Origin of the sequence: Neobacillus nitrireducens (genome assembly GCF_030915405.1) — a bacterium.
Taxonomy (GTDB): domain Bacteria; phylum Bacillota; class Bacilli; order Bacillales; family Cytobacillaceae; genus Neobacillus.
In genome coordinates, this window is sequence record NZ_CP133262.1 from 692,057 (window position 1) to 749,727 (window position 57,671).

At 38.9% G+C, this 57,671-nt stretch carries 48 protein-coding genes, 2 pseudogenes and 1 other annotated feature (2 of these 51 running past the window's edge); of the genes and pseudogenes, 17 read left to right on the top strand and 33 right to left on the bottom strand.

Annotated features, from left to right (window positions below):
* Positions 1–106: the end of a site-specific integrase gene (locus tag RCG22_RS03290; RefSeq protein ID WP_308105709.1), read on the top strand. It extends 908 nt beyond the left edge of the window; 106 of the gene's 1,014 nt are visible here — the last part of the coding sequence; its start codon lies beyond the left edge, outside the window; its stop codon occupies positions 104–106.
* Positions 107–187: 81 nt separating this feature from the next.
* Here RCG22_RS03290 and istA read toward each other — a convergent pair.
* Positions 188–928 (bottom strand): annotated as a pseudogene (istA, locus tag RCG22_RS03295) (IS21 family transposase); the annotation flags it as partial.
* An 812-nt stretch (positions 929–1,740) separates the two neighbouring features.
* Here istA and RCG22_RS03300 point away from each other — a divergent pair.
* Positions 1,741–4,704, top strand: coding sequence for a Tn3 family transposase (locus RCG22_RS03300; RefSeq protein WP_308105710.1), 2,964 nt, complete (start codon positions 1,741–1,743; stop codon positions 4,702–4,704).
* Positions 4,701–5,408, top strand: coding sequence for a tyrosine-type recombinase/integrase (locus tag RCG22_RS03305; RefSeq protein ID WP_308105711.1), 708 nt, complete (start codon positions 4,701–4,703; stop codon positions 5,406–5,408). Before RCG22_RS03300 ends, RCG22_RS03305 begins: the two co-directional genes overlap by 4 nt.
* 215 nt (positions 5,409–5,623) lie before the next feature.
* On the opposite strand, the gene RCG22_RS03310 is transcribed toward RCG22_RS03305, so the two are convergent.
* From RCG22_RS03310 to RCG22_RS03330, 5 genes are all read right to left on the bottom strand, one after another.
* Positions 5,624–6,103 carry an SMI1/KNR4 family protein gene (locus RCG22_RS03310; protein ID WP_308105712.1) on the bottom strand — a complete coding sequence of 160 codons (480 nt, stop codon included), beginning with the start codon at positions 6,101–6,103 and terminating at the stop codon, positions 5,624–5,626.
* 19 nt (positions 6,104–6,122) lie between these two features.
* Positions 6,123–7,526 carry an HNH endonuclease signature motif containing protein gene (locus RCG22_RS03315; RefSeq protein ID WP_308105713.1) on the bottom strand — a complete coding sequence of 468 codons (1,404 nt, stop codon included), beginning with the start codon at positions 7,524–7,526 and terminating at the stop codon, positions 6,123–6,125.
* 143 nt (positions 7,527–7,669) lie between these two features.
* Positions 7,670–7,906, bottom strand: a complete 237-nt coding sequence (locus RCG22_RS03320) for a DUF4279 domain-containing protein (protein ID WP_308105714.1) — start codon at positions 7,904–7,906, stop codon at positions 7,670–7,672.
* A 180-nt stretch (positions 7,907–8,086) separates the two neighbouring features.
* Positions 8,087–8,344, bottom strand: a complete 258-nt coding sequence (locus tag RCG22_RS03325; protein ID WP_308105715.1) for a hypothetical protein — start codon at positions 8,342–8,344, stop codon at positions 8,087–8,089.
* Between the two features lie 133 nt (positions 8,345–8,477).
* The gene (locus RCG22_RS03330; protein WP_308105716.1) at positions 8,478–9,053 is read right to left on the bottom strand and encodes a recombinase family protein; all 576 of its coding nucleotides are present in this window, start codon (positions 9,051–9,053) and stop codon (positions 8,478–8,480) included.
* A 146-nt stretch (positions 9,054–9,199) separates the two neighbouring features.
* On the opposite strand from RCG22_RS03330, the pseudogene RCG22_RS03335 reads away from it, so the two are divergent.
* The 5 genes and pseudogenes from RCG22_RS03335 (at position 9,200) to RCG22_RS03355 (ending at position 17,016) form a co-directional block, all read left to right on the top strand.
* Positions 9,200–12,167, top strand: a pseudogene (locus RCG22_RS03335) (Tn3 family transposase).
* 142 nt (positions 12,168–12,309) lie between these two features.
* Positions 12,310–13,734: a PTS system trehalose-specific EIIBC component gene (treP, locus tag RCG22_RS03340; RefSeq protein WP_308105717.1), complete on the top strand. Its 1,425-nt coding sequence runs from the start codon at positions 12,310–12,312 to the stop codon at positions 13,732–13,734.
* Positions 13,735–13,819: 85 nt separating this feature from the next.
* Positions 13,820–15,487, top strand: a complete 1,668-nt coding sequence (treC, locus tag RCG22_RS03345; protein ID WP_308105718.1) for an alpha,alpha-phosphotrehalase — start codon at positions 13,820–13,822, stop codon at positions 15,485–15,487.
* A gap of 14 nt (positions 15,488–15,501) precedes the next feature.
* Positions 15,502–16,215, top strand: coding sequence for a trehalose operon repressor (gene treR / locus RCG22_RS03350; protein WP_308105719.1), 714 nt, complete (start codon positions 15,502–15,504; stop codon positions 16,213–16,215).
* A gap of 123 nt (positions 16,216–16,338) precedes the next feature.
* Positions 16,339–17,016: an SOS response-associated peptidase gene (locus tag RCG22_RS03355; protein WP_308105720.1), complete on the top strand. Its 678-nt coding sequence runs from the start codon at positions 16,339–16,341 to the stop codon at positions 17,014–17,016.
* Between the two features lie 215 nt (positions 17,017–17,231).
* Here the strand turns inward: RCG22_RS03355 and RCG22_RS03360 are convergent, their stop codons facing one another.
* The 3 genes from RCG22_RS03360 to RCG22_RS03370 all read right to left on the bottom strand — a co-directional run bounded on the left by RCG22_RS03360 (position 17,232) and on the right by RCG22_RS03370 (position 18,507).
* A complete protein-coding gene (locus tag RCG22_RS03360; protein WP_308105721.1) occupies positions 17,232–17,456 on the bottom strand; it encodes a hypothetical protein in 225 nt (74 codons plus the stop codon).
* Between the two features lie 110 nt (positions 17,457–17,566).
* Positions 17,567–18,004, bottom strand: a complete 438-nt coding sequence (locus RCG22_RS03365) for a GNAT family N-acetyltransferase (protein WP_308105722.1) — start codon at positions 18,002–18,004, stop codon at positions 17,567–17,569.
* Positions 18,005–18,111: 107 nt separating this feature from the next.
* On the bottom strand, positions 18,112–18,507 hold the full coding sequence (locus RCG22_RS03370; RefSeq protein ID WP_141525535.1) for an SET domain-containing protein: 396 nt from the start codon (positions 18,505–18,507) through the stop codon (positions 18,112–18,114).
* 256 nt (positions 18,508–18,763) lie between these two features.
* On the opposite strand from RCG22_RS03370, the gene RCG22_RS03375 reads away from it, so the two are divergent.
* Positions 18,764–19,156, top strand: a complete 393-nt coding sequence (locus RCG22_RS03375) for a hypothetical protein (RefSeq protein ID WP_308105723.1) — start codon at positions 18,764–18,766, stop codon at positions 19,154–19,156.
* A gap of 110 nt (positions 19,157–19,266) precedes the next feature.
* On the opposite strand, the gene RCG22_RS03380 is transcribed toward RCG22_RS03375, so the two are convergent.
* Positions 19,267–19,587 (bottom strand): hypothetical protein, encoded by a 321-nt coding sequence (locus RCG22_RS03380; protein ID WP_308107077.1) that lies wholly within the window; start codon positions 19,585–19,587, stop codon positions 19,267–19,269.
* A 180-nt stretch (positions 19,588–19,767) separates the two neighbouring features.
* Between RCG22_RS03380 and RCG22_RS03385 the strand changes: the two genes are divergently transcribed.
* A complete protein-coding gene (locus RCG22_RS03385) occupies positions 19,768–20,196 on the top strand; it encodes a VOC family protein (protein ID WP_308105724.1) in 429 nt (142 codons plus the stop codon).
* Between the two features lie 1,092 nt (positions 20,197–21,288).
* Here RCG22_RS03385 and RCG22_RS03390 read toward each other — a convergent pair.
* Both RCG22_RS03390 and RCG22_RS03395 read right to left on the bottom strand, forming a co-directional pair.
* Positions 21,289–21,804, bottom strand: coding sequence for a YbaK/EbsC family protein (locus tag RCG22_RS03390; protein WP_308105725.1), 516 nt, complete (start codon positions 21,802–21,804; stop codon positions 21,289–21,291).
* 97 nt (positions 21,805–21,901) lie between these two features.
* The gene (locus RCG22_RS03395; RefSeq protein WP_308105726.1) at positions 21,902–22,156 is read right to left on the bottom strand and encodes a hypothetical protein; all 255 of its coding nucleotides are present in this window, start codon (positions 22,154–22,156) and stop codon (positions 21,902–21,904) included.
* A gap of 164 nt (positions 22,157–22,320) precedes the next feature.
* Here RCG22_RS03395 and RCG22_RS03400 point away from each other — a divergent pair, with 164 nt between their 5' ends.
* Positions 22,321–23,247, top strand: coding sequence for an EamA family transporter (locus tag RCG22_RS03400; protein ID WP_308105727.1), 927 nt, complete (start codon positions 22,321–22,323; stop codon positions 23,245–23,247).
* 67 nt (positions 23,248–23,314) lie between these two features.
* Here the strand turns inward: RCG22_RS03400 and RCG22_RS03405 are convergent, their stop codons facing one another.
* The 7 genes from RCG22_RS03405 to pruA all read right to left on the bottom strand — a co-directional run bounded on the left by RCG22_RS03405 (position 23,315) and on the right by pruA (position 32,303).
* On the bottom strand, positions 23,315–24,034 hold the full coding sequence (locus tag RCG22_RS03405) for a YebC/PmpR family DNA-binding transcriptional regulator (protein WP_308105728.1): 720 nt from the start codon (positions 24,032–24,034) through the stop codon (positions 23,315–23,317).
* 253 nt (positions 24,035–24,287) lie between these two features.
* The gene (gene ilvA / locus RCG22_RS03410; RefSeq protein ID WP_308105729.1) at positions 24,288–25,553 is read right to left on the bottom strand and encodes a threonine ammonia-lyase IlvA; all 1,266 of its coding nucleotides are present in this window, start codon (positions 25,551–25,553) and stop codon (positions 24,288–24,290) included.
* Between the two features lie 90 nt (positions 25,554–25,643).
* Positions 25,644–25,890 (bottom strand) — a binding site (T-box leader).
* Between the two features lie 123 nt (positions 25,891–26,013).
* Positions 26,014–27,612, bottom strand: a complete 1,599-nt coding sequence (locus tag RCG22_RS03415) for an amidohydrolase (protein WP_308105730.1) — start codon at positions 27,610–27,612, stop codon at positions 26,014–26,016.
* 181 nt (positions 27,613–27,793) lie between these two features.
* Positions 27,794–28,048 carry a biotin/lipoyl attachment domain-containing protein gene (locus RCG22_RS03420; protein ID WP_308105731.1) on the bottom strand — a complete coding sequence of 85 codons (255 nt, stop codon included), beginning with the start codon at positions 28,046–28,048 and terminating at the stop codon, positions 27,794–27,796.
* Between the two features lie 94 nt (positions 28,049–28,142).
* Complete coding sequence (locus tag RCG22_RS03425) at positions 28,143–29,408, bottom strand: Glu/Leu/Phe/Val family dehydrogenase (RefSeq protein ID WP_098262685.1); 1,266 nt, start codon at positions 29,406–29,408, stop codon at positions 28,143–28,145.
* Between the two features lie 72 nt (positions 29,409–29,480).
* On the bottom strand, positions 29,481–30,686 hold the full coding sequence (locus RCG22_RS03430) for an ornithine--oxo-acid transaminase (RefSeq protein ID WP_308105732.1): 1,206 nt from the start codon (positions 30,684–30,686) through the stop codon (positions 29,481–29,483).
* Between the two features lie 72 nt (positions 30,687–30,758).
* Positions 30,759–32,303: an L-glutamate gamma-semialdehyde dehydrogenase gene (pruA, locus tag RCG22_RS03435; protein WP_308105733.1), complete on the bottom strand. Its 1,545-nt coding sequence runs from the start codon at positions 32,301–32,303 to the stop codon at positions 30,759–30,761.
* A 308-nt stretch (positions 32,304–32,611) separates the two neighbouring features.
* On the opposite strand from pruA, the gene RCG22_RS03440 reads away from it, so the two are divergent.
* On the top strand, positions 32,612–33,130 hold the full coding sequence (locus tag RCG22_RS03440; protein WP_308105734.1) for a gamma carbonic anhydrase family protein: 519 nt from the start codon (positions 32,612–32,614) through the stop codon (positions 33,128–33,130).
* Between the two features lie 60 nt (positions 33,131–33,190).
* Here the strand turns inward: RCG22_RS03440 and RCG22_RS03445 are convergent, their stop codons facing one another.
* The 7 genes from RCG22_RS03445 to nirB (RCG22_RS03475) form a co-directional block, all read right to left on the bottom strand.
* Complete coding sequence (locus RCG22_RS03445) at positions 33,191–34,519, bottom strand: MDR family MFS transporter (RefSeq protein WP_308105735.1); 1,329 nt, start codon at positions 34,517–34,519, stop codon at positions 33,191–33,193.
* A 27-nt stretch (positions 34,520–34,546) separates the two neighbouring features.
* Positions 34,547–35,803 carry an MFS transporter gene (locus tag RCG22_RS03450; RefSeq protein WP_308105736.1) on the bottom strand — a complete coding sequence of 419 codons (1,257 nt, stop codon included), beginning with the start codon at positions 35,801–35,803 and terminating at the stop codon, positions 34,547–34,549.
* A 78-nt stretch (positions 35,804–35,881) separates the two neighbouring features.
* Positions 35,882–37,123 carry an ATP-binding protein gene (locus RCG22_RS03455; RefSeq protein WP_308105737.1) on the bottom strand — a complete coding sequence of 414 codons (1,242 nt, stop codon included), beginning with the start codon at positions 37,121–37,123 and terminating at the stop codon, positions 35,882–35,884.
* 200 nt (positions 37,124–37,323) lie between these two features.
* Positions 37,324–37,647: a nitrite reductase small subunit NirD gene (gene nirD / locus RCG22_RS03460; protein ID WP_308105738.1), complete on the bottom strand. Its 324-nt coding sequence runs from the start codon at positions 37,645–37,647 to the stop codon at positions 37,324–37,326.
* Between the two features lie 30 nt (positions 37,648–37,677).
* A complete protein-coding gene (nirB, locus tag RCG22_RS03465; RefSeq protein ID WP_308105739.1) occupies positions 37,678–40,092 on the bottom strand; it encodes a nitrite reductase large subunit NirB in 2,415 nt (804 codons plus the stop codon).
* A 98-nt stretch (positions 40,093–40,190) separates the two neighbouring features.
* On the bottom strand, positions 40,191–42,332 hold the full coding sequence (nasC, locus tag RCG22_RS03470; RefSeq protein ID WP_308105740.1) for an assimilatory nitrate reductase catalytic subunit NasC: 2,142 nt from the start codon (positions 42,330–42,332) through the stop codon (positions 40,191–40,193).
* A gap of 70 nt (positions 42,333–42,402) precedes the next feature.
* Positions 42,403–44,763, bottom strand: coding sequence for a nitrite reductase large subunit NirB (gene nirB, locus RCG22_RS03475; protein WP_308105741.1), 2,361 nt, complete (start codon positions 44,761–44,763; stop codon positions 42,403–42,405).
* Positions 44,764–45,132: 369 nt separating this feature from the next.
* Here nirB (RCG22_RS03475) and RCG22_RS03480 point away from each other — a divergent pair, with 369 nt between their 5' ends.
* Positions 45,133–46,338, top strand: coding sequence for a nitrate/nitrite transporter (locus tag RCG22_RS03480; RefSeq protein ID WP_308105742.1), 1,206 nt, complete (start codon positions 45,133–45,135; stop codon positions 46,336–46,338).
* A 102-nt stretch (positions 46,339–46,440) separates the two neighbouring features.
* Here RCG22_RS03480 and RCG22_RS03485 read toward each other — a convergent pair whose 3' ends face one another.
* Positions 46,441–47,331: a proline iminopeptidase-family hydrolase gene (locus RCG22_RS03485; protein ID WP_308105743.1), complete on the bottom strand. Its 891-nt coding sequence runs from the start codon at positions 47,329–47,331 to the stop codon at positions 46,441–46,443.
* A 285-nt stretch (positions 47,332–47,616) separates the two neighbouring features.
* On the opposite strand from RCG22_RS03485, the gene RCG22_RS03490 reads away from it, so the two are divergent.
* The 3 genes from RCG22_RS03490 (at position 47,617) to RCG22_RS03500 (ending at position 51,149) form a co-directional block, all read left to right on the top strand.
* Entirely contained in the window at positions 47,617–48,315 is a 699-nt protein-coding gene (locus RCG22_RS03490; RefSeq protein ID WP_308105744.1) for a YetF domain-containing protein, read from the top strand.
* Positions 48,316–48,505: 190 nt separating this feature from the next.
* Complete coding sequence (locus RCG22_RS03495; RefSeq protein WP_098262646.1) at positions 48,506–49,018, top strand: DUF3231 family protein; 513 nt, start codon at positions 48,506–48,508, stop codon at positions 49,016–49,018.
* A gap of 178 nt (positions 49,019–49,196) precedes the next feature.
* A complete protein-coding gene (locus RCG22_RS03500) occupies positions 49,197–51,149 on the top strand; it encodes a GTP-binding protein (protein ID WP_308105745.1) in 1,953 nt (650 codons plus the stop codon).
* A gap of 253 nt (positions 51,150–51,402) precedes the next feature.
* Here RCG22_RS03500 and RCG22_RS03505 read toward each other — a convergent pair whose 3' ends face one another.
* From RCG22_RS03505 to RCG22_RS03525, 5 genes are all read right to left on the bottom strand, one after another.
* A complete protein-coding gene (locus RCG22_RS03505; RefSeq protein ID WP_308105746.1) occupies positions 51,403–52,236 on the bottom strand; it encodes a pentapeptide repeat-containing protein in 834 nt (277 codons plus the stop codon).
* Between the two features lie 101 nt (positions 52,237–52,337).
* Complete coding sequence (locus RCG22_RS03510; protein WP_308105747.1) at positions 52,338–53,543, bottom strand: MFS transporter; 1,206 nt, start codon at positions 53,541–53,543, stop codon at positions 52,338–52,340.
* A gap of 207 nt (positions 53,544–53,750) precedes the next feature.
* Positions 53,751–54,119, bottom strand: coding sequence for a Gp49 family protein (locus RCG22_RS03515; protein ID WP_308105748.1), 369 nt, complete (start codon positions 54,117–54,119; stop codon positions 53,751–53,753).
* Positions 54,120–54,297: 178 nt separating this feature from the next.
* Positions 54,298–55,029, bottom strand: a complete 732-nt coding sequence (locus tag RCG22_RS03520) for a DUF475 domain-containing protein (protein WP_308105749.1) — start codon at positions 55,027–55,029, stop codon at positions 54,298–54,300.
* Positions 55,030–55,330: 301 nt separating this feature from the next.
* Positions 55,331–56,359, bottom strand: coding sequence for a DUF3231 family protein (locus RCG22_RS03525; protein WP_308105750.1), 1,029 nt, complete (start codon positions 56,357–56,359; stop codon positions 55,331–55,333).
* A gap of 164 nt (positions 56,360–56,523) precedes the next feature.
* Here RCG22_RS03525 and RCG22_RS03530 point away from each other — a divergent pair, with 164 nt between their 5' ends.
* On the top strand, positions 56,524–56,997 hold the full coding sequence (locus tag RCG22_RS03530; RefSeq protein WP_308105751.1) for a plant Invertase/pectin methylesterase inhibitor family protein: 474 nt from the start codon (positions 56,524–56,526) through the stop codon (positions 56,995–56,997).
* A gap of 63 nt (positions 56,998–57,060) precedes the next feature.
* Here RCG22_RS03530 and RCG22_RS03535 read toward each other — a convergent pair whose 3' ends face one another.
* Positions 57,061–57,671, bottom strand: the 3' portion of a protein-coding gene (locus tag RCG22_RS03535) for a DUF4317 domain-containing protein (protein ID WP_308105752.1). It continues 550 nt past the right edge of the window; only the last 611 of its 1,161 coding nucleotides appear in the window; its start codon lies off the right edge, out of view — the gene reads right to left on this strand; its stop codon occupies positions 57,061–57,063.

Consider the following 57,671-nt stretch of genomic DNA (forward strand, 5'->3'; position numbering starts at 1 on the left):
GATGAAACGAGAAGCTATTGAAAAAGCTTATACTAAGGTAACTCCTGAGGAAACACCCGTGTGGCTGGTTAATGATGATCTTTTGAATTGGCTCAAGTCATTTTGAAAATATATTAGTGTAGTTAATGTAAAGTAAAAAGCCTCACTATATGGAGTCCTTGTAGCATTTTTATGCTTTACTTTACATTATCCTGCGCTTTCCATTACCTTTCTCATGTCCGCTTGCCGGGTTACATGGCTGCACTTCAAAGCCGTAATGGCATTTAAATCTCATAAATGCGTCAGTGTAGGTCCGTTTGTCCCCTTTGCCAATTGAAATAACTGCTGCAGCTAGGTTATCAATGCGTAAATAAGTTGGAACCCCTCCAGCTTGGTGAAACAACTGTTTCAGCCCCTCAAGGAAACACTCTGTATTTTCGCTAGGAAGGGGATAGCCAAATCCTGTGTTACTGTGTGGAAAACTAAGGATTAGGGCTTTGATATCTTTATAGGCTCCGTCTTTTACGACAGTCATGTTTCCGAAGTCCACCTGGGCTTCACCCGGAGGGTGTTCTAATCGCTCATGTCTTTCGACCTTGGCTGCTTTGAGCTGTGGCTTTCTGTGCTGTATATATTCGCACACGGTCCTATAGGATCCTGTAAAGCCATGATTGTCTCTAAGATCTTCATAGATCTTTTTATTGGTTCTCCTGTCTTTCCTTTTGAGCTTCATGTCCTCCTCAAGCCAAAAGTCAACGATTTCTCCGTACCCCTCCTCATACATCATTCCTCTTTTTGAGAAAGTAAGAGACTCTTCTAAACTTTCTCCATCTGCATATTTCTTAACGGTTCTCCAATTACAACCAGTTTTTCTTGCAATTTCATTTATTGATAAGTCTTCTTCTTCTCTTAAATGTTTGATATAATCAACTTCAGGCATTGCTAGCATCCTTTCAAATCCTCCCACTGTTGTGATCTCTCAATCAATACAGTAGGAGATATTTTAGGGGCTGGCAAGCCTATTTTTTATGCAGTTAAGTACTGCATAAATTCCTCGCAAACCTCTGTACTTTTATTTTGCAATAAACAACAACTTCTTCATTATTAAATACCTCCCTAGTTTAAGCATTGTTTATAAAAGAAAAAGATTGAATCTTAACATTAATACAATATTTTTAGATTTTTAGGTTGGAGTTTCTCAAGTTTCCTAGTTTGTAGTCATAGCTTTTATAGATTTAAAAATAAACAAAACAGTTTACAAATATGAAGGACGTGTTGAAGGTATTTTTATGTAACTATACTTAGAGGTTTAAAAGGGTAGACTAAGAAACTTATAAATTGATTCATTTACTAATAAGCCTTCACCCCTTTATTTAACAAATTAGAATGTTAATTTTTTCTATTTATTCAATTCTCTATAATATAACTATTTCCCTTCTTTTCTTCCAATATTTATGAAATTTATCATCAAATCTCCATTATAGTACGTAACAATATGATATATAGAAAAGTGTATTTCACATGAGTAAGAGGGCTGGTTTACATTAGATATGTCACGTAAAAATATAGCAAAACCACTTTACCCTCATTCTGAATCTGTCTTAAATATCCCCAATATTTAAGTTCCGATTTTAATTTTGTAAACAGAACTTCTGGATTTTTCATTTCAAATTGTATAGATTAATAGATTTCGCTATACTAAATCTATCAAAAAGGTTCCGATTCTAATCATTTTAGGAACTTTATTTTGGAGGGGATACAGTGAAGCGAAATTGGGAGTTGGACGAGCTGATTGAACATTTCACCTTTCTTCCTAATGAAATGCAACAAATTGGGAATAAGTCTGGGGAAACACGTATTGGATTTGCCATGTTGTTTAAGTTTTTTCAATACGAAGCAAGGTTTCCTACCCACAAGTATGAAGTACCGAAATCCGTGATTCATTACATTGCCAAACAAATTGATTCCAAACCGGAATTATATGCGCAATATGATTGGAACGGTCGCTCTATTACATATCATCGTACACAGATTCGGCAATTTTTTGGATTCTGTGAGGACAACGTTCGAGATGCTCAGGACATGATTGATTGGCTTTGTCAAAACGTCCTTTATCACACTCATGAACTCCAACATATTACAGAAACGGTTTACCGGCAATTTCGGAAACTAAGGATTGTGCCACCCACACCAGAGCGAATAGAACGACTAATTCGATCTGCTATCCGAACACATGAGGAACAGTTTTTACAATCGATATTTCAAAAGTTACCCGAACATTCTTTAACCAAATTAGACTCTTTAGTAGATAGCATTTCATATCTGGATGATGAGCCAAGCAGTGATGATAAGAGTCAACTTTCTTTTCGTGATCTTAAAGCAGATCCTGGTCGTCCAGGGTTAGAGAGTGTGTTAAAAGAAGTAAATAAACTTCGTACCATTCGACAATTGGAACTACCAGAGGATTTGTTTAAGGACATCCCCCATAAAGTTTTAAAGAAGTATAAGCAGCGTGTGGCAACAGAAGACCTTAGAGAGTTACGTCGACATCCCGATCCAATTCGCTACACTTTGTTATCTTCTTTCTTTTGGCTTCGGAGCTTAGAAATCACGGATAACCTTATTGAACTGCTGATTCAAATTATTCATCGAATTAGTGTACGTGCTGAGCGAAAAGTTGAAAAAGAAATATTAAACGATTTACGGAAGGTCAATAACAAATACGGCATTCTATTCAATCTTGCAATAGCAGCAATTGATAATCCGGAAGGAGTTATTCGGGAAGTCCTTTACCCAATTGTTAATGAGCAAACCTTGAAAGACCTGGTTAAGGAATTCAAACATACTGGACTGGCCTATCGGGAGAAAATTCATACGGTGATTCGGGCTTCTTATGGTAGTCATTATCGACGGATGGTTCCTGAAATTTTAAATATCCTCAATTTCCGTTCCAATAACGAGGTTCATCGTCCAGTGATCGAAGCGCTTGAATTGATCAAAAAATACGCCAAAATCGGCCGTCATTACTTCCCGATAACAGAAAATGTTCCAATCAATGGGGTTATTCGTTCTGTTAATAAGGAGATCATTGTTGAAAAGGACGACAAAGGCCAGGAAAGAATCAACCGAATAAATTATGAAATCAGTGCGTTGCAAATGCTCCGAGATAAACTTCGTTGCAAGGAAATATGGGTAGTGGGAGCAAACCGGTATCGAAATCCAGACGAAGACCTTCCAGCAGACTTTGAAGAGCGTCGACAGGAAAACTACAAGGCATTAAACCAGCCATTGAATGCAGAAGCTTTTATCTCAAGGTTAAAACTATCCATGAAGGAAGGATTGGAACGCCTGAATTCCGGACTCCCTCAAAATCCAAAGGTACGTATTACGGATAAAGGTAACGGCTGGATTACAGTCTCACCACTGGAACCACAAGCTGAGCCGACTAATTTATCGCGAGTTAAGGCAGAAGTCGCACGTCGCTGGTCAATGACAAGTCTGCTGGACATCTTAAAAGAAACGGACTTGCGGATTGGATTTACGGAAAAGTTCAAGACTGCTGCTAATCGAGAGATACTTGATAGGCAAACCTTGCAAAAACGACTGATTCTATCCCTTTATGGTATGGGCACGAATACCGGTTTGAAACGTGTAAGTGCAGGTGAACATGGAGAAACCTACAAGGATTTACTATACGTTCGGCGAAAATTTATTAACAAAGATAACCTACGTAATGCTATTAGCGAAGTGGCCAATGCCATTTTCCAAGTACGTATGCAGGAAATATGGGGGGAAGGAACTACCTCTTGTGCTTCAGACTCAAAAAAGTTTGGAGCTTGGGATCAAAATTTAATGACAGAGTGGCATATCAGGTACCGTGGTCGTGGCGTCATGATCTACTGGCATGTAGAGAAAAATTCAACATGCATCTATTCGCAACTGAAATCCTGTTCTTCATCGGAAGTTGCGGCCATGATTGAGGGATTATTGCGCCATTGCACGGATATGGAAATAGAAAAAAACTATGTAGATTCCCACGGACAAAGCGAAGTTGCTTTTGCATTCTGCCATTTGCTCGGCTATCAGCTTATGCCTCGCTTAAAAGCAATCCATACACAAAAACTGTATCGTCCAGAACCAGGTATGACAGACGAGTACCCAAATCTACAGCCAGTGTTAACGCGCCCCATCAATTGGGAACTGATTCGACAACAGTATGATCAAATGATGAAATATGCTACAGCACTACGTCTAGGTACTGCAGAAACAGAAGCAATTTTAAAACGATTTACAAGGAATAACTTGAAGCACCCTACATATCAAGCACTAGGAGAACTAGGAAAAGCAGTCAAAACCATTTTCTTATGTAACTACTTACATTCGGAGGATCTACGACGCGAAATTAATGAAGGCTTAAATGTTGTGGAAAACTGGAACTCAGCTAACAGCTTTATCTTTTACGGGAAAGGTGGAGAGATCTCTACAAACCGTTTAGAGGATCAAGAAGTGGCTGTTTTATCGCTACACCTGCTGCAAAATTGTTTGGTTTACATCAATACCCTGATGTTTCAAAATATATTGTCAGACAGGAAATGGTTTGACCTTATGAAACTAGAGGATTTTCGAGCACTTACTCCATTAACTTATACACACGTCAATCCTTACGGAACATTTAATTTGAATATGAGTGAGTGTCTACCACTTGAAGAAGGTGTAATCGCATGATCAAGAAACGAACTTCAGCTAAAAAGAAAGCAAAGGAACTGGTGAAACATCTTAGAGGAGAACGACCGGATTATGCGTACCTCAAAAGTGTTTTCCAACACTTACGTGTAGAACTCGAGATTGAAGTACCCAAGACATCCAAAAAGTTACCTTATGTACCAACAGAAGAGGAACTAAAACGGTACTACGATGTGGTTTGGAAAGCGAAAAACTTTCAAGATATGATGATTGTCAAAACATTACTATATACGGGTGTTCGGGTAAGTGAACTAATCAATATTCAACTAACCGATGTTGACTTCAACTATTGCCAGATCCGAATTAACAAAGGAAAAGGAAGTAAGGACCGTATTGTTCCTTTTCCTCATTCGTTTAAAGAGACGCTGGCTATGCACGCCGATTCAATGAAGAAAAAGTATGCGATCTATTTGTTTGAATCATCATGGAAGAAGAAATATACGGATCGAGGCGTTCGTAAAATATTAGCTAAATACTCAGAGGAAGCAGAGCTTGCCCAAAATCTGTCGCCACACAAGCTACGGCATTTTCTATTAACTTGGTTGAAAAAACAAGGAATCGATGACGCTTTGATTCAACCATACTCAGGCCATGAAAGCAGAAAATCTTTGGAGGTCTACTCAAAGCTGGCTATTACGGATGCCCAACAAAAATATAACGAAGTAATCAATAAATTTCCAATTTAATTCCATCTACTTTGCGGGTGGTGTCAGCAACGCTGGTACTACCCCTTTAAGTGAGCTAATACTTATAAAGTCTTGGGTGTAACTAGGGGATTTCTAAAAGGATAAAGGCTGTCAGGATTTCTCGACAGCCTAACTATTCATGTTCGCAGCTCATTTCTGTGTTCCATGTGAAAGCTAAGGGCCAAAAAATGTTTCCTTTTTCCTAATAACAAGTTTTACCTTAACCATTCCCAAAAAGCTGATCCTTGAGCAATGATGTAGTAATCTAACCATGTTGAATAATCTAATGATAGCTTTTCGAAATCATCCTCGAAGTTTAAAAACTCTCCAATCCACATTGAAGTCTCACCTTTGGCTTTATCACATTGACAGACAATCCAAAGACCATCTAAGCCCGTTCCAATTGGCAAGAAGTACTCGGGACACTCCCATAAATCTTTATGCTCTAATATTTCATTAACTGTAAATAAATGAGTCCCTCCGCCATTTTTAGGATGTACGAATAAATCAGCACCGTTGTGCTGTGCTAAAAAGGTTATGAGTTCATTTGGAGTATAATCTGGTAATTTTGCTAACTCTTCTTTAGAAGCTGGGGTGTAGAAGTTAAAAACTTCTTCCTCTAAATATCCTTCCTCTCTTTGTACAACCAACTTATTCTGATTTAAACGTTTCTTTAATGAATTAATGGTCTGCATCGCTATTCACCCTTTTACATTAATAAGCTGCCCACCAAGGTGATACTATTTGTTGATGGTAAGATTTTTTTAAAGGAATTAAATTACTATAATCATTTGACCCATAGTAAACTCTTGGACGAATGTGATGAACTTCATAATCGGAACGGTTAATATCTCCATAATTATCTTCATACCAATCTAAATATTTTGTTCTTTTTGCAGTCGTCCAGCTCTCAGGATAATAATTTTTTGTCCAAGTGGTTGAACTAGGTACAGACATTACTTTTCCAGATTTCGGATCCTTAAAAGTAGGATATGGCACACCTTTTTTATTCAGCAGTTCTCTATCAGAAGATGTAGAATCAACATCCGTAGAACCATCACCAAAGACACCAACAAATGTCGAGTATCCCTTCCAAAAATAGGTACCTCCTATAGTGCTTTCTAAGTAGTATGAGGTCCCCATTTTAGCATTTCCGATACTTTTTGTTGCATGTGTGCTATAGCTGCCATCATCTGTCGTTTTTCTTTTATTCGTTAGACTTATTGAGAAACTTTTAGGTTTTAATATTCCACCAGAAGAAGTTATTGTCCCGAAATTTATAAATTTAGCATTGGTTGTATTCATATTACCGACAGCAGTATTTTGACTGGCGAAAAACCATCCCCAACCAGAATCAGATGCCGAAGCTGTATTTTTATTTATTAAGGAGTATTGCTCGTTTTTATTATTTTCAACTACTTCTTTAACAAATTCACCGAGTTCCTTAACAGTAGTGTCTTCTCCATCAGTCTTTACAATATTAACCGAAAAATTACTATCTAACAGTACATTTTCAGGACTAGCTTCTCCGGAATCTTCATTCTCAACCGCAGTTGCAATTGGGTCCTCTACATTTTCTCCACCTGTATTTTCTTCAGGAGTTTCACCTTCTAATGTTGCACTTATTGCGTTATCTTCTACAACTTCTGTATTTTGTTCAGTAACACTTTGATTTATATTTTGTTCTAGAAGTTTATCCTTGGCTTCTTCAATAGAGATATTATCATTTTCTAATGTCTCAACGATAACTTCTGTGTTATCAAGATTTAACTTATCGCTTTCGTCTTTAATTTCTTCCGCTACAACTTGATTAATATCAGTAGACTGAATCTCTTCAACTACTTTTTCCAATTCTGGGTCTAACTTTTGTTCTTGAAGAGTTTCAAGATCTTGTTCAATTTGAGATACTTGTTCATCTAGTTTCTCAATTAAGTTAATCTCCTCAGGAACATACTCATAATATGCATTAGCAGTTTGGTTAACTTCTACTTCTTCGGCTTTTACAGTTTCAATGCTATCCGCCTCAACTAACGATATGCTTTTTAGTGCCCCAAAATTTAATGAGTAGGGTGATAATACTAAAACTCCTGCTAAAATAATTGCCATTTTTCTTTTCATTTCTTTTCCCCCTTTTAAACTATCACTTTGTAATAATATCACATAAAATTGTAAATTTTGTATTTTTTATGCAACTTTTGTAATAAGTCAATCCTACCCGATCAATTAAAAGTATATCTAAGTTTTCTCAATAGCTCTTTACATCAGTTTATAGTTATAAAAAAACAGCAGCCACTAAAGGCTGCTGCCGGAGTAAGTCCGAGATAAGTCCAATAAGAATCCTTCATTTTTATATCTTTGGTGATTAATTCACCTTTTCTCTTTACTTCTGAAGGTTTAAGTTTTATATTTTTCATTATTTCATCAGGGTCCAAATCTCCCCCACAAATAATGAAGCAAAAATAACCTTCAACATAACTATCCTCGATTTTTGTACACATCCCAAAAATCAAATTAAAGTACTATTTTCCCCAGGATTACCAAAATAATCCTTCAATTAACCTGCCTTATAACTGATTAAGGACCAAGAAAAATGGACTGATGAAACAGTCCATCGTTGTTCAATTCTTGCGCCATTAACATAAAGAAAAGGCACAATTCATGCTGCAGAATTGCTCCCGTTAATTGAATATTTTTTTATAAGAAAATATTATAATTCCGCAAATTATAGTTACTCCCACAATAGATAACAAATAAAAATAAGGGGATATAACATAACCAAAGGCTACTTCATTTTGAAGAGTTTCTACTTTATCCCACGCACCTGCAATATCTGGTTTATAGTATTTTGTTTTTATATAACCAACCAACATGATAGTAATAAAATAAATAAAATGTATTATTATTGAACCAATAAATGATTGAATCATTATCTTCATTTAAACATCCCCTTTACAACCCCATATTACCACAATAACTCATATTTCCATTCCCCCTAATCTCGAAAAAATTCACTTTCTAATGATCCCTTCCTTAATCAAGGATATGGCCCTTTAATGGAACAAGGCAGTACTATTTGTTCCCTTCCGATAGCTTTCTATATAATGAAGCCCTAGAGACATTTGTAATTTCACAAATTTGACTTACAGTCATCCCTCCTTCTTTATATAGCTTTACTGCATAATTCATTCCTGCGTGATTTTTATGATATTTCTTTAACCGGCCTTTAAACTTTCCTTCTTTCCTAGCCAACTCAATTCCTTCACGTTGACGCATACGGATAAGATCTCGCTCTAATTGGTTAACGCCAGCCATTACCGTAATTAAGAATTGGCTGTATGGATTATCTTCCGATAAATCTAGCCATGTATCCTTAAGTGATTTTAAGCTTGCCTTTTTATTTCGTATTAAATCAATCAATTCAAATAAATTCTGCGTACTTCGAGTGATCCGAGTTAAGTCTGAAACATAAATAATGTCACCTTCCTGTAAACCCTTTAACATTTTTTGAAGTTGCTCACGATCCTTTGTTGCTCCAGAAATTTTTTCTTCATAAATAATATCCATTCCGATTTCGTTCAATTGCTGAAATTGCCTTGAAGGATTTTGGCTACTCGAACTGACACGTATATAACCGATTTTTCGCAAAATATCACCTCGTTTTTGAGACAAGCCTTATGAGACACTCTTAACTATGATTTTATCAGTCTATTACACTTGTATCAATAGAGTACACTCTATTGATATATAATTGAAATAATTAACTGAATAATCACAGAAATGAGATGATACGTATGAAAGTTGCGAGAGGTAGAGAATTGCTTACACCGGAACAGCGACAGGCCCTTATGCAAATTCCGGAAGATGAGTGGGTTCTAGGAACCCACTACACTTTTTCCAAACGAGATTTAGAAATTATAAATAAGCGAAGAAGAGAAGAAAATCGTTTAGGGTTCGCTGTTCAATTATCCGTTCTACGGTATCCAGGTTGGCCTTACACTCATATCAAAAGCATCCCGGATTCAGTCATATATTGTATATCGAAACAAATCGGTGCGACTCCATCTTCGCTTGGTCTTTATCCTCAAAGGGAAAATACACTTTGGGATCATTTGAAAGAAATTCGAAGTGAATACGACTTTGTAGCTTTTACCCTGAAAGAATATCGAGTGGCATTTAAGAATCTTTATCAATTAGCCCTGGAAAATGGCGATGCCATACATCTACTACATGAATGTATAGATTTTCTAAGAAAAAACAAAATCATACTGCCCGCTATCACTACACTTGAAAGAATGGTGTGGGAAGCAAGGGCAATGGCTGAAAAGAAGCTATTTAATACGGTTAGTGAATCTCTAACAAATAACCAAAAAGAAAAACTTGAAGAGATCATTACTTCACAGCATCCATCCGAATCCAATAAAACTATATTGGGTTGGTTAAAGGAACCACCGGGTCATCCTTCACCCGAAACATTTCTAAAAGTAATAGAACGACTTGAATACATACGGGGAATAGAATTAGAGACGGTAAAAATTAGTCATTTGCATCGTAATCGCCTGTTACAGCTATCTCGTTTAGGTTCAAGATATGAGCCTTATGCATTTCGTGACTTCCAAGAAAATAAACGATATTCGATATTAACCGTCTATTTATTACATCTTACTCAGGAGTTAACGGATAAAGCTTTTGAAATTCATGATAGACAAATACTTAGTCTATTATCAAAAGGCCGTAAGGCTCAAGAGGAAATTCAAAAACAAAACGGTAAAAAGCTAAATGAGAAAGTTATACACTTTACGAACATCGGACAAGCTTTAATCAAAGCAAAACAGGAAAAATTAGACGTTTTTGAGGTTTTAGATTCCGTTATTGAATGGAATTCTTTTGTCTCTTCGGTAGAAGAAGCTCAGGAGCTTACACGTCCTGCTGACTATGATTATTTAGATTTACTACAAAAACGATTTTATTCACTTAGAAAATATACGCCAACGCTATTAATGGTATTGGAATTCCATTCCACAAAGGCAAATGAGCCACTTTTACAGGCTGTTGAGATTATCCGAGGAATGAACGAATCTGGAAAAGCGAAAAGTGCCTGATGACTCACCTGTGGATTTTATTTCAAAACGTTGGAAAAAGCATTTATACGAGGATGATGGTACAACAATCAATCGTCATTACTATGAAATGGCTGTTTTAACAGAACTTCGGGAGCATGTTCGGGCAGGAGATGTTTCCATTGTTGGCAGCAGACAATATAGAAATTTTGAGGAATATTTGTTTTCGGAAGATACATGGAATCAAACGAAGGAGAATACGAGATTATCAGTTAATTTATCATTCGATGATTATATGACGGAGAGAACCAGTAGCCTTAATGAAAGGTTAAAGTGGGTAGCTACCAATTCCAACAAGTTAGACGGAGTTTCTCTTGAAAAAGGAAAGCTATCACTTGCACGCTTAGAAAAAGATGTTCCAGAAGAGGCAAAAAAGTTTAGTGCAAGCCTGTATCAGATGCTACCAAGAGTAAAATTAACCGATTTACTCATGGATGTTGCTCATATAACAGGATTTCATGAGCAATTCACTCATGCTTCCAATAATCGAAAACCTGATAAGGAAGAAACAATCATTATCATGGCTGCGCTTTTAGGAATGGGAATGAATATTGGCTTGAGCAAGATGGCCGAAGCCACACCCGGACTTACATATAAGCAACTAGCCAATGTAACTCAATGGCGCATGTATGAAGATGCAATGAATAAAGCCCAAGCCATATTAGTAAATTTCCATCATAAATTACAATTGTCCTGCTATTGGGGCGACGGTACAACATCCTCGTCAGACGGTATGAGAATGCAACTAGGTGTTTCATCACTACATGCAGATGCAAATCCACATTATGGAACTGGAAAAGGAGCCACCATCTACCGTTTTACCAGTGATCAATTCTCTTCTTACTACACAAAGATTATTCATACAAATTCAAGGGATGCGATTCATGTTTTGGATGGATTGTTGCACCATGAGACGGATCTAAATATAGAAGAGCATTATACAGACACAGCTGGTTACACAGACCAAATATTCGGACTGACTCATTTATTAGGATTTAAATTTGCTCCAAGAATAAGAGATTTATCAGATTCAAAATTATTTACAATAGATAAAGCAAGTGAGTATCCAAAATTAGAAGCCATTTTACGTGGACAAATAAATACAAAGGTCATTAAAGAAAATTATGAGGATGTTTTGCGATTAGCTCATTCTATAAGGGAGGGAACAGTTTCAGCATCCCTTATAATGGGGAAATTAGGTTCTTATTCAAGACAAAATAGCTTAGCTACTGCTTTACGTGAGATGGGCCGAATAGAAAAAACGATTTTTATTTTGAATTATATATCGGATGAATCATTAAGAAGAAAAATACAAAGAGGTTTGAATAAAGGAGAAGCCATGAATGGATTAGCAAGAGCTATTTTCTTTGGAAAACAAGGTGAGCTTAGGGAAAGAACCATACAGCATCAATTGCAAAGGGCCAGTGCTTTAAATATAATCATCAATGCCATCAGTATCTGGAATACCTTACATCTAACAAAAGCAGTTGAATATCAAAAACAGTCTGCTAGTTTTAATGAAGATTTGTTACACCATATGTCGCCTCTGGGTTGGGAACATATTAATTTGCTAGGAGAATACCATTTTAATTCAGAGAAAATGGTCTCGTTAGATTCTTTAAGACCATTGAAACTTTCTTAAAGTTGTTGAAAATGGGGGAATGGTCCAGAAAATGTGCTTAGCGTTGTAAATCCGCATTTTCCTGACGGTACCCCTATATAGAGTAATAAAAAAATAGAAGATAGAAAATGGGACAAACCCATTTAAACAGGGGGAAAGACAAATGACGAACTATACAGATCCTTCAAAAGATCTATTAAAGCACATTGGTGGTAAAGAGAACATTGCCGTCGTAACCCATTGTGTGACAAGGATGCGGTTTGTTTTAAACGATCCAAGCAAAGCAGACATTAAAGAAATCGAATCCCTTAAACTAGTAAAAGGTACATTTACTCAAGCTGGACAATTCCAAGTTATCATTGGGAACGAAGTATCAAGCTTTTATAATGAATTTGTCAAAATCGCAGGTGTTGATGGCACATCGAAAGAAGAAGCAAAAGTAGCGGCACAACAAAATATGAACTGGCTGCAACGCATGATGGCCCACCTGGCAGAAATCTTTACTCCATTAATTCCAGCACTTGTAGTTGGTGGTTTAATCCTAGGCTTTAGAAACATCATCGGTGATATTAAATTACTCGAAAATGGAACTAAATCCATTATCGAAGTATCTCAATTTTGGGCTGGCGTCCATTCATTCCTTTGGCTGATTGGTGAAGCAGTATTCCACTTCCTTCCAGTCGGAATCACCTGGTCGGTTACGAAAAAAATGGGTGGTTCACAAATCCTTGGGATCGTCCTTGGTATTACACTCGTATCTCCGCAATTGCTTAATGCTTACGGTGTAGCGGATGCGAAGGAAATTCCTTTCTGGGATTTCGGATTTGCGAAAATTAAAATGATTGGATACCAAGCACAAGTAATCCCTGCCATTTTAGCCGGACTAGTACTTGCATTCTTAGAAACAAGATTACGTAAAATTGTTACCAATTCCATTTCCATGATAGTTGTTCCATTCTTAGCGTTAATTCCTACAGTGTTAATTGCTCATACAGTTTTAGGCCCTATCGGCTGGAGCATCGGTTCTGGAATTTCCCATGTTGTGTATTCAAGCTTAACCTCTGCATTTGGCTGGGTATTTGCGGCCATCTTCGGATTCGCTTATGCACCACTTGTAATTACCGGGCTGCACCATATGACCAATGCAATTGACTTACAATTAATGAGTGAACTTAACGGAACAAACCTGTGGCCAATGATTGCTCTATCTAATATTGCTCAAGGTTCTGCTGTTCTAGCGATGATCTTTATTAATCGTAAAGATGAAGAAGAAAAACAAGTGTCGATTCCAGCAGCCATCTCATGTTACTTAGGAGTAACAGAGCCGGCAATGTTCGGGATTAACTTAAAGTACGGCTTCCCTTTCCTTGCTGCTATGATTGGTTCAATGATTGCGGCTGTTATCTCCGTTGGCAGCCACGTTATGGCCAACTCAATTGGTGTAGGTGGTATTCCTGGATTCCTTTCCATTCAAGCTCAGCATATGACAATGTTTGCGGTTGCCATGGTGGTTGCAATTATCGTTCCATTCTTACTAACAATCGTTTTTGCAAAAACACGCATGAATAAATTTTCATTTAAAAAATAACAGCAAACTCACATAGTTTGGAGGGAGACATACTCCCTCCTTTTCCTCATTAAATTACTTATTTAAATTAGGCAGGTGTTGGAAAATGACAACAGCATGGTGGAAAAAAGCAGTTGTTTATCAAATCTATCCGAAAAGCTTTTATGATACGACCGGGAATGGGACCGGTGATATCCAAGGCATCATTGAAAAATTAGACTATCTAAAAGAATTAGGTGTCGATGTCCTTTGGCTCACGCCTATTTATAAATCACCGCAACGAGATAATGGGTATGATATAAGCGATTATTATGCGATTCAAGAAGAATATGGAACCATGGAAGACTTTGACCGTTTGTTAGCGGAAGCCCACAAACGAGGTTTAAAGATCATTATGGATATCGTTATTAATCACACCTCAACAGAGCATGAGTGGTTTAAACAAGCCAGAAGCTCGAAGGATAATCCCTATCGCGACTTCTACATCTGGAAAGATGGCAAGAACGGTCAAGCACCGACGAACTGGGAATCAAAATTTGGTGGTTCTGCCTGGGAATATGACGAGGATACCGAACAGTATTACCTTCATTTATTCGATGTGAGCCAAGCCGACCTAAACTGGGAAAATGAAACGCTCCGTGCAGCTCTCTACGAAATGATGCACTTTTGGTTAAAAAAGGGTGTTGATGGCTTCCGTCTCGATGTCATCAATTTAATTTCCAAAGACCAAAATTTCCCGCAGGATGACAGTGATGGCCGAAAGTTCTATACGGATGGACCAAAAATCCACCAATTTCTACATGAAATGAATGAACAGGTTTTTTCAAAATACGATATTATGACGGTTGGTGAAATGTCGTCCACATCGATTGAAAACTGCATTAAGTACACGAACCCATCTCAAGAAGAGTTGAACATGACATTTAGCTTCCATCATTTGAAAGTCGACTATCCAAATGGTGATAAATGGACAAAAGCGGCCTTTGACTTCCATTCCTTAAAACAAATTTTATCCAACTGGCAGATTGGAATGAATCAAGGCGGAGGCTGGAACGCCCTCTTCTGGTGTAATCATGACCAGCCACGCGCTGTGTCCCGTTTCGGAGATGATCAAAAGTATCATAAAGAGTCGGCTAAGATGCTGGCAACTGCCCTTCATCTGCTCCAAGGGACTCCTTATATTTATCAGGGCGAAGAAATTGGAATGACCAATCCCAACTTTCATTCGATTGATCAATATCGGGATGTTGAATCTTTAAATCTCTTTAATATCAAAAAAAGTCAGGGGTTGGACGAACTAGAAATTATTGAGATTTTAAAACAAAAATCACGGGACAATTCACGAACACCTGTCCAGTGGAATGCCACTGAAAACGGAGGCTTCACAACAGGGACTCCTTGGATTCAATCGGCAAGCAATTATCAGGAAATCAATGCAGAACAAGTGCTTAAAGATTCAGACTCGATCTTTTTCCACTATCAAAAACTCATTCAATTACGAAAAGAGCTTGATGTGATTACAGATGGAGAATATCAGCCAATTTCCAATGTGGATGATCGTATATTTGCTTATCTTAGAACTAGTGGTTCTGAACAACTCCTTGTTCTGAACAATTTTTATGACAAAGGGCATACGTTTGTCCTCCCTCCTCATTTACATCTTGATGAATTTGATAGTGAGATGTTACTCTCTAATTATGAGGATTCTACACCACTTTGCCGGGAAATTTCTTTACGGCCCTATGAGTCGATTGTGTATTACCTGAAAAGATGAACGGAGAGGTCATTATGACGAACAAATACCTAACAATCTATAATAACATTGTCGAGCAAATCAAAAGCGGAGAGATTCCGCCTCAAACGCTTCTCCCCTCTGAGAATGAATTAAAGGACCAATTCGATACCTCTAGGGAGACGATCAGAAAGGCGTTAAATTTGCTTTCACAAAATGGCTATATCCAGAAAGTTAGAGGAAAAGGTTCGATTGTAATCGACATTAGCAAATTTGATTTTCCTGTTTCGGGGCTAGTAAGCTTTAAAGAACTTGCTGATAAAATGGGTAGTAAACCAAAAACCATTGTTAATGAATTTGAGTTAATTAAGCCCGATGGTTTTGTCAGACAGCAGCTTCAACTGGGAAGTAAAGAACTTGTTTGGAAAGTCATTCGCACTAGGGAAATGGGCGGGGAGAAAATCATTTTAGATAAAGATTTTATTGCTAATAAATACGTTCCTTCCCTTACTGAAGAAATCTGCGCTGATTCCATTTATCAATATATTGAACATGAATTAAAGTTGACGATTAGTTTTGCAAAAAAGGAAATAGTTGTGGAAGAGCCTTCACTGGAGGATCGTTCCCTTTTAGACCTTGAAGGCTTTCATAATGTAGTTGTCATAAAAAACTATGTTTATTTAGATGATGCTACCCTCTTTCAATATACCGAATCAAGGCATCGGCCAGATAAATTTCGATTTGTTGATTTTGCTCGGAGATCCCATTGATTTAGTAAGAAGACCGCCCTTTTCAAATTGGCGGTCTTCTTTTTATGTCTTACTGTTGGAAAAGGATTTTGTCCCTGAAGTTTGCTACAATATAAAGTATCCAAATCGTGAGGTGAGAATTGTATGTGCGGGCGGTTCACATTAACAGCAACCTTTGCAGAAATTATTGATCGTTTCGATATTGCAGCATTTCTTGACGAAGAAAATTATACTCCGAGTTATAATATCGCTCCATCTCAAGCTGTTCTGGCCGTTATTAACGACGGGAAGTCCAATCGGATGGGATTTTTAAAATGGGGCTTGGTTCCGCCTTGGGCAAAGGATTCGGCTATTGGCCATAAAATGATTAATGCCCGAGCAGAAACATTAGCCGAAAAGCCAAGTTTCCGAACGGCCTTCAAGAAAAAGCGCTGTTTAATCATCGCGGATAGTTTTTATGAATGGAAACGTCATGAGGACAAAAGCAAAACGCCGATGCGGATTAAACTAAAGTCAGCTGATTTGTTCGCGATGGCGGGTATATGGGAAGCTTGGAAGTCCCCTGAAGGAAAAACTCTTTATACCTGTTCTGTTATTACAACGGGTCCAAATGAGCTCATGAAAGATATTCATGATCGGATGCCTGTTATTCTGAAGCCAGAGGATGAAAAAACATGGCTAAACCCGTCCATTTCCGACACCAATGATTTAAATAAGCTTCTCATACCTTATGATGAAAACTTAATGGAAACTTATGAGGTATCTTCCCTAGTTAACTCACCGAGGAACAACACCGTGGAGCTTATCCAAAAAATTTGTTAATTCTTTTCTATAAAATAGGCTTTTATTTTTAAAATTATTTTTTCAATATGGACAGGTTTACTACATGCAAGTACAAGCTGCCACATAAGATGTATTAACCCATAAAAGTTTTCCTTCTTTAGAAAGTGGTTCAACCACTTTCTTTTTTTATGGAAAAAATAGGACTAATGATTAAGAAACCCCTATTCAATTGGGAAAAGGGGTCAGCTCCTACCTTATTCTTTCGCTTTATTATCCCACCATTCTCGAACCTCAAAAATGCCACTGACTTCATTTTTTGCCTTTTCAAAGACTTCTACGGTTTCATCAGTGGAATAGGATAAAATATAGTGGGTTGGTGTTTCGCTTAGAACTCGAAAGGAACTAATTTCCCCATCCTTCATTTCAACCATATATACTTTCCCGCTCAGGACATCATTAGCTGTTACTAAATTTCTCATATCTTTTCATCCCCCCTACATTACTTTACTCTTAGATTAGCAGATTTCATGCATCAAAAAATGAAAGAAATTCGAAAAAATATCGAGAATTAAAACCTATCATTTATGTTTCAAATCGAGAAATAATAAAAATAATTAGTTTCCTTTTCAAAACCTATCTTTTCATAGAGTCTTTGAGCATTATGATTATCCACACCTGTCTCCAGCAAAACACCTTTTGCGCCTGTTGCCTTCGCAAACTCAATTGCCTTATGTATTAATTTCTCCCCTGCACCTCTTCCGCGGAATTGCTCCTTCACATACAAATCATTTAATACCCATGATCGCATCATGCTTACAGACGAAAACGACGGATACAGCTGTACAAAACCAACTGGGTCATTCCCATCAAATGCCATAAACACAACGGATTCATCATTCATTATTCTTGCTTTTAAAAACTCCCGTGCTTCTTCCTGATTTGACGTCTGTTCATAAAACACCCTGTATAAATCAAAAAGTTCTGTTAAAGAATCCAGATCACTGAATGTAGCCTTTTTTATTATCAATTTAATACCTCCTCCTAAAACAAATGAAGTGAAATAAATCTGATTAATCATTCTTACAAAAAAAGGATAGATAAAGCAGAGGTCTGACTTTATCTATCCTTTTTTACTTATTCATTTTCAGATTCATCCTCTTTATTAAACCAAAGTGGGTCATTATTATCCTCTTCACCATTATAGTTGATGAGGATTTCTTCCCCGGCTTTGATATCCTTGTACGCATAAAAGTCGAACGTGTGATTCGGAAAATTAATTTCATATGTAGCATTAGGCTCATACGAATGGTTAAACAACATCCCATATCCTAACAGAAGTGCAGTATGGTTGATTCCATATTCAAAGGCATAATCTGCAAGCAATGTTTTCTCAATATGAACATGCTCCTCGTTTGGATAAGGAATAACCGGCGCCTCATGAATCAGCTCACCTTTTTCAATATCACGTGTCGCAAATACCCCTCTATTTAATTCCCCATCACTAAGCTTCGAAGTTTTAATTTCAATCATGTTAATCACCTATTTGTTCTTTCCATTAAAGTTTTATCATATTATAGCTTGCCATTATATAAAGCAGAAAGCAAATGTTTTTTCATTCTTCACGGCTACTCTCTGCTTGAAATAGTGCCTTAAAATGGTGCCTGACACCAGGACACAATGATCAAAATAAGTCAAAGGATTTCTTAACAGCTTTTACTGAATGCGTCATTTATTTGAAGATGGAATCATAAAATAGGAATATACGTTCGCAACAGGAGGCGGGGACATGGGGAAGATGCTTACAGGTGAAATGTTGGTAAAGTATTACGAGTTAAACAAGCAAAAGAAAGAAATAGAAATGGAAATGAATGAATTAAAGGATGCTTTTCAAAGTTACTTTAATAATTTAGTGGGTTCTGATCACAAAGGGGAAATTACCATAAGCGGCTATAAGCTGCAACGGCAAATACGAAAAACAGAAAAATATGACGAGGCCGAAACCATTAAAAGATTAGAAGAATTACAGCTAAATGAGCTTATTCAAGTGGTGAAAAAACCAGATGATGTAAAAATAAAAGCTGCGCTTAATTTGGGCTTATTGAATCCTAATCAGTTAGAGGGCTGCGTTATTTCGACTTGCTCCCCTGCTATTTCTGTGAAGCCGATCACGCCAAGATAAATGAGAACAGCCCGCACATCATCACTAAGATGCGCGGGCTTTTTGTTAATCAAATTGGTATAAAATAATAGATGACGATGTAGGGATTTCGCAGGTTAATTTTAGGTAATTCATTTTTTTAGAATGTAACAAGTTCCATCTTCTGCAAAAAATAAGGTTTCTCCGTGGTTCACATTAAAATTAACATTTTTTTTGTCGTAAATCAGTTTCGATACTACTTCAAATTCCTCAACTAATTCGGAAGCCGGGTTAACAATTAAATCTTGTTTTCCATTTGTAGTAACAAATCCTTTCGGGTTATATTTCCTTTCGGGCTTTAATTCTGTCGTCCAATTTCCATCCAGCAGAACGGAGAGTGCAGTAAATTTTGTTTTTCTAGTTTGTACTGACCAAAGCTTCCGACAATTACATCGATGTATTTTGAATTTCATCACACAATACCCTCTTTCAACTGAAGAATTCAAAATATGATGATTGTAAATTGTATTCTCGGTGGTTCGAAAATATTTATTGTAGTCTGTTTGAAGATTGGCCTTTCGTAGAATTTGAAAATATACCACTTAATGGTACAATTACCAATGGCTAATTAACTTACAAAGGGGTTATTGCAAATGTCTGTTGATGTTTATCTTAATTTTAACGGAAACTGTCGTGAGGCAGCAGAGTTTTACGCGGAGGTTTTTGGTACAGAAAAACCACAAATTATGACTTTTGGGGAAGCACCGAAGAACCCAGAATATCCACTTCCTGAAGAAGCAAAAAACATGGTTATGCACACTCGGTTGAATATTGATGGAAGCAACGTTATGTTCTCAGATGTTTTCCCCGGGATGCCTTTTACAGCTGGTAATAACATAAGCCTTGCAATCGTAAATAAGGACTTGGATAAAATAAAAACCTATTTTAACAAACTGAAAGAAGGCGGCTCAGTGACCATGGAGCTTCAAGAAACATTTTGGAGCAAATGCTATGGTTCCATAAAAGATAAGTTTGGAATTGAATGGCTATTTAGCTATGACAATGGCGAGAGCGCAATGTAAGTGGTTTTACAGAAGAAGGCAGGGCATATTTGTAACGGGTTCCGTTAACTATCGCAAACATTAAAAAAGTAATGCAAAAAGACCTTCAAATTGTATCGTAATTTGGAGGTCTTTTTTTGTTGATATAAAGGGATTTCGGTAATTATTTAAGAAGAATTTGTAGTGCAACTTGTATATTAAAATGTGGGGGTACAATAGGCAGTGTACCTCAGCAAAATACACTTCATTTTTACTTGCAAATTGATATACAGAAGATATTGGTTAGGCCCTACTTTAACTGAATGTTGAATTCACTGTGTTTGAAAAATAAACGGAAAAAATCCGGCTAAATTGGGAAATACCCATATTTCCTTAAAAATAAGGGAAGTTTCTCCGCTTATATGATTCAAATCTTTAGATATTGTCTTATTTTGAGGAAATACCCGGAGTATCTCCGCTTATATCTGCTTCTCTAGCTTCCTCTATAAACATTAGACGGAAATTTTCCGTCTATGAATTCTCATACCTACGCAAAAATCGATACAAGAAGACGGAAATGGTTTGCCAACTTCTTCGTAATACGCAATCCAAAGAATTAGCCATTAAAAGCAAAATGGCAAGGGTAGAAATCCTTGCTATTTCAATGTTTTTTAATCCCTCTAGCCTTACATATTGTCCTACATTTTATAGTGCAAAAAGGATTACATTTTGATTTGCATTTCCTTGTGCAAATTGACGTTTTGCGATAGGAAACGGAACCGTTTAGCATATTTGCCCGGTCTATTTTGGTTTCCTATGAACATTCATTTTCTAGGGCAAAATACCCCACTAGTTACCAGTGAGCTGATTTTTCAACCATGACGGGCATTAGTCGCCCTCACTAGTTACCGGTTAGACGATTTTTCAGCCTCGACGGGCATTAGTCGCTCTCGCTAGTTACCGGTTAGACGATTTTTCAGCCTCGACGGGCATTAGTCGCTCTCGCTAGTTACAGTTTAACCGATTTTTCAGCCTCGACGGGCATTAGTCGCCCTTACTAGTTACCGTTTAGACGATTTTTCCACTCAAATTCAACGGTCACAAAGGTATGAAGCAAAAAAATTCTTTTTAAAGTTACACTTCCATTTGCTGGCTTACTTCTGCTTGCTCTTCGTCTTCTCCCCATCCCTTGCATACATCAATCCATTCTTTTGCAAAGGAATACTTAAATAACTCATCTTTCGTTAATTCAATCGCAGAATTTGAGCTTCCACAGGCTGGGTATAGTGTTTCGAAGCGCTGCATAGAAACATCCAAGTAGACGTCCAGCTCATTCGTTAATCCGAACGGACAAACGCCGCCAATGGCATGTCCGGTTTGTTCAAGTACTTCCTCGGGCGAGAGCATCCTTGCTTTGAAACCGAATTGATGCCGAAACTTCTTATTATCGATTTTTGCATCACCGGCAGCAACCACAAGAATCGCCATTTCCTCGCTCCCCCTAAAGGATAATGTCTTCGCAATTCGTGCAGGAGCAACGCCAATCGTCTCAGCGGCTTGCTCCACCGTTGCACTCGAGCTTTCAAATTCCATTACATCAACATCGCGTTCCCATTGTTTAAAATGGGCCTTCACACTTTCTAATGACATCTTTTACACCCTTTCCCTCTTAGTAATATTAGAATAATAACATAATTCAGAGGGATCATGCGAAAAGACGACTTGTAGACCGAAAGCCACTTTCAGTTTATTCCCAAATTTTATATTCATCCTCCATATTATCTAAACCAACTTTTCCCTTTTTCATCTTTGGTGGGCAAATGGAGTTATATTTCATGATCTTTTCATTAATACTTGCTATCAAACTCATAAATTCAGATTCAGTGGGTCCTAGTTCTTTTATTTTTATGGCTTTAGAAATTTCTTGTCTGATTTCCGTTTGTAAAATCACAAAGGATGGAAGCTCCAACAAATCTACATGACTATCATTCTTATAGACCATAAATTTCTTCTCCCCTCATCTTCTTGTTTTATCTACTATATTCTATCCTTCCCATACATTTTCCTTCGATTAGGATGGAATTTTTCAAACTAAATCCCTTAATAGTGTTATAATAATTTTTATATTTAAAAAATTAGGATTTTCGTAGTATAGGGAGGGATCAAATGAATTCGCAAGTAGCTGTAATGTCCTCCCCAAGGACAAAAGGTATAATATTAGTGCTGATTGCGGCGACCTTGTGGGGGGTTTCAGGAACGGTTGCCCAATTCCTATTTCATCAACAAGGCTTTAGTGCGAATTGGCTTGTTGTTAATCGTCTGATTTTTTCAGGTTTGGGTTTATTATTTTTTTTCCATTCGGTGGGGAAACAAAATATCTGGAGTATTTGGAGAAATAAACAGGATGTCTTCCGCATCGTCATCTTTGGTGTGATTGGTATGTTTGGCGTTCAGTATACCTATTTTGCTGCCATCGAACATGGAAATGCAGCAACTGCAACGATTTTACAGTACCTAGCGCCAGTGATTATCGCCTGTTATTTAAGTTTTCGTGCAAAGTCCTTACCAGCAAAAAATGAATTATTGGCGATTGGATTAGCTCTTTTTGGAACGTTTCTCCTCGTGACGAAAGGAAATATTCATTCCCTTTCCATTTCAGGTTCTGCGTTTATATGGGGAATTTTATCCGCGTTTGCACTAGCTTTTTATTCACTCTATCCGGGAAGTTTGTTGAATAAATGGGGGTCTCTTCTTACGGTTGGCTGGGGAATGATGATTGGTGGGATTGCCTTTAGCTTTATTCATCCACCATGGAAATTTCAAGGTCAATGGAATTTAACTTCTTTTTTAGCCGTCGTTTTTGTGATAATTTTCGGTACGTTAATTGCCTTTTTTTGCTATATGGAAAGCCTGAAATACATCCGTGCTTCTGAAGCAAGTTTGCTCGCCTGTGTCGAACCATTATCAGCAGCCTTTTTAGCAGTTGCCTGGCTCCAAGTATCATTCGGCCCAGCTGAATGGATTGGTTCCATATTAATCATTGCCACCATTTTTATATTATCCGCTGTTAAACGGAAATCAAATGGTGCCTGACACCACATCAATAACGATAAAAAAATAGAAGCAGACCTATAAGTAAATCAGGTCTGCTTCTATTTTTTTATTCTCCTAAGTCTACGTTATGGTACACTTGTTGAACGTCTTCTAGATCCTCTAATACATCAATCATTTTTTCAAATTTAGCTTGTGCATCCTCAGGAAGGGTAATATCATTTTGCGCGAGCATCGTTAATTCAGCCACAGTAAAGTCCGTAACCCCTGCATTTTTGAACGCTTCTTGCACGGCATGAAATTGTTCTGGATCTGCATAAACAATCACTGATTCATCTTCTTCAATAATGTCACGAACGTCGACATCGGCTTCCATTAATAATTCAAGAACATCTTCCTCCGTTTTGCCTTCAACGCCGATAACAGCTGTTGAGTCAAACATATAGGCAACCGAACCACTCACTCCCATGTTCCCGCCATTTTTACCAAATGCAGCTCGTACATCAGAGGCTGTCCGGTTTACGTTATTCGTCAGTGCATCAACGATGACCATTGAACCATTCGGTCCGAATCCTTCATAGCGAAGTTCAGAATAACTCTCCTCCGAACCGCCTTTTGCTTTTTCAATCGCACGGTCAATAATGTGTCTTGGTACATTATACGTTTTAGCACGCTCTAGCACGAATTTTAAAGCCTGATTTGATTCAGGATTGGGTTCACCTTGTCTTGCTGCTACATAGATTTCTACCCCAAATTTGGCATAAATACGGCTTGTATTTGCATCCTTTGACGCTTTCTTTTCTTTAATATTGTTCCACTTACGACCCATTATGAACACTCTCTTTCCGCTTTTGAATCTACACAAAATTATTAACATGAAACGAAATCTACTTCAAGACATCTTCCAACTAATAATTAGGAGTTCATTACTTATTTGATTGTTTTAGTCATTGACAAATAATATTATACCTTAATTACATCATTTGTTAAGAGTCTATTAACTAAAATCAGTTAAGAAGTTGCTTTTACTATAAAAAGAGGTCGAAACCAAAGCGTTTCGACCTCTAAAAACGACTATATTTCTACACCAGCATCTGAAACAGAGTACTATCTTTATTGACTTCGCGATATAAAAATCCCTTCGCTTTGATTCGTTCGATTAACGGCTTGTAGTCGCCCTTATCCTTCAGTTCAATACCTACCAAAGCAGGACCCGTTTCTCGATTATTCTTTTTCGTATATTCAAAATGGCTAATATCATCGTTTGGTCCAAGGACATCATCTAAGAACTCACGTAAGGCACCCGGGCGCTGCGGGAATTGGACAATAAAGTAGTGCTGGAGCCCTTCATAGATTTTGGATCGCTCTTTGATTTCTTGCATCCGACCAATATCATTGTTGCCTCCACTGACAATACAGACGACCGTCTTGCCTTTAATTTGTTCGGCATACATATCCAATGCGGCCACAGAGAGTGCTCCTGTCGGCTCTACGACGATCGCATTTTCATTATATAAGGATAAAAGAGTAGTGCACACTTTTCCTTCTGGTACAACTAGAATTTCATCAATGATTTCCTTGCAAATGTTAAACGTCATTGAACCTATAGTCTTTACGGCTGCACCATCCACAAACGGATCAATTTCAGTTAAGGATGTCACTTCTCCTTTTAATAAGGATTCTTTCATACCAGATGCACCTTGGGGCTCCACACCAATTAATTGTGTTCCTGGTGAATAGTGCCTTAAATACGTACCGACTCCTGACATAAGCCCGCCGCCGCCAATGGCACCAAACAGATAGTCAATTTTTTCAGGACAGTCATTTAATAGCTCAACAGCAACTGTCCCTTGCCCGGCAATGACCTCAGGATCATCAAAAGGATGGATAAAAGTACGATTCTCTTCCCGACTGCATTCGATGGCTTTCTCATACGCATCGTCAAAGGTATCTCCAACCAAAACGATCTCAACATCTTCCTTACCCCAGAATTTAACTTGATTAACCTTTTGCTTTGGTGTAGTGCTTGGCATGAAGATTTTCCCATGGATATTTAAGAGGTGACAAGAATACGCAACCCCCTGTGCATGATTTCCTGCACTTGCACAGATAATCCCATTCTTCAACTCATCTTCGGTCAATTGTTTAATTCGATTATAAGCTCCGCGGATTTTAAAGGAACGAACGCTTTGTAAATCCTCCCGTTTTAAATAAACATGGCAGCCATATCGTTCAGACAACAAGTGATTGTATTGCAGGGGAGTCGGTGAAATAACATCCTTAATGGTATGGCTGGCAATAATAATATCCTCCACATTAAACACTTTTTTATCAACTTGTTGATTCATCTTCCTATTCCCTCCTAATTTTTCGCATCCCTACAGGAATTCTCATGGGTATAATTACATTTTTTAGACACAAAAAACTCGTCCCCATAGTATAGGGACGAGTGAACTCGCGATACCACCCTACTTCCGCAACAAACAAACATTGCGGCTCTCGATCAACGTACCATTTTTGGACGTGTTCCATTGTAACGGCGGACTTTCCGGTATAGCCTACTAATTAAGTTTCAGCTACACATCTCCGAGATGATCTTCGAATACGTCCTGACATCGACTTTCAGCAACTGTCGACTCTCTGTAGAACAAGGGCTTACTCTACTCTTCTCATCATTGATTTGTCTTCAATTTTTAATAAGGTTACCACTGAAAAAATAACCTGTCAATATTTTTTGATAATTTTAATTATTTAGTTAATAATAAAGCGCTTTCATTGATTTAGGACCATTTTATCACCATCAATACCTTATTTATTATATTTAATTTCGCCACCGATGATGGTCATTTCAATGTCTGTTTTTAGTAACTGGTCCGGATTCTCGATTGTAAATAGATTGTTCGAATAAACCGTCATATCTGCTAACTTCCCTCTTGAAATCGTACCTTTAAGATGCTCTTCATTGGTAGCGAATGCACCCCCAACTGTAAATAACTTAAAAGCTTCATCTATCGATAGTTTCTCTTTCACATTCCAACCTCCATGAGTATCTCCAGGGGACCTTCGGGTTACCGCAGCATGAATACCACGGAGAGGATCGATTGGTTCAATCGGTGCATCAGAACCGCCGGCACATAAAACGCCCGAATCAAGTAACGTTTTCCATGCATATAAATCAGGCTCTCTTTTCTCTCCAATCCTTTCTTTCACCCAAGGATAATCACTGACCACAAATCTTGGTTGAATATCAGCAATCCGACTCGAATCTGCCAAGCGCTGAACTAAATCCTTCCGAACAAGCGACGTGTGAATAATGCGATCGCGATATTCCACTTTTGGGAATTGATCGAGTACATCTAGAACATTTTCTAAAGCCTTATCGCCAATCGTATGGACAGCTATTGGCATGGCGTGTGCACGGATTTCTTGAACCATGTGATAAAGAGTTTCTTGATCATACATGGCGTCACCATATTGGCCAGGCTGGTCGTGATAGGGCTCGGACAGCAACGCGGTTCTTCTTCCAAAAGCCCCATCAGCAAAAATTTTAATGGCCCCGATTTGTAATTTCTCATTACCGAAACCTGCAAACATCCCTCTTTCAATCAAACGAGGGAGATAGGGATAATCAATGAGCAGATTGCAGCGTAACCCTTGCCCTTCTTGGTTAAGTAATTCATCATACATTTTATAAGTTGCATCCAGGCCGCCTAAATAAGCAGGATCGTTCGAGTGTACACTTGTTAATCCCTGTTTCACAGCCAATTGCATCGCCTGCTGCAAACCGTCCTTTAATTCTTGATAGGTTCGCTCCGGTATGTATTTTGTAATCAATTGAGAAGCTGATTCCAGCAGTAATCCAGTTGGATTCTTTGTCATCGGATCAAGAACGACCGTCCCCCCTGTTGGGACTGAGTTTGAGGGATGATACTGACTCATTTCAAGTGCCTTGCTATTGACCAAAAAAGCATGGTGACAAATTCGTTTTAGATATACAGGACAATGCGGTGCAACATGATCTAATTCTTCAATGGTGGGAATGTTCCCTTCTGTAAAGAGGTTTTCATCCCAACCCATTCCGATAAGCCACTTTCCGGGCGTAACGGTATTTGCCTTCTCCTTAATTTTATCGAGCATTTGGGTTTTTGAATTTACACCGGTTAAATCAAGATCTAAAAAGTTGAATGCGACACCTGAAAGATGCAGGTGGCTGTCGATTAATCCTGGTGTAACCATTTTTCCATATAAATCAACGAGCTTTGACCCTGTTCGGCCCCATTGCAAAATCATTTCTTGGTGAGTCCCTAAATCAATGATCCTGCCTTTCTCAACGACGACTGACTCCACGAATGGCTGGCTTGGATCCAAAGTATAGAAAGACCCATTTGTAAAAATTGTCTTGGTCATTTCAACCTCCATAAAAAAAATTTTTTTCTTCTATTATATTAGCAGGTCGACAGCAAGATAGACTATTTTAAAATTCATGTATTTAGTAAAACAACGATTCAGAAAAGTAATAAACTAACGATAATGTTAAAAAACTCTTTCCGAAGAAACGGAAAGAGTTTTTTTAAAGTATATCAAGTTCTTAATCTGACCCTGTAATTATCATATCATCTTGGATGGTTGCTAGGACGGTATGAGTATTTACTACTTGCCCCTTTTTAACAGGTAAGGAGGTTATATATCCGCTGATTCCAATTGAAATCTCCTCAATTTTGCCGCTTTTTGTTTTAATTAAAAACAGCCTCTCCCACTCATATACATGGTTGCGCTCCTCTGTTAGAACAGTTTCTACAGTACCAGAATATGGACTGAATACAACTTCTTCCACTACGGACAAATATCTCCACTCCTTATTAATTTGCTTATAGTTATCGAACAGATAGAGGATTTTTCGTCCATCTGAGTAGGGAGTAACAATTATTCAGATCCCCTTATACCCATCCTCTGAAACGAGAAGCCTCTGCTACTTTCCTTATGCCAACCATGTATGCTGCTAAGCGCATGTCTACCTGATGTGTTTTAGAAGTTTGATAGATATTGTCAAAGGAACTTACCATTACCTTCTTAAGCTTTTCATCTACTTCTTCTTCCGTCCAATAATAGCCTTGATTATTTTGCACCCATTCAAAATATGAAACGGTTACTCCACCTGCGCTTGCAAGAATATCCGGAACAAGAATGATACCGCGCTCCGTGAGAATTCTTGTTGCCTCAAGTGTAGTCGGTCCATTCGCTGCTTCCACAACAATAGGTGCTTTAATATGGGCTGCGTTTTTGGCTGTGATTTGATTCGAAATAGCTGCCGGAACAAGAATATCACAGTCTAATTCCAGTAGTTCCTGATTTGTGATTGTATCTTTAAAGAGCTGCGAGAATGTGCCAAAGCTGTCCCTTCGATCAAGCAAGTAATTAATATCGAGCCCATTGGGATCGTAAATAGCGCCATATACATCGGATACAGCAACAACCTTAGCTCCCGCATCATGCATAAATTTCGCTAAATAACTTCCGGCATTTCCAAAGCCTTGAATAACAACACGGGCTCCCTGGAGCTGTTTATCTATTTTCTTCAATGCTTCTTCGATACAAATGGTTACACCGCGGGCAGTCGCAGTTTCACGGCCCTGAGAACCTCCGAGGACGATTGGTTTCCCGGTAATAAATCCTGGTGAATCAAATTCACGCAGGCGGCTGTACTCATCCATCATCCAGGCCATAATCTGCGAATTCGTATACACATCTGGCGCTGGAATATCTTTTGAAGGTCCCACGATTTGGCTGACCGCACGAACATAACCGCGGCTTAACCCTTCAAGTTCTCTAAACGACATGTTGCGCGGATCACAAATGATACCGCCTTTACCGCCGCCATAAGGTAGATCCGTGATACCGCACTTTAAGCTCATCCAGATGGACAAGGCTTTTACTTCTTCTTCATCCACTTCCGGGTGGAAACGGACGCCGCCTTTTGTAGGGCCGACGGCATCATTATGCTGGGAACGATACCCAGTAAATATTTTGACTGATCCATCGTCCATTCTTACAGGAATGCGTACGGTTAACAATCGGATCGGTTCCTTTAATAATTCGTACATTTCGTTGTTATAGCCTAATTTTGTAAGAGCTTGTTGAATAATCGTTTGAGTTGAATTGAACAAATTTAATGATTCTGTTTCCGCTTGTTGTTCTTTTTCCATTTCAGTTACTATCGTTTTAACAGACATCCCCAGACACCCCGTCGAATAATAGTTTATTTTTTTATATAAAAATTAGCTTAAAACCGTTTTAATTTTTTCAAAAGCCCAATCAATTTCTTCTGTGGTGATTGTAAGCGGTGGTGCAAACCGAATAACGGTATCATGTGTTTCTTTACATAATAAGCCTTCTTCTTTTAACTGCTCACAATAAGGTCTTGCAGCTTCGGTTAGTTCGACGCCGATAAACAAGCCGCGGCCTCTGATGGTTTTAATTTTTGGATTATCGATTGACTGTAATAAATCAATGAAATATTGACCTATTTCCAGCGAGCGCTCGGCCAGTTTTTCTTCCTCAATGACAGCCAAGGCTGCAAGTGAGACCGCGCATGCCAGAGGATTTCCACCAAATGTAGAACCGTGGGAACCAGGATTGAATACGCCTAATACATCTGAATTTGCCACCACACAAGAAATAGGGAACACACCGCCACCTAGTGCTTTACCTAGGATCAGCATGTCTGGATTCACATCTTCCCAATCGCAAGCAAACATTTTCCCAGTACGGGCTAAGCCGACTTGAATTTCATCAGCTATGAATAATACATTGTTTTCCTTACATAAATCTGCTGCTGCTTTTAAAAATCCTTCTGGTGGTAAAATAATTCCTGCTTCCCCTTGAATAGGCTCAATTAAAAAAGCGGCTGTATTCGGAGTGATTGCTCCTTTTAATGCCTCGAGATCACCGTAAGGAATGAGGTTAATTCCCGGTAGCATTGGACCGAAACCACGCTTATATTCTGGATCTGATGATAAGGAAACAGCACCCATTGTCCGGCCATGGAAGTTCCCAACGCAAGCAATAATTTCAGCTTGATTTTCTGAAATCCCTTTTACATCATAACCCCAGCGGCGGGCAGCTTTTAGGGCCGTTTCAACAGCTTCTGCTCCTGTATTCATTGGAAGTGCCATATTTTTATTCGTTAATTGACAAATCTTCTCATACCATGGACCCAATTGATCATTATGAAAAGCACGAGAGGTTAACGTTACTTTATCGGCTTGATCTTTCAATGCTTGGATAATTTTTGGATGGCGATGTCCTTGGTTAACCGCAGAATAAGCGCTAAGCATATCCATGTAACGATTTCCTTCTGGGCTTTCCACCCAAACCCCCTCTGCCTTGGCAATTACGATTGGCAGTGGATGATAGTTATTTGCACCAAATTTATCTGTTTGTTCAATGATTTGCTTTGTTTTAGTAGTTTCAGAGACTGTCATAATAGTTCCTCCTTCAATTTGTTCTGACAGGTGAAGTAATCCCACCTGTCATGTTGACATAGTTGTCGTTTTTTATAATGTTTCAGAAGTTGTTTTTGCCTGCATGTGAAGCAGTAAGTATTCTGGACCGCCCGCTTTGGAATCTGTACCTGACATATTGAATCCGCCAAACGGTTGATAGCCAACGATGGCACCCGTACATACGCGATTAAAGTAAAGATTACCGACGTGGAATTCTTCGCGCGCACGTTCAAGATGCTCGCGGTTATTCGTGATCAATGCACCTGTTAAACCGTAGTCGGTGTTATTGGCAATCGTCATCATATGGTCAAAGTCACGTGCTTTACTAATACCAAGAACTGGTCCAAAAATTTCTTCCTGCATTAAGCGTGCATTTTCATCTAAATCAGCAAAGATCGTCGGTTGGATGAAGAACCCTTTAGAATCATCGCCCTCGCCGCCAGTCATAAGCCGGCCTTCTTGCTTGCCAACTTCAATATATTCCACGATTTTTTTGAACGATTTACCATCAATAACTGGTCCCATATAATTAGTTACATCTTCAGGGTTGCCAAGTGTAAGTGTTCTTGTTAAAGCGACAACCTTCTCAAGGACCGTATCATAGACATCCTGATGAATGACTGCCCGTGAACCCGCTGAACATTTTTGGCCTGAAAAGCCGAAAGCGGAAAAGACAATACTTGATGCAGCTAAATCTAAATCCGCATCGTTATCTACAACAACAGTGTCTTTACCACCCATTTCAGCAATGACCCGTTTGATCCATTTTTGTCCTTTATGAACCTTGGCAGCACGTTCGTTAATGCGGCAGCCAACTTCTCGTGATCCTGTAAACGATACGAATCGTGTTTTTGGATGATCAACAAGGTAATCTCCGATTTGCGCGCCGCTTCCTGGTACAAAGTTTAGGACACCTTTTGGAAGTCCAGCTTCCTCCAGCAACTCAACAAATTTAGCTGCAACCACTGGTGTAGAATTTGCAGGCTTTAGAAGTACGGTATTTCCAGAGACAATCGCGGCAATCGTTGTTCCAGCCATAATGGCTAATGGAAAGTTAAAAGGTGAAATGATAATTCCCACCCCAAGTGGGATATAGTTATATTGATTAAATTCTCCGTTACGGCTTTGTACTGGTGAGCCTTCTTTCAATCTCAGCATTTGACGGGCATAATACTCGATGAAGTCGATGGCTTCTGCGGTATCGGCATCTGCTTCTTTCCATGGCTTTCCGGCTTCTTTCACTAGATAAGCAGAAAACTCATGTTTGCGGCGGCGCATAATCGCAGCTGCCTTGAAAAGAATATTGGCACGATGTTCAGGCTTCCATGTTTTCCAAGTTTCAAATGTGGTTAATGCGGCATTCATAGCCTGTTCTGCTAATTCTTGGTCGGCCATTGAAACTCGACCAATGATTTCTTCTTTATTTGCCGGATTTATGGAGATAATTTTTTCCTCAGTAGTAACGGCTTCTCCACCAATGACAACTGGATAATCTTTTCCTAATTGTGATTGAACATAGGCAAGTGCCTCTTGAAATGCTTGTTTATTTTTTTCATCTTCAAAATTTGTAAATGGTTCATGTGTATACGGTTTCAATTTTTGTTCCCCCTTGTCGTTTGCTACAGTAAATTAATATGCAAGTTGCATGCCAACTTGGTTTTTTGCATAAATAAAGGGTTTATGATCCTTTTGGTGCAAAAATATTTTGCGCAAAATAAATAATTGTTTAGTAAAAGCAAAAATATTTTGCATTTGATAAATAAAATCTATAAATAAGTGCAAATAAATTTAAAAGGATAATCTATTTGAAAGGGATAAATACAATTCTTAACATCTTACTAATAAATAAATGATATATTTAGATTAATAGAAAGACAATTCAGTAATTTAAAGGAGAGATTCATATGTTAATCCCTTACAAGGGTATATCCCCTGAGGTTCATGATTCAGTATTTGTGGCACCCGGTGCCTATTTAATTGGGGATGTGAGAATAGGAAAGGATTCATCTGTCTGGTTTAATGCGGTATTAAGAGGAGATGACGGACCAATCATCATTGGGGAGCGATGCAGCATCCAGGATAATTCGACGATTCATTTATTCGAAGGATTTCCGGTTGAAATAGCAGATGATGTGACCATTGGCCATAATGTTATTTTGCATGGCTGTAAGGTTGGCAAACGATGCATTATTGGCATGGGTTCAACACTTTTAGACAATGTGGAGGTTGGTGACGATTGTATTATTGGGGCCAATACGCTGTTATCCGGTGGAATAAAAATTCCACCCCGCTCCCTTGTATTGGGCTCTCCGGGAAGAGTAGTCCGCGAAATAACTCAAAAGGATCTCGATTTACTGCAAATGTCGAGCGAGCATTATGTTAAACGGGGAAAAGAGTTTAGGGAGATATTGAATAAATCTTAGGGATAAAAAGGAGTGCCTGACACCAACATTTGTTGGTGTCAGGCACCATAAGGTTTTAAACTATTTACTCTCACTACCGGAAGGTGTTTTAGCAGGGATTAAAAAGCTTAGTAGGATTGTAAGGAAGCTCAAACAAAGGGCATAAAGGAAGACATTTTTTATTCCAATACCGATGTTTGCTGCTTGATTGATGATCAGACCCATGATGGTCACCCCAATCGAGGTCCCAATGTTTTTTAGAAACATTTGCAGTGATGTAGACATCCCTTTGATGTGGGATTCAGCAAATTCTTGAGAAGCAATCGTTCCTACTGCAAATAAGAGACCAAATGATACACCCTGGATCGTTAAGATGAAAAATAAACTAAAGTAGGTTAAATCCGCAATAAATAAGTATAAAGCTAAACCGGAAACAGTCGTTATCACGCTTCCAATAATAAATAAGCTTTTGTATCCAAAGCGGATGATCCACTTTCCGGCTGGGGTACTTCCAAACATCCAGCCCACCGCAATACTGAGGAGAATAAGACCGCTTTTATAAATACTCATATGACTTCCTTCTTGAAGGTATAACGGAATAAAGTTGGATGTCCCAAAAAAGGAAAGACAGTAAACTAGCATAAAAAGGTTTGTCATGAGGATTCCTTTGTTCTTAAACAACGAAACAGGTAAGAACGGATGTGCTACTTTCCTCTCCACCAAAAGAAAAATAATCAAACCAAAGATTCCAATGATAAGATACCAAAAAGAGTTTCTAACATTCGTAGATAACAATAAGAGCGAAATCGAGATCCCAAATAAGAAGAAGCCTTTGTAGTCAATATGGGTTTTCTTGAATTCGATTTTTTCCTTATATGGAATCAGACAGAGAACAGTTGCAATCCCAATCGGAACATTGATAAAGAAAATCCATCTCCAAGTTAGTTCTTCCACAAAAAACGAACCCAACACGGGACCAACAATAGATGAAATGGCCCATATGCTGCTAAAAACTGCTTGAATTTTCCCGCGGCTTTCAATCGTAAACAAATCCCCAACAATGATCATGGAGAGCGGAATCATCCCGCCTGCCCCTATCCCTTGGACCCCTCTAAAAATAATCAGCGTCACAATGGAATTGGCCAATCCACACAGAATTGAACCTAAAGTAAATATGGCAACAGCGATTATTAATAATTTTTTCCTACCGTACATATCCGATAATTTTCCATAAAGCGGCACTGTAACAGTGCTTGCTAACATATATACAACAAATATCCACGCGAACAACTCCATTCCTCCGAGTTGTTTCACGATGGTAGGGCTTGCCGTTTGCATTATGTTTGCGTCAAGTGCTGATATAAGAGTAGAAATGACGAGACCCCAAAACACATACCTATTCTTTTGCATAACTTCCTCCAACCCATTTGATTTACATTAATTATAATTTCGAATCCCTTTATTAAACATGACTAAAACAGAGATAAGAACGATGACAATACTAAAGGTAACAAAAGTGAAGATTTCACCTACCCCTTCTGCGATCCATCCTGTTAGTAAATAACCGACAGGAAGTAAGGCGAATGAGCCAAGCATATCTAAACTGACGACACGTCCAAATTTATCTTCAGGAACTAATTCCTGGAGACTAATTTCCCAAATCAAGCCGAATAACATCATCCCTGCCCCTTCAAGGAACATGAAGACCATTAAAAAAGGAACCGATGAAATGAAAGGCATAAATAATAAACCAAGTCCACTTACACCCACACCAATATAGGCGAGCAGGCCTCTTTTCTTCCATTCTCTCCTTAGTCCAAACACAATGCCACAAACGATTGCTCCTGCTCCAGATGCGGAAAGGACAAGACCAAACACAACCGGCTCAAATTGATAATAGACATTAATGAGCCAAGGAATTAAAATTCGAATGATTCCGCCTGAAAATATATTAACTAACGAGAATGTAAGAATAGTAATCCATAGCCAGGACTCTTGTTTTAGGACCTCAACACCTTCAAAGAAATCTTGTTTGATAGTGTTTTTCTTTTCTATAGTGACGGTCGATTGTTGAAAGGTTAAAGAACGAAGACTTAATAAAAAGAACAACGATATTATGTAGGTGATCGCATCAATTCCAAAACCCCACGCCGCTGAAAACGAACTGATAATCATTCCTCCAATAATAGGTCCAAAGATTCTTAAGGCCTGAACACTTACTTGGGTAATCGAGTTGGCCGCATTGCGAATATCCTTCGTAAATACCTTTGCTCGAACCGCCGAATAGGCCGGCTGAAAGAAGCTGTCCATTGTCCCCATAATAAACATGATAATAAATAAAAAAAACATATTCAGTTGATCCATAAAAGCTAATCCAGCTAATAGCACCATCAGGAAGAACCGAACAAGATCAACTACAAACATGATTTTTACTCTATTCATTTTATCAACCAGGATGCCCGAAACAGGGAGAAGTACGACAAAAGGCAGCATGTAGACAGCCATGACAGTTCCCATCATAGCGGTTGATTTTGATAATTGGAGGACAACAATCGGCAGGATCACATTCGTTATCGAACTTCCTAATAAGGAAAAAATTTGCCCGAAAAGTAACGCAGAAAAGTGCTTAGATTGCTTAAATAGTTGAAAAAAGGTAAACTCACGTGACATTTGTTTCGTTTGTAATGATCCCACATACTCCCTCCTAATCTCTTCATTCTATATCTATGATGATATCTTATCATTTTTCATCAAAATAGAATAAGCCATTCATTAAGAATGGCTTACTTCCATCTTCAATAACGGCTGAGTAGTCGTAGGTAAGATGACTTCGATAGTGGTTCCTTCATTAATTTTACTATGAATATGTAGTTCCCCATTATGGCCTTCGATAATTTTGAAGCAAGTCATCAAGCCAAGACCGGTGCCTTTTTCTTTTGTTGTATAAAATGGTTCTCCTAATGTAGAAATCCGTTCTTGTGGAATGCCTACACCTTGATCGATAATCTGAATCGAGATTTTCCCTGCTTCTTTTTCCTTTACGACTACATAAATATTTCCGCCCTTAGGCATAGCTTCCATCGCGTTCTTCAGCAAATTTAGAAATACTTGCTTTAGTTGATTTTCCTCGCAGCTGATCAACGGCAAATCATTATCAGATTCTACAAAGATTTGTACATTATTTAGTAGCGACTGATTGTTGAATAAAGTGATAACTTCTTTTAATAAAATCTTAATATCCTGTGTCATATAAACAGCAGCGGTTGGTTTGGCAAGAACTAAGAATTCCCCGACGATCTCATTAATCCGGTCAAGCTCAGATAATACGATATCGAAATATTCTTCTTTCCTAGTGTTAGTCTTTAAGAGCTGTATAAATCCTTTGATTGATGTGAGTGGATTCCGAATTTCATGCGCTATTCCGGCCGCCATTTGACCTAACAATGCCAGTTTTTCAGACTTTTGAAGCAGACGTTCTGTTTCCTCCATCTTTTCTGTAATATCTTTCCCAATCGACAAAACCGCTTCTTTTCCGCCAAAAACAATAAACATGGAAGAGACTTCAAAGAAAAATGAACTTCCATCCAAACGTTTCGCTTTATATTCAATCGTATTTACAGGCTGCTTCTCTTTCTTTATTTGTTTAAATCGTTCATCCAATCGGTCTTTATAATCTGGAGTAATGAAATCGAGAATAGACTTTCCGTTTAAATCTTTTAGATTAGTCGCCCCCATCATGCTTTTTGCGGCTTCATTTACATATAAAAACTTAAGGTCCCTCGTCACGTAAACTGGTGCCGGCAATGAATCAATCAATTTTTTATAGCTCTCCTCACTGGCACGTGCCTTTTTTTCATAGTATCGTGCCTTATCATATTGCCATCCCACTACCCAGGCAATCAGGGTAAACAGAAAAAAGTCGAACGAAAAAAAAGGATGATGATCATAGATCTTTTGGAAACTGGTAAATAAAATCGAAAGGAATACTAGAAAAATTTGTCCTGATTTTTGCATTATTTAGCCCTCGTATTTAGGTATATTTACTTATGTGTATTCGACAATTTTCTTTATTATCCTTTTTTTTCCTATCAACAATTTTATTATGAAGGAAAATAGCAAATAATCCACCAAAATCTAGTGTTGGTGGATTATTTTATGCTACATATTCTCTTTTAAAAGGATTATTAGTACAAAAGAGTTGTTGAAAAATTCAATTAATCTATTAGAAGAAATACTTCTTCTCCGACTGTTTGGGTTTGATAGGTTTTCACACAGCCCGTATCTGGGTCTTGGACCTTTCCATCCTCTAAACATATTTTCCAATCATGCATCGGACAGAAAACAAATTCACCGCTTACCATTCCTTCGCTCAAGACTCCGCCCTTATGTGGACAGCGATTTTCCACCGCACGGATGCTCCCGTTTAATAATTTAAATACCGCTACTTCTGTTTTACCAACAAAAACAATTTTTCCCAGTCTCTCTGGAAGATCCTGAATTGAACCGATGGACACCACTTTTGCGCTTTTTTTTATCATTGAAACATCTGCTCCCTCCATAGTAGGTTTCTACGACTTTACTACACTCTCAAACAATTCTTTTTTTATCTTTGCATCTTCCGTTATCGTCTTCCATGGATCTCTGACAACAGATAATGCATCATTGATACGAGTATTCAATTGTTTACGTTTTTGATGATCATCAAGAACAGAGCGGACATGCGCCAACCCAATACGTTCAATCCAAGCAGACGTCCGTTCTAAGTAGTTGGCTGTCTCACGGTAATACTGAAGATAGGCACCGGTAATTTCCATCGCTTCTTCGGATGTTTTTACGGTGTATAGCAGGTCTCCGCCGCGGACATGTGTTCCGCCATTCCCACCGACATAAAGTTCCCAGCCACCATCAATCCCAATAAAACCTATATCTTTAAACCCTGACTCCGCACAGCTTCTCGGACAAGCAGAAACGGCCATTTTCACTTTATGTGGTGTTTGCAAGCCTTCAAATTTCTTTTCAAGGTCGATCCCCAGTCCAAGTGAATCTTGGGTGCCGAAACGGCAGAATTGATCCCCGACACATGTTTTTACCGTTCGCAGTGATTTTCCATAGGCTGAACCTGACGGCATATCCAAATCAGTCCATACTTTCGGCAAATCTTCTTTTTTCACGCCAAGTAAGTCGATCCTTTGACCTCCAGTTAGTTTTACCATCGGTATTTCATATTTATCGACCACGTCAGCAATCCGTCTTAAGTCCTGTGCATTTGTTACACCGCCGTACATACGCGGAACAACAGAATAGGTTCCATCCTTTTGGATATTTGCATGCATGCGCTCGTTGACAAATCGAGACTCCTTTTCATCCTGATAATCAATCGGATGAACCATACCCAAGTAATAGTTCAGAGCAGGGCGGCATTTTGAACACCCTTCCTCAGTACTCCACCCAAGTACATTCATCACTTCTTTGATGTGGGTCAGCCCTTTTGTTTTTATCTCTTCTACGACTTCATCTCTCGCTAAATGGGTACAGCTGCAAATCGCTTCTTTCTGGACAGTGCTGTCAAACTCTGAACCGAGCGTAAGTTTTAACACTTCCGCAACAAGCGGTTTACATCCTCCGCATGACCTGGATGCACTAGTGCAAGCTTTGATTTCATCAACCGATGAACATCCTTGATTTTGTATTGCCTGAATTATTGCCCCTTTGGATACACCATTACATCCACAGATGATTTCCTCTTCACTCATGGATGCAACTAAGCTGCCACCAAAGTCATCATTGAGAGGCTGAAGAAGCGAGACCTTCGTGGTGAAGGAAACGTCTGCTTGCTTTTGAATCATCGAAAAAAGACGGTTCCCATCACTGCTATCGCCAAACAGCACGGCACCAACAATTCGATTGTCTTTTAACACAATCTTCTTATAGATGCTGTCATTTCCATCAAAGACTTTAATGGCTTCCTTCCCTTCGCCTTCCATAAAATCACCGGCTGAAAACACATCAACCCCTGAAACCTTCAACTGTGTGGATAATACCGAGCCTTGATAACCCGTAGTCCCCAACCCGCAAATATGTTTCGCTAATACTCTTCCTTGCTCATATAAGGGGGCTACCAGACCATAAACTGTACCATTGTGCTCGGCACACTCTCCAACCGAGTAAATATTAGGAATGCTCGTTTGCAGGTATTCATTCACGACAATCCCACGATTAACAGCAATGTCTGTTTCTTTGGCTAATTCAACGTTTGGCTTGATACCAACTGCCATGACGACTAAGTCAGCATCAAGCAACGTCCCATCGCTAAACCTTAGACCTTCTACGCGATCATTCCCAAATATTTCTCGCGTTTGTTTTCCTAATAAAAATTTCATTCCCTGTTGTTCTAATTCTCTTTTCAGCAGTTTCCCTGCTTGAGGGTCTAATTGGCGCTCCATTAAATACGGGGCGAGATGAATGACCGAAACATCCATTCCTAAGTTTAGAAGACCTCTTGCCGCTTCGAGTCCGAGCAAACCACCACCAATCACGGCTGCCTTTTTATACTTTTTCGAATTATCAAGCATGACCTCTGTGTCCTTTATATCCCGAAAGGCTGTTACTCCTTTCTTATCCGCTCCAGGAATCGGAAGGATAAACGGGATAGACCCTGACGCAATAATCAGTTCATCATACGGTTCAATTCTTCCTAAGTCGGTTACAACTACTTTTCTTTCTGAATCAATTTTGATCACTGTTTCACTTGCGAACAACTGAATGTTGTTCTCTGTGTACCATTCCCAGTCATTGAGCGTTATGTCTTTTACCTTCGTATCCCCTTGCAGTACCTTTGATAGCAGAATCCTATTATAATTCGGGTGTGGCTCGCTTCCGAAAATAGTAATCTCGAATAAATCCTTCGATACCTTCAAGATCTCTTCTATGGCTCTCACTCCAGCCATTCCATTACCTACAAGAACCAACTTTTTCTTATTCACGTTAGCTTTCCTCCACTTCGAAAGTTTCTTAAACTATATCACAGCCCACTCAAGAACTAACTTAATGTGTAAGGTCTTCTAACACAGAAATTTTAATTTCAGAAATCAGTAACTGGCCGCACTTTAACGGCGCTGACTTTAAAGCCAGGCATTTTGCAGGCGAGATCCAATTCTTTTGAAACGAGGAGATTAATATTTTGTGAGTCTGCCCAGTGAAAAGGAACAAAAATGGTATCATGACGAATGGATTCCGACCATTTACTTCTCACCACAACATTTCCACTTCTCGATTCAATCTTTACTAGTGATTGGTCCCGGATCTGAAATTTTACTGCAGTTTGTGGATGAATTTCCATAAACGGTTCTATGTTCCTTGCCGCTAAAGCGGGACTTTTTCTTGTTTGAACTCCTGTTAGATAGTGTGACATGACTCTTCCGGTTGTTAGAAAAAGCGGGAATTCTTCGGACACATGTTCTTTAGGCACCTCAGGGATGTTCGAAACGACCACCATTTCTGCCTTTCCGTCAGAATGGGCGAAGGAAGTCTCAAAAACGCGTTTCGTCCCCTTGTGGTCAGTGTCTGGACACGGCCATAGGATCCCGCCTTCTTTTTTAAGACGATCGTATGTCATTCCGGAATAATCTGCCTTCCCTCCATTGCTCGCCAGTCTTAATTCCGTAAAAATTTCCTCAGCAGTTGAAAAGGAAAAATACTCTTCTTTTCCAAGCACACGGGCAATTTCACATATGATTTGCCAGTCATGCTTGGCTTCTCCGGGACACGGATAGCTTGCTTCTCTCAACGTAACTCGTCCTTCAAGATTCGTCATTGTCCCTTCATCTTCTAAATAGGAGGAAGCAGGCAAGATCAAATCTGCTAACTTTGCTGTTTCTGAAACGAACAGATCGACCGCCACGAAGAATTTCAACTTTTTCATAGCCTCTTTGACGAAATGGGCATTCGGATTAGAGACAACCGGATTGGAGCACATTAAAAACAGCGCTTGAATTTCACCTTCATCAATTTTCTCCATCATTTCATAGGCAGAAACACCCTTTCCGGGCAAATCATCCTTGTTCACACCCCAAATTTGGGCAATATATTCTCGATGTTCCTCGTTCTCAATGGAACGATATCCAGGCAGCTGATCTGCCTTCTGGCCATGCTCTCTCGCCCCCTGTCCATTACCCTGTCCGGTAATAGCTCCATAACCACAGCCTGACTTGCCAATTTTCCCCGTTGAACACAGAATATTTAGGAAATTACGGACAGTCAGCGTACCATTTGTGTGCTGTTCCACTCCTCTCGCTGTAAAAATCATTCCTGTTTCTTCTTTGCCAAACCTAACTGCCGCTTTCCGAATAAGCGGGATGGGAACTCCTGTTATCTCTTCAATTTCTTCTAAACAGAGCGATAATACATACTCCCGAACTTCTTCAAACCCGTTCACACGTTCTTGGATAAACGCTTCATCCACATAATTCTCTTCCAGAATAACTTTCAATAACCCATTAGCTAACACGGCATCGGTACCCGGTTTCGGTTGTAAATGCAAGTCTGCTATTTTCGTTGTTGCTGTTTCCCGAGGATCGATGGCGATAATATAAGCACCATTTTCTTTCGCCCTTTCGAAATAGGGCATAATTGTGGGCTGACATTCAGCAATATTCGTCCCAGCTAAAATAAGACAACAAGTAGATGTGATTTCGGACAAGCTATTAGTGAATCCTCTATCCAATCCAAACGTTTGACTAGCAGCAGATGCAGCGGCAGACATACAAAAACGGCCATTATAATCAATGTATTTTGTTTTTAAAGCAACACGGGCAAATTTCCCCAATAAGTAGGCTTCTTCATTCGTGATTGACGCACTCCCATAAACCGCTAAAGCATTCAGTCCCGCTTCTTCCTGGATTTTCGTAAAATTTTCTTTGATCAGGTCTAACGCTTTCTCCCATGTAGTCCGGACAAATTCGCCATTGACCTTTACCATGGGATATTTCAAGCGTTCCTTATGAAAAGCATGCTGATGGGCATTCATGCCTTTAATACATAATCGCCCCTCTGAAGTGGGATTGTCTTTTCCAATGGTTATATATTTTTTTCTAGTAACGATTGATTGTTCGATCAATTGCATTTTACATTGCATGCTGCAAAATGGACATTGGGTATCATACCTTTTTTCCGATTTTACTTCTTGTTCTTTTGTACGGAAATACTTTAATAGCGCCTCTGTCATGGTATCTCACCCTTTCCCCTTTTTTTAATATATAGGTATTTATAATGACTACTAAAATCCTGATAAATGATTACTTTGAGCTTTTTTCTAAAGATGTTCTCCGCAAGAATTTATCCTGCTCTAGCCGCATCAGCAATTGCTGGCGAAGTTCAAGGTCAAACAATATTTCTCTTATATGCACTAAACCAACCCTTTCAATCCATTGCCAAGTTCGCTCAAGGTAATTGGCTGTCTCACGGTAATATTGAATAAAGCCGCATATGATTTCGATGACATCATCGGTCGCTGCCTCGAGGCATAATAACTCACCGGCACGGATGTGACGTCCGCTGCTCCCGCCAGCATAAATTTCCCAGCCCAATTCCGTCCCAATGATACCGATATCTTTTGTGGTTGACCCTGCACCATTATGCATACATGCGGATATACCCATTTTCACGCGATAAGGTGTGATTAAAAACTCCAATCTCCTTTCGAGGTTAACCGCAAGCTGAAGCGAAGGTTGTTTGTCACATCTGCAAACATGTTCACCGATACATGTTTTAACATTTTGAACCATATTTCCATACGTTGCACTTACGGCCATATTCAAAGCAGCCCATACGTCGGACAGGTCTTCTTCCTTCACTCCCATCAAATGAATTCTTTGTTCACTTGTTACAGCTACATTCGAGATCCCAAACTTCTCAGCAACCTCGGCGATGGTGCGCAATTGGGCTGCAGAGGTTTTTCCACCGTACATTTGTGGGATAACGGTATAAGACCCGTCGTGTTGTAAGATGGCACTCATTTTTTCGGACACAAAAAGAGTTTCCTGCTGGCTTTCATATTCCGGATAAATCATTCCAATATAATAGGCTAAGGCAGGAAGACAAGTGGCGCATCCCGTTTTGTTGTGCCAGTCTAGTACATCCATTACTTCCTGAACGGAAGACAAGCCTTTCATTTGCATTTCATAAACGACGTCATCTTCTGTTAACGAGGTACAGGAGCACAGTGTCTTTTGTTCAATCACCTCATCAAATTCATCGCTCTGAATATAGGTTAAAAGCTCGGATACTAACGGTTTACAGCCTCCACATGAAGCGGAAGCCTTTGTACACTTTTTCACTTGTTCAACCGTGGAACATCCAGTTTTTAGAACAGCTTCAATAATTGCCCCTTTTGGGACGCTGTTACAATTGCAGATTATTTCACTGGGGGACATGGAAGCGACAGAACCCTCGGCTCCTCTTAATGCTTGAAAAAGAGTAACTTTCTCCACATCTGATACCTTCTGTTTTTTCAAAATCATATCTAACAATCTTGTACGATCACTTGTATCACCAAATAATACCGCGCCAACCAGTTTGGATTCATCAAACACCAACTTCTTGTAAACATCATCTAGCTCATCATGAATTTCAATCGACTTAAATCTTTCATCACAAGTAAACTGACCGACTGAAAAGACATCCACACCAGATATTTTTAATTGAGTCGACAGAATCGTTCCTTCATAACCCTTGCATTCGAGCCCGCAAATTCGCTTGGCTAAGACTTTCCCTTGATCATAAAGTGGTTTCACTAATCCATAGACGATTCCTTGATGTTCCACACATTCACCGACCGCATAAATGTTCGGTATATTCGTTTCCAGATAATCATTAACGATAATCGCTCGGTTTGTATCTATTCCACTATCCTTTGCTAACCGAATATTCGGTCTCACCCCTACAGCCATAACAACTAAATCAGCAGGGATTTCAGTTCCGTCTTTAAAAGACACTCCTCCAACTCGACTGGTCCCGTTAATCTCCTTTGTTTCTTTGTCAAAAAGAAAGCGCAAACCTTGCTTTTCCAACTCTGTTTGCAACAGTTTTGCCGCTCTTTCATCCAGTTGCCTTTCCATTAAATTTCGGCCGTTATGAACCACCGTTACTTCCATCCCAAGATTGAGCAGCCCAAAGGCTGCTTCTAAACCTAAGACCCCACCTCCAATGACTACTGCCTTCCTATAATGTTTCGCTGCCTCAATCATTTTCTGACAATCTTCAATGGTCCGAAACGCGATAACTCCTTCGTTGTTTGTACCGGTAATTGGGAGTATAAATGGAACGGATCCTGTTGCAATGATTAGTCGGTCATAGGAGAATTCTCGATTTTTATTCGTTTTTACCACTTGTTTTTCGGGATCAATTTTTATTACCGTTTCTCCAGTAAACAGGTTAATGTTCTGTTCGTCATACCAAGTTCGATCATGGATCGTAATATCATTAAACGTTGTACCTCCCTGCAAAACAGACGATAGTTGGATACGATTATAGTTAAGATGTGGTTCAGTTCCAAAAATGGTCATCTCAAAAGAATGTGGTGCTACTCGTAAAATTTCCTCAATACATCGTACGCCCGCCATTCCATTCCCTATCAATACAAGCTTTTGCTTATTCATTCTAAGAACCTCCGCCGATTAGTTATGTGGATAGCTGCACATATAAATATCACCTATTATTCCATAAATCTCTCCAAAAGGAATTCTTTGTGTTATATTTTCTAACACGATATGTTTCTGTGTTAGGGTTTCTTACACAAAAAGAGACATCTTTCTTCTTGATAGGCTATTGTTTAACAAAGCAAGAGTAATACAATTACCAAATACGATTAGGAGGAAAAGTGATGAAAAATGGGATTGGAATATTTTCATTCTTGGTGTTACTAATTAGAGTTATGTTTTCAAAAGATAGCTGTTTTGAATGGTAAACAAGAAGAGATCTAGTTATGAAACACGTAAAAAATGTTTTTTAGAAAGGAGTTCAACAATATGAAGTTATCAGACTTGAAAAAAAGTGGTCATACACCATCGTTAGCGGCTTCATTTTTATACTTTGATGTTAGTTTTATGATTTGGGTGATCTTAGGGGCACTTGGGGTGTATATTACTAAGGATTTTGGGCTTACTCCCTCGCAGAAGGGTTTTATTGTGGCTGTTCCGATCTTAAGCGGATCGTTTTTTCGCCTTGTTCTTGGCGTCTTAACGGATCGAATTGGTCCGCGGAAAACAGCCATCAGTGGCATGCTCGTTACCATCATTCCACTGGTCTGGGGTTGGTTATATGGTCAAAATTTAACTGAACTTTATATGATTGGGATTCTTCTTGGTGTAGCAGGTGCCAGTTTTGCTGCAGCTCTCCCGATGGCAAGCAGATGGTACCCGCCTCATTTACAAGGACTGGCAATGGGAATTGCAGGTGCCGGAAACAGCGGAACGCTTTTTGCCACCTTATTTGGACCTCGTCTTGCGGATCAACTGGGCTGGCATAATGTCTTAGGATTGGCACTTATACCTTTATTATTCGTCTTTATCTTGTATATCTTTTTGGCAAAAGATGCCCCTTCTCAACCGGCGCCCAAAGCGGTGACAGAATATCTAAAAGTATTTAAGCAAAAAGATACATGGTATTTTTGTTTGCTGTACAGTGTTACCTTCGGGGGATTTGTTGGTTTGTCCAGTTTCTTGAGTATCTTTTTTGTAGATCAATATGATTTATCAAAAGTAAGAGCAGGCGATTTTGTTACCCTATGTGTAGCAGCCGGAAGCTTTTTCCGACCCGTCGGCGGCTTCATTGCAGATAAAATCGGTGGAGTCCGCCTGCTTACCTTCCTATTCATCGGGATAGCACTAAGTATGCTTGGTGTGAGCCAACTCCCGTCATTAGCTGTTGTCACCACTTTATTGTTTATTGGAATGCTCTGCTTGGGAATGGGAAATGGAGCGGTTTTTCAATTGGTTCCGAAGCGTTTCCAAGAAGAGATTGGGATGATCACCGGGATTGTTGGGGCAGCCGGCGGGGTTGGGGGATTTTTTGTTCCAAATATCTTGGGAACACTTAAAGAGATTACCGGATCGTATGGCACGGGCTTTCTTGTTTATACCGGGATTGGCATTGTAGCATTGATCGTGTTATTCATAGCCCAAATGTCTTGGCGGAAAACCTGGTCGCCAACGAAAGCTTCTTTTAAAAATTAACTGACCTATGATAAAAAACGCATTTACCATTACTTTGGAAAATGCGTTTTTTATCATAGATTTACTTATTTTTTCCTAGGAACCATTATTTTAAAACCTCAATCAAAAAGTTTCGGAATCATTAAGAATATCAATTTTTTTGAGGAAGTCACCTGTCACTCTTAGGTATTCATCCGGCTCTTCCACATATGGCATATGAGCACTGTGCTCATACACATGGAACGAGGAAGCTGGAGTTAATCTGCTATAATATTGCGTGGTTTCCGGTGTAGCCTCATCGAACCTACCACATGTGTAAAGTGTTGGAAAGGTGATTTCCTTTAAACGTGGAGTACAATCAAATTCTCTTAGATTCCCAAGCACGGTAAATTCAGAAGGTCCCCACATGATATTATATATTTCAGGATTTCTATTTTGAGAGCCCTGCTTTAACCAATCTGGATAGGGATCCAAACGGCAGACAAAGTGTTTGTTAAATTGTTCAGTTGCAAATTTGTATACCTCTGAATCAGTTGTTCCATTTTCTTCGCAGCTTTTGATCGTTTCCTGAATTTCTTTAGGCAGCTTTTCTAGATTACGCCTTTGATCTTGTTCCCATAATGGAGCACTTAAACAAGGGCTTGAGAAAATAACACTTTTCACCCCTATCGGTTTGGTTAGACAATAAGCTGCAGCCAGAGTCGTTCCCCAAGAATGGCCAAGAATATGTAGTTCTTTCAGGTTAAGAGCTTGTCTCACAAGGGCCAATTCCTCAACAAACCTTTCAATTCTCCATAGTGATAAATCTGTTGGCCGATCTGATTTACCACAACCTAACTGATCGTAAAAGATAACTGGACGTTCCTCCGCTAATGCTTTTAACCCTTGAAGCGAATAGCACGATGAACCTGGGCCGCCGTGCAAAATAATAACCGGAATTCCCTTGGCATTTTTATTAAAAAGTTGATACCAAACCTTTCCACCAGTTACATTAATGTAACCCTCTTCTAACATAATTCTCAATCTCCTTTATGTAATCGTTTCTCCAATTAGACTAAATTCTGCAGCCGCCCAACAAATCCCTGTTTTTTTACTTTGAATCCGTATTGGGTGGAATTTAATGGATTGGATTAGTGGTTAAAAAGGTTTTTGTATTCGGGAACCCATTAGAGGAATCCTTCCCTTAAAGACTACCTCAAAAGGAACTCTCTGTTTACCCATAATAAAAGCCATTTCTTACGCAAATAATAAATATATATTGAAGCTTTACACGACCGACAAATAAAGGGTGGGCTAAAAATGGGCTATGGGGAGCTACTATTTAGAATTACTGTATCATTTTTTGTATTGTTCATTTTAACAAGAATAATGGGTAGAAAAGAAATTAGTCAAATGACGTTTTCTAATTTTGTCTCTGCTATTGCAATCGGTGAAATCGCTGGTACTCTAGCTTTAGTTCCTGATATCAAAATTATTAACGGTGTGATTGGATTAGTTGCTTGGAGTTTCTTTACAATTTTAATGGCTTTGATTGATCTTAAATCGAAAAAAGCACGAAAAGTAATTGAGGGAGAACCTTTGATCGTCATTAAAAAAGGACAAATCATTGAAAAGTCACTTCGTGATACTCGACTAAGTGTTGATGCTCTTAATACATTGCTTCGGAAGAAGGATGTTTTCTCTTTAGCAGATGTTGAATTTGCCATTTTTGAAACAGATGGAGAGCTTTCTGTGATGAAAAAAGAAAACAAACAGCCTGCAACAAAAAAAGATTTGAACATTGAAACATCAAAAATAAGTATTTCTCCGATAGATGCAGCGATTGTTTCGGACGGAGTAATAGACCAAAAGAATTTGACTAAACTGAACATTAAACCAGAATGGCTTGAACAAAAACTGCAGCAAGCTGGAGTTCAAGATATCACAAACGTTTTATATGCAGAGATTCAACAAGATGGATCCCTATACATTAATCAAAAAAACAACATCCTTCATTAATATAGGGTTCATCTCTTTATTTATACCTACACGATTTAATGCGACAGTAAAATGTGTCTTGAATTGTACATACTTCAAGTAAACTGCCACATGAAATCTGATTTTCCGGGACAAAATATATAGGTGCTGTGCTAAAGGAAAGGTGGCACTTTGTATGAATAAACTAACGTATACATTGAGGAGGGCTACAATGGGAATTTTAAGTGGAAATCCTAAGGAAGAACCTTTGCACTACGGTGAAGTCTTTGATATCTGGTCTTCACAATTAGTCGGAAATAGTATGATTGCGGGTTATCAAACGATGTTAAATCATGCCGGTGACGATGATTTAAAGAAATTATTAGTTGAAGCAATTGAAACATGCCAGCAACAAAAGAAACAAGTGGAAGAGCTGTTAAAAGAAAATGGCATTGGCTTACCACCAGCAGCACCTGAGCCTCCTGAAGCATGCTTAGAAGAAATTCCTGTTGGCGCAAGAATCCCCGATCCAGCTATCGCAGCTACTCTTGGTGCAGATATAGCTGCCGGTTTAGTTGCATGCAGCGCAGTGATTGGTAAATCCATTAGAGAAGATGTTGCCATGATGTATGCTCAATTCCATAATCAAAAGGTTGCACTTGGAGGAAAGGTCCTGCGCTTAAATAAAGAAAAAGGTTGGTTAATCCCGCCTCCATTACATCTTAATAAACATCATGATTGTTAACGATGAAAGCAAACAAAAACACGGTGAGAAATTGCCGTGTTTTTCTATTTATCATCTAATGGCTGCTGTAAAACCCATGATCCTGATTTTAATTCCTTACACTACCTATTTGTCAGTACGATGGGTAACCAATTTGGTATAATAGTTAAATTAAGTTAACGACATTTGAGGTGGCATCATGAAAAAGACGATTGGAATGTTTGCTCATATCGATGCTGGAAAAACCACATTGGCAGAACAACTGCTCTATCATACGAAAACCATTAGACAAAGAGGACGCGTCGATCACCAGGATACATTTCTCGATACCCATACCATCGAAAAACAACGTGGGATAACAGTATTTGCCGATCAGGCCATGTTTTCCTATAATGAATCTCTCTATTATTTGATTGATACCCCGGGACATGTCGATTTCTCTCCCGAAATGGAGCGAGCAATTCAGGTGATGGATTATGCGATTGTGATTATTAGTGCGGTGGAAGGGATTGAGGGGCATACGGAAACCGTCTGGAGACTTTTACAAAAGCATCAGGTCCCAACCTTTTTCTTTATTAATAAAACCGATCGTGCGGGTGCAGATTCTGAAAGAGTCTTAGACGAGATTCGCAGCAATTTAACCACGGATGTGATTGAGATTACTGAGTCTTTGATTGAGGGGCATATGAACGAAGAACTGGTTGAATTTGTTGCAGAACGTAATGAGCCTCTCTTAGAAAAATATATGGCTACAGGATATGATCCATCACTTTGGATAGAAACCATGAGATCCATGATCAATCAACAGCAACTTTTCCCCTGTGCCAAAGGTTCCGCCCTACATGACAGTGGCATTCACAGTTTTCTTGAAAAAATGGACCTCTTAACTGCTACCAATTATCTAAGCGATCCACCGTTTGCGGGCCGTGTTTATAAGATTCGCTATGATGAAAAAGGGACAAGAATTACGTTTATTAAAGCACTTCGCGGGGCATTAAAAGCAAGGGACGAATTATGCTATAAGGATGAAGAAAACTTCATCTGCGAAAAGATTACGCAGATAAGACTTTATAATGGAAGTAAATTTACTACCGTAGAACGAGTGGTCGCTGGTGATATTTTTGCCGTAATAGGTCTTTCGACCGCTTCTGCTGGGGATGGGCTTGGGACATTAGAAGAAAAAGCCGAATACGAGTTGGTTTCCACGTTAAAATCCAAAGTGATTTTCGAACCATCGATGAATGCGAAAGAAGTGTTGAAGTATTTTAAAATGTTAGATGCAGAGGACCCTGCCCTGAATGTGATCTGGGAAGAACGCACCCAGGAAATTCATATTCATATCATGGGAACCATCCAACTTGAAGTACTTAAACACGTAATTAAAGAACGCTTTCTATTCGATGTCTCATTTGCGGAACCAGAGATTTTATATAAAGAAACAATCACTTCAGAAGTCATCGGTTATGGCCATTTTGAACCGTTAGGACATTATGCGGAGGTCCATCTAAAAATAGAACCTGCAGAAAGAAATAGCGGGCTTCGATTCGAAAGTGTATGTCATTCTGATCATTTACCGGTCGGTACCCAGAACGTCATCCAGAATCACCTTTTTGAGAGGGACCATCATGGATTACTAACCGGTTCTCCTATTACCGATCTAAAGGTGACCTTACTAACAGGAAGATCCCATAATAAGCACACCACTGGCGGGGACTTTAGGGAGGCAGCTTTCCGCGCATTACGGCAGGGGCTTGAAAAAGCAAGCAATATCCTGCTGGAACCTTTCTATGATTTTAAGATCAGATTGGATTTAGAACATATGGGGAAAGTCCTAACAGACATTCAAAATGCGCACGGCAGCTTTAACCCACCAATCACGGAAGGAAATAAAACCCTATTAACCGGGAAAGTTCCCGTCGCCACCTTTATGAATTATGGGCCTGAGTTCGCTTCGATTACGAAAGGAAAAGGAATTATGAATCTCCTTGTCGGCGGTTATTACCCTTGCCATAATCCTAACCAGGTCATGGAGAGAATCGATTATCATAAGGATGCTGATCCAGAGTATACTTCGTCCTCCATCTTCTGCTCTAAAGGTCAAGGCTATTCCGTGCCGTGGGACGAAGTAGAAAGTAAAATGCATGGTTTGTAGTATGTTTAATGTTTAAGAAGCAGACTATTGACGACCGTTCCTTCAATAATTTCATAGTTTCGGGTAGTCAATAACCTCTATTGACTACTGCTCTATCACTTTTTTCATTGGTTCGGTCGTCAATACCTCCTATTGGCGACCGCTTCGTTACTTTTTTCATAGTTTGAGTAGCCAATAACTCCGATTGATGACTCTGTCTTTCTTTTTTTCGAGTTTCAGTCATCAATACCCTATATTTCAGCCGATCCCGTAATCAATCTTCTTTCCAATGATCCGGAAACCGTAATGCCAACGGTAATTTAGTAGTCTGATCGCCCTTTGCTGAATTAATTTGTGCTTGGGTCAGAAACAGACATCCTATTAAATTTGCCCCACTTAAATCAGCATCTCTCAAGTCTGCACCAATGAGATCAGCCGTTCTCAGGTCAGCTTTTCTTAAATCCGCCGCAATTAGTAATGCCCCTCTTAAATTAGCTCCTCTAAGGTTTGCTCCCTTTAATTTTGCTCCTAAAAAGTCTCGCCTTTTTACGTTTTTCTTGGTCGAAACTCTAGCACGTGCCAGTTCGCTTGCCTTGAGAAGTAAATCATTGACAATCCTTCTATGGGCAGGAATATCTAACCCTAAGATTGATTGAGCACTCAGATTTGTGAGTTTCTCAGTAATTTCTAAAGCAGATCTCAATTCTTTAAAAATAGGCCGTGCTTCTTCTTTACAAAGAGCTTCATTTAAATAACAAAGCATCTCATGGAGTTGTTGCATAATCGGAAATACATCAAACATTTCCTTTGCCAAGTCTGGATTATCGCGCCAGTCCTTTCCACCAAAGGTAACTTGCGAAACCTTTTGACCGGCACCAAAGCATTCGTATCCGACACAGCCTTTGAATCCCTTTTCTCTGAGGTTCTTATGAATCTTACAACTGTAATCTGACTGCAAATTTGGACATGGATTCCCTGCTTCTTTATCTACTGCAAAATCAGTCGATTTAGCATAGGGTAAGGCTACACAGCATAATCCAAAACAATTCCCACAATCTGAACTTAAATTTCTTAAATCAATATTGTTCTCTTTTACTTGATCTAACACGCTTACCCATCCTTTATGTAATTGTTGTATGCATCTAATTTAACACAAAAATACCTCTCATCCATAATTGAAAAAGAGGTTTTTACTATTAATAAATCAAATCACGAAAGAGCTTTTCTCTTTAGCGCTTTACTGCTTAAATTATTTCCATTCCAATAAGCCATGCTGGTTGCAATTAAAAGTAAGATTCCCGTTACGATAAAAACCATTTGGACAGGAAAAATCCCACCGAGAAATCCCCCGATCATTGGACCCGTCATGCCACCGATTTGGTTGGCCGTTTGATTTAAACTAAAGGCCCTGCCCCGGAAATCCTCAGGAGTCGATTTTACAACAAGTCCATTCAACGCCGGGTAAACTGCGCAGAAAAATATTCCAAAAACAAAGCGAATCAACGAAAATCCCCAAATTTGACTGAATAAAACTTGTGCAAGGGTCCCTAATCCTCCGCCTAGCAACCCGATAAATAACACTCGTTGAAAGCCAACTTTATCAGCCCATTTTCCCCAAAATGGAGCAAACAGAGCACTGGCGATTCCAGGAAGTGAAAATACTATACCTGCTAATAACGAGGCGTTTTCGGACGTTCCACCCAGTTTCACAATATATAATGGAAGAACTGGTTCAATTGTCATCACGGAACAACTTGTGAGCACAGTGAGAATTAGAACGAGTACGAAAGGACGATTGGTTAACGCCACTTTAAAGTCTGTTTTAATGGAACCTCGAACCTTACTTGGCGTAAAATTTTCCTCAACTACCCAAAAAATAATCAGGAGTGTCGCAAAGAAAACGATCATTCCTGCTGTGGCAAAGGCCCAGCGATTTCCTACTAAATGGGAAATACCCCCGCCTAACAAGGGACCGAGGATTGTGCCTGATGCTGATGCGGTGGATATGAGGGAAAGTGCATAACCCACCTTATTATTAGGTGTATTGGTACCTATTAACGCAATCGCACCAGGAATGAACCCACTTAGTAAGCCCTGTAAGATTCGTAGTACTAATATTTGATAGGGATTTGTGACAAAAGCCATTAACGTATAAATGACAAAAAGGACAAATCCCGCCCGGATGATCATTGGCTTTCTCCCATACTTATCTGCCATCCTGCCCCAAAACGGCGATGCAATCGCACCTGCAAAAAAAGCCGAACTAAATAACAATCCCGCCCACATTACTGTATGTTCATGTACACCAATTTGCAAAAGAAAAATAGGCAAAAAGGGAATAACCATGGAAAAGCTTGCTGCTGTAAAAAAGACCCCAATCCAAAGTACCCATAAGTTACGCTTCCAGTTTAGCATGCGATTCCACCTCCCGCGTTTTGATCTAATTATGTAATTCTTTTCCTTTGATTAATTTTCATATTGTTAATATTAACATACTAATCAATTATTTTCAGTTCCGAAATATTCGCATCCAGAAATTATCTTCCGAAAGTCTAAATAACAAAAACCACCCAAATAAATGGATGGTTCCGAAAAATCTTACTACCGCAAATTTGTGACAAGTTATACCAAATAAGCTCCCATCGCAACCATCGCATGTTTTAAGGCTTGCTCATATGCTTTATCTTGCCCGATTACTAAACGGAAATCAGCCTGGTCACGAACGGTTGAACGTCCTTCGACTTCATAACCATTTTCAAAGATCAACAGACAAATAGTTGATTTATCACTCATTCGATGGAATTTTTTCTCGACAATCATTTCCTCCAACTTTCTTCGTTTATCGTCCTTAATTACAGCCATTCTTGAGTATGGAATGACAATATGTTCATAATAATGGTTGTTTTTACATTCGACAGTAAGAATTTTTTCACCATGATGTTCTATGTTATTAATCTCTCCGCAATTAGGACAAATGCTTTCAATAATCATTAGATCATCTCTCCCCTGTTATTAAATTCTTTCCTACGTTTTTTATTAAATCAAATAGATTATCTCACACAGGAGGAAAATACTTACATACAATCATGAAATATCTATGAATAATGAACCTTTACTCCGCAAAAAAAAGACCAGTGTTCTTGGTCTTTCATTCAATAAATCTAAGTTTTTAAAGGGTCCTCTGATTCCCTGAATTCTTCCGAACAGCATGGACTAAAAATGTTCCTGAGAAGACGGCAATTAAGATAGAAAAGAAAACAAATTCGTCGAATTGAAAACCGAAGGCAGAAACAATCATTTTTATGGCAATAATCGCAATTAAGATAAAGGCAGTGGTTTCGATTTCAGGGACCTTCTCTATTAATGATAGAAAGAGTTGCGCTACCCCACGCATCATTAATATCCCGATCACCCCACCAAGGAAGAGGACCCACTGCTGATTAGAAACTCCAAAGGCGGCAATTACGCTATCCAAACTAAAGGCAATATCCATTAACTCCACCGTTAGCACCGTTCTCCAAAAGCCCGATTTTTGTTTGGGGATTTCATCTTCTCCATCGTTATTCTTGATAAAGTTTTGAACCACAATCCATAATAAGTAGTGACCGCCGACAATTTTTATCCAACCAATATTGATTAAGGTAACTCCTAGTCCAATCGCTAAAATGCGGAATAGATAAGCGCCAAAAATCCCATAAAAGAGGGCTTTCTTTCGTTGACCTTTCGGTAATTTTTTTACCAATATTGCCAAAACAAGGGCGTTATCAGCAGAGAGTAACCCTTCAAGAATAACAAGTGTCCCTATAACTCCCCAGCTGGCAGGATTAGAAAATACCTTTTCTAGAGCTTCTAGTGAAAAAAATGAACTATAACTATTGATCATTTCCTGTAGAAATCCCATTTCGTCTCCCTTTCCTACGCTTTTTTACACTCAAATTCTTTACTCATCGTTTTTGTCGTGTATTCTTATATAAATGTATGTACAACCTCTAAAATAATGACCCAAAACATACCTACCCTCGCAGCTTAGTTTCGTTTCCGTTTGGTTTAGACCGCTCGGTGGTTCCTTTCTCCACAAAAATGAGCAAAAAAGTTACAGAGCGTGTTAAATCAAAAGTAACGGCATAAATTTAAGCTAATCAAAAAGACGATTCGGACTCGAATCGTCTTTTTGATTAGCAAATATTTTTCAAAAAAATCGCTTAGTCGCTATTTTTTGTACCTTCCGTTTTCCCTTTTGATAATGCTCGACGATCACTTGCTTTCGGCGGCTCTTCTAACCAACCATTTTCAATCATGAGGTTCGCTCCATCTTCTGCAAATCTTAGAAGTTCACTTGTCAGAACAATATACTTTTCGCCAAGATCCCTTCTGGAGGACACGCTTAACGCTGTTCCGTAAAGAGCAATAGCCAATTGCGTTGATAATTGGATTTGATACATCATCCATTTATCAGAAAAAGGGGCAGTTGTAGAGTCCGTTACTTGTGATTGCCATGAAATAGGATAATTCAGAGCTTCTTCCCGATAAATGTTCTCGAATGTATCTATATGTTTATTAGCAATCTCCTTTCCTCTATAAATAAACTTCCGAACCTTATTAGAAGCAGCAACCTGACTAAAGCCAACCTTTAATGCCACATGTAGATGCATTTTGTTCAAATTAAAAGAAATGTCGCCAATTTCTAAGGCAGTTAACGGGCGACGTTCCCCAAACCAGCCATTTAAAAAACTTTGCTGCTTAACAAAGTCAACCGCTTTTGCAGGTGCAATGACCGGTGGTCTTGATAAAATACCCTTAGTAAGCATCGTGTCGACTATTTTTTCAAACAGCATCATGGTTTCAGTATTACATTTAATGTAGTAGGTGCGGAGATCTGCCCGAATCGAAGTACTGACAGAAAGTGAGTAGCCTGTTAACCCCTCTAATACCATAATATACATATAATAAAGATAGAATGGGTCTTGAAACAGACGCGGGGCATGAATGTTTACATCTTCTTCACTAAACCCATGTGGAATAGGAAAATTCTCGCCCTCAAAAAACTGCTTAACTTGTTGGACATGTCTCTCTGAAAGCTCAAGAGATTGTTGATATATTTCAATAATCTCTTGGTCCTCCATGTGTTCAAGTGCATATTTAATAAAACAAATCGACATTGAATCGAACATATATTGAGTCCAAAGACTAGAGATTTCCGGAGCGGTTAATAGAATACGGGTAGGTTCCATATCACTCATCCTTTACATAATATGGAAGTATTATCCCCCGTATATTCCATAACTATTCCCGATAAATATTTATCAGCCTGTTCAAATAAAATTACCTATGTGTCCTTTACGGGCTCGAATATATTACATATACTAAAATAATTCATCAGTTTGGAGTGAAAAAAATGTCAGCTACCCTAGTTACGAATGTTCGAACAGCTTTGGCTTATACGGTACAAGCCATTCGATTTGCCGATAGTGCCTTAATCCTTTTCCTGGAACTATCCGCTTTTCCGTTGCCGCCAAATCCAATAAAAGTTCAATTTTACCAAGATGTCGTCGATCATCTTACAGAAGCTTATCTTGCCATGAAGGCACTACCGTTCGATACTTATTTCCCAAGCGACCCTGTTTTTCCAAATACACCAATCGTTCCTCAAAGCGAAGATAACCAACACCTAATAAATCTATCTGACAACCGAATCTCGCTTGCATTAGATAAAATTGAATTGACCATTAATTATCTGGACCAGGCGATCGTGCAAAGCGAAGAAAACGAGGCACTAAATGGACAGCTTTTCTTCATAAGATTTAGTTTATTAGCAGCTAGGGATGCATTAGTTTCTGGTTTAAATGAACCAGATTTTAGCGTCGGTTAATACCGTTAGTAAGATACGCATTAAATAGAATCACATAAACAGAGACCTATCCCTTAAAATCCACTAGAGTGAGTTTGTTTCCAGTCGAAATCCTTCGAGGACTATATCCTCATCTACTTCTAACAAGAGGCACCGTTTTCCTTCGTATGTAATATATTTTAAATTTTTCAGCTCTTTTGGGTTGATGGTTACGTCTGCAACCCTAGTACTGATTTTTATGGATTTAGGGATTAAACTATTTGCTTTGAATTCATGATTCTCATCATCAATAACAGCTTTAAAGGCATGTTCCACTTTGGCAGTCTCAACATTTTCAACTCCGCTTACCGTTAAAATGCGTTCGATGTCCCGATAATCCAACTTAGGTGATTCACTTTCCTCATTTTCTACATTCTCCTGTATCACCTTATCAATTTCCTCATAGACATTAGCAATGACTCTAGTATCTACTTGCTCTCCCACCACTTCTTTTACGATCAGTTCAAAGATGTCCTTGTCTTCCTGTGCAGTAATGATCACTTCACAATTGAGGACTTCTTCAATAAAGGTTCCATCTGGTTGATTCGCTTTTCCGGCACAATAGAGAATATTGTTCACATCTGCAGCATTATCATTAAAAGCAGGAAATAGAAATCCAGACAAGGGTGAATCTACATTAATAATCGGGTCAACGA

Bases quoted from the DNA above. Each gene is read 5' to 3' on its own strand.
- RCG22_RS03305 (WP_308105711.1), top strand. From the start codon at position 4,701: ATGATCAAGAAACGAACTTCAGCTAAAAAGAAAGCAAAGGAACTGGTG.
- RCG22_RS03310 (WP_308105712.1), bottom strand. From the start codon at position 6,103: ATGCAGACCATTAATTCATTAAAGAAACGTTTAAATCAGAATAAGTTG.
- RCG22_RS03315 (WP_308105713.1), bottom strand. From the start codon at position 7,526: ATGAAAAGAAAAATGGCAATTATTTTAGCAGGAGTTTTAGTATTATCA.
- RCG22_RS03320 (WP_308105714.1), bottom strand. From the start codon at position 7,906: ATGTGTACAAAAATCGAGGATAGTTATGTTGAAGGTTATTTTTGCTTC.
- RCG22_RS03325 (WP_308105715.1), bottom strand. From the start codon at position 8,344: ATGAAGATAATGATTCAATCATTTATTGGTTCAATAATAATACATTTT.
- treP (WP_308105717.1), top strand. From the start codon at position 12,310: ATGACGAACTATACAGATCCTTCAAAAGATCTATTAAAGCACATTGGT.
- treC (WP_308105718.1), top strand. From the start codon at position 13,820: ATGACAACAGCATGGTGGAAAAAAGCAGTTGTTTATCAAATCTATCCG.
- treR (WP_308105719.1), top strand. From the start codon at position 15,502: ATGACGAACAAATACCTAACAATCTATAATAACATTGTCGAGCAAATC.
- RCG22_RS03355 (WP_308105720.1), top strand. From the start codon at position 16,339: ATGTGCGGGCGGTTCACATTAACAGCAACCTTTGCAGAAATTATTGAT.
- RCG22_RS03360 (WP_308105721.1), bottom strand. From the start codon at position 17,456: ATGAGAAATTTAGTAACAGCTAATGATGTCCTGAGCGGGAAAGTATAT.
- RCG22_RS03370 (WP_141525535.1), bottom strand. From the start codon at position 18,507: ATGATTGAAATTAAAACTTCGAAGCTTAGTGATGGGGAATTAAATAGA.
- RCG22_RS03375 (WP_308105723.1), top strand. From the start codon at position 18,764: ATGGGGAAGATGCTTACAGGTGAAATGTTGGTAAAGTATTACGAGTTA.
- RCG22_RS03380 (WP_308107077.1), bottom strand. From the start codon at position 19,587: ATGAAATTCAAAATACATCGATGTAATTGTCGGAAGCTTTGGTCAGTA.
- RCG22_RS03385 (WP_308105724.1), top strand. From the start codon at position 19,768: ATGTCTGTTGATGTTTATCTTAATTTTAACGGAAACTGTCGTGAGGCA.
- RCG22_RS03390 (WP_308105725.1), bottom strand. From the start codon at position 21,804: ATGTCATTAGAAAGTGTGAAGGCCCATTTTAAACAATGGGAACGCGAT.
- RCG22_RS03395 (WP_308105726.1), bottom strand. From the start codon at position 22,156: ATGGTCTATAAGAATGATAGTCATGTAGATTTGTTGGAGCTTCCATCC.
- RCG22_RS03400 (WP_308105727.1), top strand. From the start codon at position 22,321: ATGAATTCGCAAGTAGCTGTAATGTCCTCCCCAAGGACAAAAGGTATA.
- RCG22_RS03405 (WP_308105728.1), bottom strand. From the start codon at position 24,034: ATGGGTCGTAAGTGGAACAATATTAAAGAAAAGAAAGCGTCAAAGGAT.
- ilvA (WP_308105729.1), bottom strand. From the start codon at position 25,553: ATGAATCAACAAGTTGATAAAAAAGTGTTTAATGTGGAGGATATTATT.
- RCG22_RS03415 (WP_308105730.1), bottom strand. From the start codon at position 27,612: ATGACCAAGACAATTTTTACAAATGGGTCTTTCTATACTTTGGATCCA.
- RCG22_RS03425 (WP_098262685.1), bottom strand. From the start codon at position 29,408: ATGGAAAAAGAACAACAAGCGGAAACAGAATCATTAAATTTGTTCAAT.
- RCG22_RS03430 (WP_308105732.1), bottom strand. From the start codon at position 30,686: ATGACAGTCTCTGAAACTACTAAAACAAAGCAAATCATTGAACAAACA.
- RCG22_RS03440 (WP_308105734.1), top strand. From the start codon at position 32,612: ATGTTAATCCCTTACAAGGGTATATCCCCTGAGGTTCATGATTCAGTA.
- RCG22_RS03445 (WP_308105735.1), bottom strand. From the start codon at position 34,519: ATGCAAAAGAATAGGTATGTGTTTTGGGGTCTCGTCATTTCTACTCTT.
- RCG22_RS03455 (WP_308105737.1), bottom strand. From the start codon at position 37,123: ATGCAAAAATCAGGACAAATTTTTCTAGTATTCCTTTCGATTTTATTT.
- nirD (WP_308105738.1), bottom strand. From the start codon at position 37,647: ATGATAAAAAAAAGCGCAAAAGTGGTGTCCATCGGTTCAATTCAGGAT.
- nasC (WP_308105740.1), bottom strand. From the start codon at position 42,332: ATGACAGAGGCGCTATTAAAGTATTTCCGTACAAAAGAACAAGAAGTA.
- nirB (WP_308105741.1), bottom strand. From the start codon at position 44,763: ATGAATAAGCAAAAGCTTGTATTGATAGGGAATGGAATGGCGGGCGTA.
- RCG22_RS03480 (WP_308105742.1), top strand. From the start codon at position 45,133: ATGAAGTTATCAGACTTGAAAAAAAGTGGTCATACACCATCGTTAGCG.
- RCG22_RS03485 (WP_308105743.1), bottom strand. From the start codon at position 47,331: ATGTTAGAAGAGGGTTACATTAATGTAACTGGTGGAAAGGTTTGGTAT.
- RCG22_RS03490 (WP_308105744.1), top strand. From the start codon at position 47,617: ATGGGCTATGGGGAGCTACTATTTAGAATTACTGTATCATTTTTTGTA.
- RCG22_RS03495 (WP_098262646.1), top strand. From the start codon at position 48,506: ATGGGAATTTTAAGTGGAAATCCTAAGGAAGAACCTTTGCACTACGGT.
- RCG22_RS03500 (WP_308105745.1), top strand. From the start codon at position 49,197: ATGAAAAAGACGATTGGAATGTTTGCTCATATCGATGCTGGAAAAACC.
- RCG22_RS03510 (WP_308105747.1), bottom strand. From the start codon at position 53,543: ATGCTAAACTGGAAGCGTAACTTATGGGTACTTTGGATTGGGGTCTTT.
- RCG22_RS03515 (WP_308105748.1), bottom strand. From the start codon at position 54,119: ATGATTATTGAAAGCATTTGTCCTAATTGCGGAGAGATTAATAACATA.
- RCG22_RS03520 (WP_308105749.1), bottom strand. From the start codon at position 55,029: ATGGGATTTCTACAGGAAATGATCAATAGTTATAGTTCATTTTTTTCA.
- RCG22_RS03525 (WP_308105750.1), bottom strand. From the start codon at position 56,359: ATGGAACCTACCCGTATTCTATTAACCGCTCCGGAAATCTCTAGTCTT.
- RCG22_RS03530 (WP_308105751.1), top strand. From the start codon at position 56,524: ATGTCAGCTACCCTAGTTACGAATGTTCGAACAGCTTTGGCTTATACG.